This is a genomic window from Streptomyces sp. NPDC041968 (genome assembly GCF_055589025.1).
Window position 1 is genome coordinate 674,977 of sequence record NZ_JBVJCB010000001.1, and the last position, 57,671, is coordinate 732,647.

General features: G+C 74.1%; 41 protein-coding genes and 3 tRNA genes (2 of these 44 only partly in view). 26 read left to right on the forward strand and 18 right to left on the reverse strand.

Annotated elements, in window-relative coordinates; translation table 11 throughout:
- From ACZ6EG_RS03120 to ACZ6EG_RS03145, 6 genes are all read left to right on the forward strand, one after another.
- A protein-coding gene (locus ACZ6EG_RS03120; protein ID WP_391967893.1) for an AAA family ATPase crosses the window boundary here: on the forward strand, positions 1-893 show its 3' portion. It extends 133 nt beyond the left edge of the window; the window shows 893 of its 1,026 coding nt (coding positions 134-1,026); the start codon falls outside the window, past its left edge; its stop codon occupies positions 891-893.
- Entirely contained in the window at positions 893-5,479 is a 4,587-nt protein-coding gene (locus ACZ6EG_RS03125; RefSeq protein WP_469601050.1) for an SAV_2336 N-terminal domain-related protein, read from the forward strand. The genes ACZ6EG_RS03120 and ACZ6EG_RS03125 overlap by 1 nt, the downstream gene beginning before the upstream one ends.
- 169 nt (positions 5,480-5,648) lie before the next feature.
- A complete protein-coding gene (locus tag ACZ6EG_RS03130) occupies positions 5,649-6,698 on the forward strand; it encodes a rod shape-determining protein (protein WP_356603137.1) in 1,050 nt (349 codons plus the stop codon).
- A gap of 79 nt (positions 6,699-6,777) precedes the next feature.
- Positions 6,778-8,199: a GAF domain-containing sensor histidine kinase gene (locus ACZ6EG_RS03135; protein ID WP_469601054.1), complete on the forward strand. Its 1,422-nt coding sequence runs from the start codon at positions 6,778-6,780 to the stop codon at positions 8,197-8,199.
- Positions 8,200-8,393: 194 nt separating this feature from the next.
- Positions 8,394-9,128 (forward strand): STAS domain-containing protein, encoded by a 735-nt coding sequence (locus ACZ6EG_RS03140; RefSeq protein ID WP_469601057.1) that lies wholly within the window; start codon positions 8,394-8,396, stop codon positions 9,126-9,128.
- A 63-nt stretch (positions 9,129-9,191) separates the two neighbouring features.
- Complete coding sequence (locus tag ACZ6EG_RS03145) at positions 9,192-9,350, forward strand: hypothetical protein (RefSeq protein ID WP_469601060.1); 159 nt, start codon at positions 9,192-9,194, stop codon at positions 9,348-9,350.
- Positions 9,351-9,397: 47 nt separating this feature from the next.
- On the opposite strand, the gene ACZ6EG_RS03150 is transcribed toward ACZ6EG_RS03145, so the two are convergent.
- The 3 genes from ACZ6EG_RS03150 to ACZ6EG_RS03160 form a co-directional block, all read right to left on the reverse strand.
- Positions 9,398-9,471, reverse strand: a tRNA-Ile gene (locus ACZ6EG_RS03150).
- 176 nt (positions 9,472-9,647) lie between these two features.
- Positions 9,648-9,720, reverse strand: a tRNA-Asn gene (locus tag ACZ6EG_RS03155).
- A gap of 5 nt (positions 9,721-9,725) precedes the next feature.
- Positions 9,726-9,798: transfer RNA gene (locus ACZ6EG_RS03160), tRNA-Asn, on the reverse strand.
- Positions 9,799-9,936: 138 nt separating this feature from the next.
- On the opposite strand from ACZ6EG_RS03160, the gene ACZ6EG_RS03165 reads away from it, so the two are divergent.
- The 6 genes from ACZ6EG_RS03165 (at position 9,937) to ACZ6EG_RS03190 (ending at position 17,622) form a co-directional block, all read left to right on the forward strand.
- On the forward strand, positions 9,937-10,251 hold the full coding sequence (locus tag ACZ6EG_RS03165; RefSeq protein ID WP_356603145.1) for a YtxH domain-containing protein: 315 nt from the start codon (positions 9,937-9,939) through the stop codon (positions 10,249-10,251).
- A gap of 73 nt (positions 10,252-10,324) precedes the next feature.
- Positions 10,325-11,779, forward strand: a complete 1,455-nt coding sequence (locus ACZ6EG_RS03170; protein ID WP_356603147.1) for a xylulokinase — start codon at positions 10,325-10,327, stop codon at positions 11,777-11,779.
- 138 nt (positions 11,780-11,917) lie between these two features.
- Positions 11,918-13,651: an ABC transporter ATP-binding protein gene (locus ACZ6EG_RS03175; RefSeq protein ID WP_391967898.1), complete on the forward strand. Its 1,734-nt coding sequence runs from the start codon at positions 11,918-11,920 to the stop codon at positions 13,649-13,651.
- A complete protein-coding gene (locus ACZ6EG_RS03180; RefSeq protein WP_469601065.1) occupies positions 13,651-15,579 on the forward strand; it encodes an ABC transporter ATP-binding protein in 1,929 nt (642 codons plus the stop codon). Before ACZ6EG_RS03175 ends, ACZ6EG_RS03180 begins: the two co-directional genes overlap by 1 nt.
- Positions 15,580-15,707: 128 nt before the next feature.
- Positions 15,708-17,204: an APC family permease gene (locus tag ACZ6EG_RS03185; RefSeq protein ID WP_469601068.1), complete on the forward strand. Its 1,497-nt coding sequence runs from the start codon at positions 15,708-15,710 to the stop codon at positions 17,202-17,204.
- Position 17,205: 1 nt separating this feature from the next.
- On the forward strand, positions 17,206-17,622 hold the full coding sequence (locus ACZ6EG_RS03190) for a universal stress protein (RefSeq protein WP_391967901.1): 417 nt from the start codon (positions 17,206-17,208) through the stop codon (positions 17,620-17,622).
- 52 nt (positions 17,623-17,674) lie between these two features.
- Here the strand turns inward: ACZ6EG_RS03190 and ACZ6EG_RS03195 are convergent, their stop codons facing one another.
- The 5 genes from ACZ6EG_RS03195 to ACZ6EG_RS03215 form a co-directional block, all read right to left on the reverse strand.
- Positions 17,675-18,829 carry an RNA polymerase sigma factor gene (locus ACZ6EG_RS03195; RefSeq protein WP_391967902.1) on the reverse strand — a complete coding sequence of 385 codons (1,155 nt, stop codon included), beginning with the start codon at positions 18,827-18,829 and terminating at the stop codon, positions 17,675-17,677.
- 253 nt (positions 18,830-19,082) lie between these two features.
- On the reverse strand, positions 19,083-21,011 hold the full coding sequence (gene dnaG, locus ACZ6EG_RS03200) for a DNA primase (RefSeq protein WP_391967903.1): 1,929 nt from the start codon (positions 21,009-21,011) through the stop codon (positions 19,083-19,085).
- 163 nt (positions 21,012-21,174) lie between these two features.
- Positions 21,175-22,440 (reverse strand): NAD(P)/FAD-dependent oxidoreductase, encoded by a 1,266-nt coding sequence (locus tag ACZ6EG_RS03205; RefSeq protein WP_391967904.1) that lies wholly within the window; start codon positions 22,438-22,440, stop codon positions 21,175-21,177.
- A 145-nt stretch (positions 22,441-22,585) separates the two neighbouring features.
- Positions 22,586-23,860, reverse strand: coding sequence for a deoxyguanosinetriphosphate triphosphohydrolase (locus tag ACZ6EG_RS03210; protein ID WP_391967905.1), 1,275 nt, complete (start codon positions 23,858-23,860; stop codon positions 22,586-22,588).
- Between the two features lie 55 nt (positions 23,861-23,915).
- Positions 23,916-24,731 carry a sirohydrochlorin chelatase gene (locus ACZ6EG_RS03215; protein WP_391967906.1) on the reverse strand — a complete coding sequence of 272 codons (816 nt, stop codon included), beginning with the start codon at positions 24,729-24,731 and terminating at the stop codon, positions 23,916-23,918.
- 166 nt (positions 24,732-24,897) lie between these two features.
- Between ACZ6EG_RS03215 and ACZ6EG_RS03220 the strand changes: the two genes are divergently transcribed.
- Positions 24,898-25,584: a SanA/YdcF family protein gene (locus tag ACZ6EG_RS03220; RefSeq protein WP_391967907.1), complete on the forward strand. Its 687-nt coding sequence runs from the start codon at positions 24,898-24,900 to the stop codon at positions 25,582-25,584.
- 125 nt (positions 25,585-25,709) lie between these two features.
- Positions 25,710-27,827: a molybdopterin oxidoreductase family protein gene (locus ACZ6EG_RS03225; protein ID WP_391967908.1), complete on the forward strand. Its 2,118-nt coding sequence runs from the start codon at positions 25,710-25,712 to the stop codon at positions 27,825-27,827.
- A gap of 28 nt (positions 27,828-27,855) precedes the next feature.
- Here the strand turns inward: ACZ6EG_RS03225 and ACZ6EG_RS03230 are convergent, their stop codons facing one another.
- Positions 27,856-28,281 carry a gamma-glutamylcyclotransferase family protein gene (locus ACZ6EG_RS03230; protein ID WP_469601078.1) on the reverse strand — a complete coding sequence of 142 codons (426 nt, stop codon included), beginning with the start codon at positions 28,279-28,281 and terminating at the stop codon, positions 27,856-27,858.
- A 158-nt stretch (positions 28,282-28,439) separates the two neighbouring features.
- On the opposite strand from ACZ6EG_RS03230, the gene ACZ6EG_RS03235 reads away from it, so the two are divergent.
- Entirely contained in the window at positions 28,440-30,083 is a 1,644-nt protein-coding gene (locus ACZ6EG_RS03235; RefSeq protein WP_469601081.1) for a M4 family metallopeptidase, read from the forward strand.
- Positions 30,084-30,165: 82 nt separating this feature from the next.
- On the opposite strand, the gene ACZ6EG_RS03240 is transcribed toward ACZ6EG_RS03235, so the two are convergent.
- Positions 30,166-30,753: an NADPH-dependent FMN reductase gene (locus ACZ6EG_RS03240; RefSeq protein WP_391967911.1), complete on the reverse strand. Its 588-nt coding sequence runs from the start codon at positions 30,751-30,753 to the stop codon at positions 30,166-30,168.
- A 289-nt stretch (positions 30,754-31,042) separates the two neighbouring features.
- Between ACZ6EG_RS03240 and ACZ6EG_RS03245 the strand changes: the two genes are divergently transcribed.
- The gene (locus ACZ6EG_RS03245; RefSeq protein ID WP_469601084.1) at positions 31,043-31,576 is read left to right on the forward strand and encodes a hypothetical protein; all 534 of its coding nucleotides are present in this window, start codon (positions 31,043-31,045) and stop codon (positions 31,574-31,576) included.
- A gap of 142 nt (positions 31,577-31,718) precedes the next feature.
- The gene (locus tag ACZ6EG_RS03250; RefSeq protein ID WP_391967913.1) at positions 31,719-32,345 is read left to right on the forward strand and encodes a class F sortase; all 627 of its coding nucleotides are present in this window, start codon (positions 31,719-31,721) and stop codon (positions 32,343-32,345) included.
- On the opposite strand, the gene ACZ6EG_RS03255 is transcribed toward ACZ6EG_RS03250, so the two are convergent.
- Entirely contained in the window at positions 32,283-32,672 is a 390-nt protein-coding gene (locus ACZ6EG_RS03255) for a winged helix-turn-helix transcriptional regulator (RefSeq protein ID WP_391967914.1), read from the reverse strand. The two genes, ACZ6EG_RS03250 and ACZ6EG_RS03255, sit on opposite strands and share 63 nt — an antisense overlap.
- A 106-nt stretch (positions 32,673-32,778) precedes the next feature.
- Here ACZ6EG_RS03255 and ACZ6EG_RS03260 point away from each other — a divergent pair, with 106 nt between their 5' ends.
- Together ACZ6EG_RS03260 and ACZ6EG_RS03265 are read left to right on the forward strand one after the other, a co-directional pair.
- Complete coding sequence (locus ACZ6EG_RS03260) at positions 32,779-33,681, forward strand: NAD(P)-dependent oxidoreductase (protein WP_469601089.1); 903 nt, start codon at positions 32,779-32,781, stop codon at positions 33,679-33,681.
- Between the two features lie 126 nt (positions 33,682-33,807).
- Positions 33,808-34,299, forward strand: coding sequence for a hemerythrin domain-containing protein (locus ACZ6EG_RS03265; protein ID WP_356603181.1), 492 nt, complete (start codon positions 33,808-33,810; stop codon positions 34,297-34,299).
- Positions 34,300-34,355: 56 nt separating this feature from the next.
- Here ACZ6EG_RS03265 and ACZ6EG_RS03270 read toward each other — a convergent pair whose 3' ends face one another.
- Positions 34,356-35,138, reverse strand: a complete 783-nt coding sequence (locus tag ACZ6EG_RS03270; protein WP_469601093.1) for a sulfite exporter TauE/SafE family protein — start codon at positions 35,136-35,138, stop codon at positions 34,356-34,358.
- A gap of 205 nt (positions 35,139-35,343) precedes the next feature.
- Here ACZ6EG_RS03270 and ACZ6EG_RS03275 point away from each other — a divergent pair, with 205 nt between their 5' ends.
- The 4 genes from ACZ6EG_RS03275 (at position 35,344) to ACZ6EG_RS03290 (ending at position 40,935) form a co-directional block, all read left to right on the forward strand.
- Positions 35,344-36,561, forward strand: a complete 1,218-nt coding sequence (locus ACZ6EG_RS03275; RefSeq protein ID WP_391967917.1) for an NAD(P)/FAD-dependent oxidoreductase — start codon at positions 35,344-35,346, stop codon at positions 36,559-36,561.
- Positions 36,561-39,170, forward strand: a complete 2,610-nt coding sequence (nirB, locus tag ACZ6EG_RS03280; RefSeq protein WP_391967918.1) for a nitrite reductase large subunit NirB — start codon at positions 36,561-36,563, stop codon at positions 39,168-39,170. The genes ACZ6EG_RS03275 and nirB overlap by 1 nt, the downstream gene beginning before the upstream one ends.
- Complete coding sequence (nirD, locus tag ACZ6EG_RS03285) at positions 39,167-39,517, forward strand: nitrite reductase small subunit NirD (RefSeq protein ID WP_391967919.1); 351 nt, start codon at positions 39,167-39,169, stop codon at positions 39,515-39,517. The genes nirB and nirD overlap by 4 nt, the downstream gene beginning before the upstream one ends.
- 263 nt (positions 39,518-39,780) lie before the next feature.
- The gene (locus ACZ6EG_RS03290; protein WP_391967920.1) at positions 39,781-40,935 is read left to right on the forward strand and encodes an alkaline phosphatase PhoX; all 1,155 of its coding nucleotides are present in this window, start codon (positions 39,781-39,783) and stop codon (positions 40,933-40,935) included.
- A 63-nt stretch (positions 40,936-40,998) separates the two neighbouring features.
- On the opposite strand, the gene ACZ6EG_RS03295 is transcribed toward ACZ6EG_RS03290, so the two are convergent.
- Entirely contained in the window at positions 40,999-41,931 is a 933-nt protein-coding gene (locus ACZ6EG_RS03295; protein WP_391967921.1) for an oxidoreductase, read from the reverse strand.
- Between the two features lie 183 nt (positions 41,932-42,114).
- Between ACZ6EG_RS03295 and ACZ6EG_RS03300 the strand changes: the two genes are divergently transcribed.
- Positions 42,115-42,570 (forward strand): LAETG motif-containing sortase-dependent surface protein, encoded by a 456-nt coding sequence (locus tag ACZ6EG_RS03300; RefSeq protein ID WP_391967922.1) that lies wholly within the window; start codon positions 42,115-42,117, stop codon positions 42,568-42,570.
- A gap of 44 nt (positions 42,571-42,614) precedes the next feature.
- On the opposite strand, the gene ACZ6EG_RS03305 is transcribed toward ACZ6EG_RS03300, so the two are convergent.
- Both ACZ6EG_RS03305 and ppdK read right to left on the reverse strand, forming a co-directional pair.
- On the reverse strand, positions 42,615-43,748 hold the full coding sequence (locus ACZ6EG_RS03305; RefSeq protein WP_469601100.1) for an acyltransferase family protein: 1,134 nt from the start codon (positions 43,746-43,748) through the stop codon (positions 42,615-42,617).
- A gap of 325 nt (positions 43,749-44,073) precedes the next feature.
- The gene (gene ppdK, locus ACZ6EG_RS03310; protein ID WP_356603198.1) at positions 44,074-46,803 is read right to left on the reverse strand and encodes a pyruvate, phosphate dikinase; all 2,730 of its coding nucleotides are present in this window, start codon (positions 46,801-46,803) and stop codon (positions 44,074-44,076) included.
- An 851-nt stretch (positions 46,804-47,654) separates the two neighbouring features.
- On the opposite strand from ppdK, the gene ACZ6EG_RS03315 reads away from it, so the two are divergent.
- Positions 47,655-49,436, forward strand: a complete 1,782-nt coding sequence (locus ACZ6EG_RS03315) for an alkaline phosphatase family protein (RefSeq protein ID WP_391968284.1) — start codon at positions 47,655-47,657, stop codon at positions 49,434-49,436.
- Positions 49,437-49,472: 36 nt separating this feature from the next.
- Here ACZ6EG_RS03315 and dusB read toward each other — a convergent pair whose 3' ends face one another.
- Complete coding sequence (dusB, locus tag ACZ6EG_RS03320) at positions 49,473-50,639, reverse strand: tRNA dihydrouridine synthase DusB (protein ID WP_469601104.1); 1,167 nt, start codon at positions 50,637-50,639, stop codon at positions 49,473-49,475.
- Between the two features lie 107 nt (positions 50,640-50,746).
- Between dusB and ACZ6EG_RS03325 the strand changes: the two genes are divergently transcribed.
- Complete coding sequence (locus tag ACZ6EG_RS03325) at positions 50,747-52,195, forward strand: MFS transporter (protein ID WP_469601107.1); 1,449 nt, start codon at positions 50,747-50,749, stop codon at positions 52,193-52,195.
- 219 nt (positions 52,196-52,414) lie between these two features.
- On the opposite strand, the gene ACZ6EG_RS03330 is transcribed toward ACZ6EG_RS03325, so the two are convergent.
- Positions 52,415-56,782, reverse strand: coding sequence for a cation-translocating P-type ATPase (locus tag ACZ6EG_RS03330; protein WP_469601110.1), 4,368 nt, complete (start codon positions 56,780-56,782; stop codon positions 52,415-52,417).
- Positions 56,783-56,791: 9 nt separating this feature from the next.
- Positions 56,792-57,671, reverse strand: the 3' portion of a protein-coding gene (locus ACZ6EG_RS03335) for a hypothetical protein (protein ID WP_469601113.1). It continues 158 nt past the right edge of the window; only the last 880 of its 1,038 coding nucleotides appear in the window; the start codon falls outside the window, past its right edge; its stop codon occupies positions 56,792-56,794.

Genomic DNA, 57,671 nt, shown 5'->3' on the forward strand with positions numbered 1-57,671 from the left:
CGGCCGCCTCGCCCGACCGGGTCCACCGCGCCGCCACCTACCAGGCCACCGAGGACACGGTGCAGCTGGTCAACGCGGCCCTGTACCTGCGGCGCCCGCTGCTGGTCACCGGCCCTCCCGGCACCGGGAAGTCGTCGCTCGCCTACGCCGTCGCCCGGGAACTGCGGCTCGGCCCGGTCCTCCGGTGGAACATCACCAGCCGCAGCACCCTCCACGACGGCCTCTACGCGTACGACCCGCTCTCCCGCCTGTACGCGGCGCACCAGGCGGCGGAACGGCCCGACGAACCGGCGGCCGGGGCCGGCATCGAGAACCACCTGCGCCTCGGACCGCTCGGCACCGCCCTCCTCCCCTACGCCCGCCCGCGCGCCCTGCTCATCGACGAGATCGACAAGAGCGACCTCGACCTGCCGAACGACCTGCTGCACGTCCTGGAGGAGGGCCAGTACGAGATCCCCGAACTCGTCCGGGCCTCCCGGGACACCCCCGGCGGACGGGCCGAGGTGCTGATCGACGGCACCGACCAGCGGGTGCCGGTCGAGCGGGGCCGGGTCCGCTGCCGGGCCTTCCCCTTCGTCGTCCTCACCAGCAACGGCGAACGCGAGTTCCCGCCCGCCTTCCTGCGCCGCTGCGTCTCGCTGCGCCTGCGGCAACCGGACGACGACCACCTCACCGAGATCGTCCGCGCCCACCTGGGCCAGCCCGACGCGTACGCGCAGCGGCTGATCGACCGGTTCCTGTCCCGGGTGGGCAGCGGTGAACTGGCCACGGACCAGCTCCTCAACGCGATCTACCTGGCCCGTTCCTCCGGTCTGGGCGCCGACTCCCTGGACGAGCTGGCGGAGCAGCTCATGCCGTACCTGGGCCGCTCGGCGCAGCCCGACGCGTTCTGATGCCCGCCGACCGTCCCGGGTCCCCGGCGCCCCTGCCCCGCCTGGCCGACATCCTCGGCCGGACGGACCCGGACGCGCGCCCGACCCCGCTGGAGCTGGCCGAAGTCCTCTGGCTGGCCGGGCAGATGGGCCCCGCCGGGACGGACGCGCCACTCCCGGGGGAGGAGGCGCGAGCCCCCGGGCCGACCCCGCCCGCGCCCCGGACGGCGCCGGAGCAGGACCAGCGGCGGCGGCAGGACCGCGCGCCCCGGCCCGGCCGGCCGGCCGAACCGGCCCCCGTGCCCGACACCCTCCGCACCCCGCTGCGCCTGCCCGCCCCGGCACCCGCCCCCGGGACCTCGGCGGCCGAACCGCACCGCGCCCTGCTGGCGCCCGCTCCGCCCATGCTGCGCCACCCCCTGGCCCTGCAACGCGCCCTGCGTCCGCTCAAGCGCCGCACCGACGCGCCGGTCGGCCACGAGGTGGACGAGGCGGCGACCGCCGACCGCCTCGCCCGGCTCGGCGCCGGCCCCCGGTGGTGGCTGCCGGTGCTGCGCCCCGTGCGGGAGCGCTGGCTGCGGCTGGACCTGGTGGCCGACGCGGGCCCCACGATGCCCGTCTGGCAGCCCCTCGTGCGCGAACTGCACGCCGCCCTGGTCCAGTCGGGCGTCTTCCGCACGGTCGCCCTGCACCGGGCCGACCCCGACGGCAGCGTCCGCGGCGGCGGCGCCGACACGCCCTCCGACGGCCGTACGGTCACCCTGCTGATCAGCGACTGCATGGGACCGCAGTGGCGCGAGGGCCCGGCCGGGACCCGCTGGTTCGACACGCTGCGCCGCTGGGCGCGCCGGACACCCCTGGCCGTACTCCAGCCGCTGCCGGAGCAGTTGTGGCGGGACACCGCCCTGCCCCCGGTCCCGGGCCGGCTGTCGGCGCCGCACCGGGCCGCGCCCAGCGCGTCGCTCACCTTCACGCCGTACGACGGCACCGCCCCCCGGGCGCCCGGGACGGCGGTGCACGTTCCCGTCCTGGAACCGGGGCCCGAATGGCTGGCCAACTGGGCCGCGCTGGTCGCCGGTCCGGGCGGCACGGCGTACCCGGCGGCCGCCGCCGCGCTGCACCGCCCCTTGCCGGCCGACGCCGACGACCGCACCGACGTCGGGCGCCTGTCCGCCGAGGAGCTGGTCCTGCGCTTTCGCGCGAGCGCGTCCCCGCCGGCCTTCCGGCTGGCCGGCCATCTGGCGCTCGGGCGTCCGGACCTGCCGGTGATGCGGTTGGTGCAGGCGGCCGTCGAACCGCACCCGCTGCCCCAGCACCTGGCCGAGGTGATCCTCAGCGGCCTGCTCACCACGGTCGCCGGGCCGCCCGGCTCCTACGCGTTCCGTCCCGGCGTGCGCGATCTGCTCCTGCGCGGGCTGCCCCGCACCGCCCGCAACCGCACCCACGACCTGCTGCTGCGCACCGGCGGGCTGATCGACGAGCGGGCGGGGCGGGCTCCCGGCGAGTTCCGCGCGCTGATCCCCGACCGGGACGGCACCGAACGGGCCGACGGCAAGCAGGCGTTCGCGGCCATCAGCCAGGAGAGCGCCCGGCAACTGGCCGCGCGGGAGCGGCCCCCGGCCCCGTCGCCCTTCCCCGCCGCGCTGGGCGCGCGCTACCGGCCGGTGCGGCGGCTGGCGCCGACCGGGAGGATGTGGCTGGCCGAGGACAACGAGACGAACCGGACGGTGACGATCCGGCTGCACGGCGCGAAGGACGGCCCCGCGGCACGCGAGGCGTTCCTCCGGGACGCCCGCCGCCTGACGGAGATCGCGCACCCGAACGTGGTGACCGTCCTGGACTGCGGCATCGAGGGCGACGTGCCGTACGTCGTCATGGAGCACCTCGACGGCATCGCGCTGAACACGCTCGCCCGGTCGGCCGGCCGGCGTCTGCCGCCGCCGCTGACGGTGTCGGTGGGCGCCCAGCTGGCACGGGGGCTGGCCGCCCTGCACGCGGCGGGCGTCACGCACGGCGGTCTGGAGGCGTCCAAGGTGGTCCTGCTGCCGGACGGCACGGCCCGGCTCAGCCTCTTCGCCCCGGGACGGACCTCCGGCCCGGCCGGACGCGCCGAGGACCTGCGGTCCCTGTGCGACGTCCTGCTGACGCTGACCTCCGGGACCTCGCACCTGGCCGTCCCGATCGACTCCCGCCGCCTCGACCGGCTGCCCGACGCCCTGCGCATCCACTACGCGCACGCCTTCGACCAGCTGATGTCCGCCTCGTCGGCGACCCGGGCCCGGGGCCTGGGGCTGCTCGCCGACCCGCACCTGCCGGCCCTGGCGGGCGAGGCGTACGCGCCGCGCCGCTACCACGCCCTCGGCCCCCTGCGGGTCGACCTCCCGCACGGCACGCCCGCGCTGGCGCCGGAGGTCCGCGCGCTGCTGGCCATGCTGCTGCTCAAGCACGGCCGCACGGTGACCCACGAGGAGCTGAGGTGGGGGTTGTGGGACCCGGGCGACGAGCCGCGCGACCCGAGGGGCGAGCTGACCCGGCTGGCGACGCGCCTGGCGGACGCGCTGGGCCCCGGCGTCCTGGCGACGTCCGCCCACGGGTACGCCCTGCACACCAGCGCCGACGACGTGGACGTGGTGCACTGCGACGAGTTGGTACGGCGCGCCGACGCGGCGCGGCTGTCGGGCGCGCTCACCGAGTCCCGCGCCCATGTCACGGGGGCGCTGGCCCTCTGGGAGGGCACCGAGCCCCTCGCCGACGTGCCCGGGCCCGCCGCCCGCACCGCCCGCACCCGCCTCACCCGGCTGCGCCTCGCGCTGTACACCAAGCGCGCCGAACTCGACCTGTCCCTCGGTGCGTACGACCGGGCCGCCACCGACCTGGCGGGCCTGCTGAGCGCCCATCCGCACCGCGAGGACTTCCGGCGCCTGTACATGATCGCGCTGCGTCGCCAGGGGCGGGGCGAGGAGGCCCTGGAGGTGTACGAGGAGTACGAGCTGACCGGGGGGCGGAGCCCGGCCCTGACGGCGCTGGGCCGGGAGCTGCGCGAGGAGCACGCCGGCCCGGTGGACGACGCCCCGTGGCAGGCGTACGAGGCCCCGTCCGCGTCGGACGGCGCCGTCTCCGCGCCGGACGAGCTGCCGGAGGGCCCCTTCCTCACGGAGGACGACCTGTGGACGCCCCTGTCGGGGGAGCGGGAGGGCCCGACCGAGGAGGAGGCGGAGACGGCCGAGGCGCTCGCCGGGAGCGCGCCGTGGGGGGACGGGCCCCCTTCCGATGCGGGGCTGGGCCCCGGGGACGCCCTGGAGCGGACGGAGACCCTGGCGGCGGTCGCGGCGGCGGACCTCGACGAGGACGACGACGCCGGCTTCGACACCGACTACCGCGACTGCGCCCGCTACACGCTCGTCGGCGGCACCCTCGACGACGAGGCGCGCGCCGCCCTGCGACGCGTGGTCACCCGTCTGCTGACGGACAGCGGGCTCGAAACCGCCGCCTACGAGATCCACGACGGCCCCGACGGCGTCCTCGTGCTGCTGGAGCCGCGGACGGCGGCCGCCGGCCTGCTCAGGGCCACCCTGGAGGGGCTCCCGGGGCAGCCGGCGCGCGCGGGGGGTCCGCGGCTGCGGGCCGAGTTCTGGCAGGTGGAGTTCTCGGTGGACGGCAACGGCGAGGAGCAGGTCTTCCGCGCCGACCCCGAGTCGGTCGACGCCGTGTGGGGGGCCTCCGGTGCCCCGGCCGTCGTCGCCGTCTCGGACGCGTTCTACTACGACGAGGTGGACGAGGAGGGGCAGGACGGCCCCGCGTTCCCCCCGGACCTGTTCCGGCCGCTGGACGACGGCACGGGCTGGTACCACCTGGTCGAGGGGGCCGGTTCCGGCGCCCCGAGCCGTGCCCGGGCGCGCCGCCCGGCCTCCGCCGCGGACCTGGTCGCCGGCGCCCGCTGCGTCCTCCTCGGCTTCGACGACGTACTGGCCCGGCTCTACCGGCCCGCCGCGGAACGGGAGGTGATGCTGGACATCGCCCGGCTCCTGGTCGAGGAGCGCGATCCCGGGGACGCGCTGGCCGGGGTGCCGCTGCCCCGCGTCACGTCGCAGGGGTACGCCGGCACCCTCGACTTCGTCCGGGCGCTCGCCGGGCACCGGCTCGCCGGTGACGTGCGGCTGCGGCTCGACCGGCACGAGGCGCGGGCGGCGCGCACCGCGCGGCCCACCCCGCTCGCCGACCGGCTGGTCCGGACCCTGCACGTCCGCGGGGTGCCCGTGGCCGTGGTGACCGACCGGGCCCCCGGCCCCGTCACCGCCCATCTGCGGCGGCGGGGCCTGCTGGACGCTCTGCCGGGCGGCGTCCACGGCCGCGACGCCGACCTGACCCGCCTCATGCCCGACCCGGACGTCCTGCACCGGGCCCTGGAGCGGTTCGACGTCGCGCCCGGCGCGTGCGTGCTGGTCGGCTCCTCCACCGCCGAACAGTCCGCCGCCCGCGCGGCCGGCATGCCGTTCATCGGGTACTGGCGCGGCGAGCGGGTCCGGCGGGACCTGCGCGCGGCGGACGACGGCGTCTTCCTCGTGACGGACCTGCGTCCGCTGCTCACCGCCGTGGAGGACACCTGAGCGCACGCCCCTTCGGGGGCGCACCGCCCGGCCGGACCGCCCGCACCCCCCGTTCAGCGGCCCCCCGCCCGGCCCCCTCCAGAAGGCGCCCGCCCCGGGCCCAGCACACGATGCCTAGGAGGCCGGCCGCCGGGCGGCCCTCCGGTCCGCGCTCTCGGGAGGATCTGCCATGACCGCCAGTACCGCCAGTCTGGAGCAGCTGCGCCGCTGCCACTTCGCCGTCGACCTGGGCGCGGCGCGGACCCGCGTGTACGTGAAGGGTGTCGGGCTGGTCGTGGACCAGCCGTCCGCCGCCGCGGTCAACACCCGCACCGGCGCGCTCATCGCGGTCGGCGAGTTCGCGGAGAAGATGACCGGACGCACCCCCGGCTACATCCGCGTGGTGCGGCCGGTGTCCGGGGGCACGGTCGTCGACATCGAGATGGCCCAGCGCATGCTGCGGCACCTGCTCGGTGACAAGATCCGCCGCGCCCTGCGCCGCAAGCCCCGGCTGCGCGCCGCCGCCTGCACCCCGCACGACGCGGATCCGCTGGCCCAGCGGGCGGCGATCGAGACCCTGGTGGGGCTCGGGGCCCGCCGGGTGGAACTCGTCGACACGCTGATCGCCGCGGCGGTCGGCTGCGGACTGCCGGTGGAGCAGCCCGAGGCGACCATGATCATGGTGTGCGGGGCGCACGCCACGCAGGTCGCGGTGCTCTCCCTCGGCTCGATCGTGACCGCCGCGCGCATCCCGGTCGGCGGTGAGGCCGTCGACCACGCGATCGTGCAGCTCCTGCGCCACCAGCACGAGCTGGTGCTGCCCAGCCAGTCCGTACGCCCGCTCCAGCTCGCCCTGTCCGGCAACGGGCTGACCCCGCAGGGGCCGGCGTCCACCGAGATCCACGGACGGGACGTGGCGACCGGGCTGGCGCGCAGTGTGCTGGTCGACACCGCCACCGTGCGCAACGCCATCCAGACGCCGCTGACGGGCGTGCTCGACGGGATCGGCAAGGTGCTGCGGGACTGCCCGCCGGACCTGGTCGCGGACCTCGCCGACCGCGGGATCATGATGGTGGGCGGCAGCGCCCTGCTCCCCGGCTTCGACCAGATGCTCCGGCAGGCCACGGGCATGCCGGTGCACATCGCGGAGCGGCCGGACGTGTGCGCGGTGCAGGGCCTCGGCACCATGCTGGAGGGCCGCGTCGAGCCGCTGTCGCTGACCCCGGTGTCGACCGACTGACCCCCCGCCGAAACGGCCGCGGAAGCCGGTGGCACCGGCGGGTCCGCGGCGATCCGCGAGAGCGAGGAAGCCGGACGGCATGAGCGCCCAGTCCGCGCCCCGGTCGACCCGCCTCCTGGAGGTGGTCCTGGGGATCGGCGCCGACCTCGATCTGCGCGGCACCCTCCAGCACCTCGTGGACGGCGCCGCCGAGCTGACCGGCGCCTCCGCGACCCTGGTCACCACCGATCCGGGCCGGGACGGCCTCACCGCGATCCGCGCCCCGGGCCGGGACGGCGCACCGGAGCCGGCGCCGCCGCTGCGGGTCCCGATCCACGTGGGGGGCGAGGAGTTCGGCGAGCTGCGCCTGGCCGGACGGGCCGGCGGTGACCCGTTCACGGCCGAGGACGAGCAGGTGCTGCGGGTCCTGGCCGCGCAGGCCGGCATCGCGATCGGCAACGCCCGGCTGTACGAGACGGCCCGGCAGCGCGAGCGCTGGATCGAGGGCGCGGCGGCCGTCACCACCGCGCTGCTCACCGAGGAGAGCGCCGACGACGCGCTGACGACGGTCGCCGAACGGGCCCGGATGCTGGCCGACGCCAGTGCGGGCGTGATCCTCCAGCCGACCGCCGAGGGCGGCATGGAGATCGTGACGGCCTCCACGTCCGACGACCCGGACGGCATCGTCGGCGCGACCATCGCGCCGGGCAGTCCCGTCCTGGAGCAGCTGCTGGGCGGCGAACCGGTGTTCGTCACGGACTCGGCGACCGATCCCCGCATGACGACGCACGTACGGCACCGGTTCGGGCCGAGCATGATGCTGCCCCTGCGGGCGAGCGGCCGGCTGATCGGCACCCTCGCCCTGCCCCGCCGTCGCGGCGCGCGGCCGTACACGGCCGTCGAGCGGCTGCTCGCGACCCAGTTCGCCTCCCAGGCCGCGCTCGCCCTCGTCCTCGCCGACGCCCGGCGCGGCCGGGAGCGTCTCGCGGTCTACGAGGACCGGGACCGGATCGCCCGGGACCTGCACGACCTGGTGGTGCAGCGGCTGTTCGCCACCGGCATGATGCTGGAGTCCACCCGGCGGCGCCCCGGCGCCGAGGAGGTCGGTGACGTCCTCGACCGGGCGGTGGACGAGCTGCGGTCCACCGTCCAGGAGGTCCGTACGACGATCTTCGCGTTGCAGCAGCCCCCGGCCGACCCGCCGACCGGCCTGCGCGGCCGGGTCCTGCGCGAGACCGGGTCCGCCGCCGCCGTCCTCGGTTTCCCGCCGTCCACGCACTTCGCGGGCACCGTCGACACCCGCGTGCCGGACCCGGTCGCGGACCGCCTGCTCACCGCCCTGCGCCAGGCACTGGCCGACGCGGCCGGCCGGCCGGGCGTCTCCCGGATCGAGGTCACCGTCGAGGCGACCACCGCCGGAGGGGACGGCCGGGGCGAAGTACGGCTGACCGTCTCCGCCGACGGCGGGGCCGACGGCCACGGCGTCGAGGGGACGACGTTCAGGTGGGGGGCCTCGCTGTGAGCACGGCGGGAGCCGGGCGCGATCCGCGGTGGCGCCTTTGCCCGTCGATGGGCCCCTCATGCCCCGGCGGAGGGTGTACCGCGCCGGACGGCGGGCAGGCGCACCGACAGCGCCGTCGGAACGGACGGCCCACGGGGGCTGCGTGACGTTGCGACGTCTGTCAGAAGATCGACGAGGACGGACAAGGCGGTGACATGACCCCAGCGGCACCACCACGTCTGGCGGGGCAGCCGGCCACCCTGGTCATCGACGGCCGGGTGGAGACCGGTCGGGCGGTGCTCCTGCCGAGGGGAGAACTCGTCCACGGGTGCGCGGACATCCTGGCCGAGGCCCTGGCGACCCTGCCGGCGGACATCGAGCGGGTCGAAGTGGACATGGCCGGTGTGGTGTTCATGGACACGGCGGGCCTGGAGTTCCTGGACATCCTCGGCGGCCACGGCCGCCGGCAGGCGGTGCCGGTGACGACCGCGAACTGGCGCGGTCAGCCGCTGCGCATCCTGGAGCTGGCCGGACTCGACCCCGCCGACCCCCTGCGCACCGACCGCCCGCGCACCGCCGGGCACCCGTCGGCGCCGACGGCCGGGCTGCCGGCCGGCCGGCAGCCGGGACCCGAGTCGGCCCCGGCGCCCTCGGCTGTGGCGGCGGAGCGCTCGGAGCGGCTGCGCGTCCTCCAGGAGGAGGTGGCGCAACTGCGCCGGGCGATCGCCTCCCGCCCGGTCATCGACCAGGCGCGGGGGGTGCTCATGGCGCTGCACGCCTGTACGTCGGACGAGGCGTGGCACATCCTGCGGGAGGCCTCCCAGCTCTCCAACACCAAGCTGCGCACGGTGGCCGCGGCGGTCACCGCCAGCGCGGAGAGCGACGGCCCGGCGCCGCCGGCGGAGGTGCGCTCGGCCCTGCGGACGGCCCTGGGCCGGCTCGGACGCTGAGACCGCGCCCACGGGGGTACCCGGGTCCGGCCGGACGACCCCGTACGCACCAGGAGGCGCATGATGAGCGAGCAGACCCCGTCCCAGGCGGAGGGCGAACGCGACGACGAGCGGGACACCCCGGACCCGCCCCACACCACTCCCTCCCAGGCGGAGGGCGAGCGCGACGACGAGGACGGCGTCGAGGACACCGTCGACCCGGGCGACGCGAAAGGCCGGTGAACCGGCGGCGCCACCGGCCAGAAGGTTTCTGCAGAGGTGGCGCGAAGTGGGGCGGGTGGGACTCGAACCCACGGCCGACGGATTATGAGTCCGCTGCTCTAACCGGCTGAGCTACCGCCCCATAACGGCGTGTCGCGTACACGTGTGCGCGCCGTCTGCCGCAGCATAGCCGCTCATACGATCTCCTGCCTCGGATGGTCGGCTACCGCGACGCCTTCATGACCTTGAGGACTCCGCAGCGTGCCGCGCGGTTCCCGGACATGAAAAAGGACCCCGGAAGGGGTCCTCGTTCATCTGCTCCCCCGACTGGACTCGAACCAGTAACCTGCCGGTTAACAGCCGGCTGCTCTGCCAATTGAGCTACGGAGGACCGAGCTCCCCCGACTGGACTCGAACCAGTAACCTGCCGGTTAACAGCCGGCTGCTCTGCCAATTGAGCTACGGAGGAATGCCTCGTTGCATCGAACGTGCCTGCCTGGGTATTCGCCAGAAGGCGCGCGCTCGCTGCGACACATACATTAGCGCAAGCAGGGGGGTGCTCCGCCAATCGGTACTCCCCGGCGCCTCGGAGCCAGTCAAAGGAAGGGTGACCGCCATGCGTTACCGGCTCACGTTCGTCGTCGGACTCGCGGTGGGATACGTGCTGGGCACGAAGGCCGGACGGGAGCGTTACGAGCAGTTGCGCAAGTCCGCCCGCCAGGTCGCGCAGAACCCCGCCGTGCGCAACACCGCCGAGACCGCCGCCCAGCAGGGCAGGCACTTCGCCGACAAGGCGTACCACGTGGTCAGCGACAAGGTCGGGGACCGGATGCCCGACTCGGTGGCCCAGCGGGTCCGCTCGCTGCGGGACCGCAACTCCAACGGCAGCGCCGCGGACGACTGGGGCACCAGCAACACCTGAGGCGGGTGCTCCCGGTGGGTCCCGTGCCCCCACCGGGTACGGGCGGCTCTCCCGGTGCGGCAGAATTTCGCACATGGGGATAGTCGCCGGGTTGGACAGTTCGCCCGATTTCACTCGTATCGTCGTCTGCGATTCGGACACGGGGGCCGTGCTGCGGCAGGGCTACGCCCCTCATCCGGTGGAGAGCCCCGAGGGCGGTGGCCGTCCCGCGGACGTCGATCCGCAGGCCTGGCTGCTGTCCCTCGGGGAGGCCGCCGGCGGCGGCCTGCTGGAGGGCGTGCAGGCCATCGGCGTCTCCGCGCAGGCGAACTCGGTCGTGCCGCTCGACTCACAGGGCAACACCGTGCGCCCCGCCATGGTGGGCGGCGACAAGCGCTCCCAGGTGGCGGCGGCCGACCTGATCGACGCCCTCGGCGGACGCGAGGCCTGGGCCCAGTCCGTGGGTTCGGTGCCGCAGGCCGCACAGCCGGTGACCAAGCTGCGCTGGCTGGCCCGTACCGAGCCCGAGGCCGCCGCCCGCACCGCCGTACTGATGCAGGCCCACGACTGGCTGGTGTGGCAGCTGCTCGGCCGGCCGGCCCGCCGGACCACCGACCGGGGCGGGGCCTCCGGCACCGGGTACTGGTCGGCGGCGACCGGCGGGTACCGGCCGGACCTGGTCGAGCTGGCCCTCGGGCACCAGGCGATGCTGCCGGAGGTGATCGGCCCGGCCGACGCGGCCGGTACGACACCGGAGGGGCTGCTGATCTCCGCAGGGACCGGCGAGACGCAGGCCGCCGCCTTCGGGCTCGGGATCGGCCTCGGTGACGCGGTGGTGTCGCTGGGCGCGTCCGGGTCCGTGATGGCCGTGCACACCGAACCGCTCGTCGACCAGTCCGGGATGATCACCGCCCTGGCCGACGCCACGGGCATGCACCTGCCGGTCGTCACCACCCTGAACGCCGTACGGACCCTGCGGGGCGCCGCCGAGCTGCTCGGCGTCCCGGACCTGGAGAGCCTGTCCGAGCTGGCGATGAAGTCGACGCCGGGCGCGCACGGGCTGGTGCTGCTGCCCTACCTGGAGGGCGAGCGGACGCCGAACCTGCCGCACACCGCCGGCACGCTGGCCGGCCTCAGGCGCGAGTCGATGCGGCCCGAGCACCTGGCGCGGGCCGCGTTCGAGGGGATGCTGTGCGGTCTCGCCGACGCCCTCGACGTGCTGCGCGGCCGTGGCGTGGACGTGCGCCGGGTCTTCCTGCTGGGCGCGGCGGCCGAGCTGCCGGCCGTGCAGGCGGCGGCACCGGCGCTGTTCGGGACGCAGGTCGTGGTGCCGCAGCCGGCCGACTACGCCGCGATCGGCTCGGCCCGGCAGGCGGCGTGGGCCCTGGGCGTCTCCCGGGGCACGCTGGACCCGCGTACTCCGCCCGTCTGGCAGGGCGCGGTCGCGCAGGTGCTGGAGCCGGGCGAGGAGCTGGCGGTGGGACAGGCGGTGCGTCAGCAGTTCGTGTCGGTGCGGGAGCAGACGCATCCGGGCGCGCTGCGCGGCTGAGGCGCGGTGCGCTCACCGCTCGTAGGCCGGAACTTGGCGCGCTCTTGGGTTAATCGGTTGAGGTAACGCGGGTGGGGTGTCCGACGATAGGGGCCAGGGGCAACCACCGTCCCCGTCGCCGACCCCGAGAGACCCAGCGTGCTCATACGACTCCTGCGGACCTACCTCAGGCCCTACCGGAAACCCATCGCCCTGCTGGTGGCGCTGCAGTTCCTGCAGACCTGCGCCTCCCTGTACCTGCCGACCCTGAACGCGGACATCATCGACGACGGCGTCGTCAAGGGTGACTCCGGCTACATCCTGAGCTACGGCGCCCTGATGATCGGCATCTCGCTGGCCCAGGTGGTGTGCAACGTCGGGGCGGTCTACTACGGCGCCCGCACCGCCGCCGCGCTCGGCCGGGACGTGCGGGGCGCGGTCTTCGACCGGGTGCAGTCCTTCTCGGCCCGCGAGCTGGGCGACTTCGGCGCGCCCTCGCTGATCACCCGGACGACCAACGACGTGCAGCAGGTCCAGATGCTGGCCCTGATGACGTTCACCCTGATGGTGTCGGCGCCCATCATGTGCGTCGGCGGCATCGTGATGGCGCTCGGCCTGGACGTGCCGCTGTCCGGGGTGCTGGTGGCGGTCGTGCCGGTGCTGGCGGTCTGCGTCACGCTGATCGTGCGGCGGCTGCGGCCGCTGTTCCGTGCCATGCAGGAGCGGCTGGACACGGTGAACCGGGTGCTGCGCGAGCAGATCACCGGCAACCGCGTCATCCGCGCCTTCGTGCGGGACGAGTACGAGCAGCGGCGCTTCCGCAAGGCCAACACGGACCTCACGGACGTGGCGCTGGGCACCGGCAACCTGCTCGCGCTGATGTTCCCGGTGGTCATGACGGTGGTGAACCTGTCGTCCGTCGCGGTGGTGTGGTTCGGCGCCCACCGGATCGAGAGCGGCGGGATGCAGATCGGCGACCTGACCGCGTTCCTCGCCTACCTGATGCAGATCGTCATGTCCGTGATGATGGCCACCTTCATGTTCATGATGGTGCCGCGCGCGGAGGTGTGCGCCGAGCGCATCCAGGAGGTCCTGGAGACCGAGAGCAGCGTGGTCCCGCCGCTGGCGCCGGTCACCGAGCTGCGCCGGCACGGCCACCTGGAGCTGCGCGGCGCCGGCTTCCGCTACCCGGGGGCCGAGGAGCCGGTGCTCAGGAACATCGAGCTGGTGGCCCGGCCGGGCGAGACCACCGCCGTCATCGGCTCGACCGGCAGCGGCAAGTCCACGCTGCTGGGGCTGGTCCCCCGGCTCTTCGACGCCACCGAGGGCGAGGTGCTGGTCGACGGGGTGGACGTGCGGACCGTCGACCCGAAGGTGCTGGCCAGGGTGGTGGGGCTGGTCCCGCAGAAGCCGTACCTCTTCGCGGGCACGGTCGCGAGCAACCTGCGCTACGGCAATCCGGACGCCACGGACGAGGAGCTGTGGCACGCGCTGGAGGTGGCGCAGGCCCGGGAGTTCGTCTCCGGTCTGGAGGGCGGGCTCGAGGCGCCGATCGCGCAGGGCGGCACGAACGTGTCGGGTGGCCAGCGGCAGCGGCTCGCCATCGCGCGCACCCTCGTGCAGCGTCCGGAGATCTACCTCTTCGACGACTCCTTCTCCGCCCTCGACTACGCCACCGACGCCGCGCTCCGTGCCGGGCTGGGCCGGGAGACGGCCGGGGCGACGGTGGTGATCGTGGCGCAGCGGGTGGCGACCATCCGGGAGGCGGACCGGATCATCGTGCTGGACGAGGGGCGGGTGGTCGGCGCGGGCCGGCACCACGAACTGATGGCGGACAACGAGACCTACCGGGAGATCGTGCTCTCCCAGCTGACGGAAGCGGAGGCTGCCTGATGGCGGGGCCTGCGGGGCGCATGATGGCCGGGGGCGGCCCGGACCAGCGTTCGATGGACTTCAAGGGGTCCGGCAGACGGCTCGTCGCCCGGTTCCGGCCGGAGCGGGCGACGCTCTGGGCGCTGCTGGCCTGCCTGGTGGTGAGCGTCGGCCTCAGCGTGGCCGGGCCGAAGATCCTCGGCCGCGCCACCGACCTGGTCTTCGCGGGCGTCGTGGGGCGGGACATGCCGTCCGGGGCCACGAAGGAGCAGGTCCTGGCATCGATGCGGGAGCGCGGGGACGGCAACGTCGCGGACATGCTCCGCAGCACGGACTTCACGCCGGGCCGGGGCATCGACTTCGCCGCCGTGGGCGAGGTGCTGCTGCTGGCCCTCGCGGTGTTCGGCGTGGCGGGGCTGCTGATGGCGGTGGCCACCCGGCTGGTGAACCGGGCGGTCAACCGCACGGTGTTCCGGCTGCGCGAGGACGTGCAGACGAAGCTGTCCCGGCTGCCGCTGTCGTACTTCGACGAGCGGCAGCGCGGCGAGGTGCTCTCCCGCGCCACCAACGACATCGACAACGTCGGGCAGACGCTCCAGCAGTCGATGGGCCAGCTGATCAACTCGTTGCTGACCATCATCGGCGTGCTGGCGATGATGTTCTGGGTCTCCTGGATCCTGGCGCTGGTGGCGCTGGTGACCGTGCCGCTGTCCTTCGTGGTGGCCACCCGGGTGGGCAAGCGGTCGCAGCCGCAGTTCGTGCAGCAGTGGCGCTCGACGGGCCGGCTCAACGCGCACATCGAGGAGATGTACACCGGGCACGCGCTGGTGAAGGTGTTCGGACGCCAGGAGGAGTCGGCGCGGCAGTTCGCCGAGCAGAACGAGGCGCTGTACGAGGCCGGGTTCAGGGCGCAGTTCAACAGCGGGATCATGCAGCCCCTGATGGTGTTCCTGTCCAACCTGAACTACGTGCTCGTCGCGGTGGTCGGCGGTCTGCGGGTCGCCTCCGGTTCGCTGTCCATCGGTGACGTGCAGGCCTTCATCCAGTACTCCCGGCAGTTCTCGATGCCGCTGACGCAGGTCGCCTCGATGGCGAACCTGGTGCAGTCGGGCGTGGCGTCGGCGGAGCGGATCTTCGAGCTGCTGGACGCCGAGGAGCAGTCGGCGGACCCGATCGCGGGCGCTCGGCCCGAGGAGCTGCGCGGGCGGGTGGCGCTGGAGCGGGTGTCGTTCCGCTACGACCCCGCGAAGCCGCTGATCGAGGACCTGTCGCTGAAGGTGGAGCCGGGGCAGACGGTCGCCATCGTCGGTCCCACGGGCGCCGGGAAGACGACCCTCGTGAACCTGCTGATGCGGTTCTACGAGGTGTCCGGCGGGCGGATCACCCTGGACGGTGTGGACATCGCGGCGATGTCCCGGGACGAGCTGCGGTCCGGTATCGGCATGGTGCTCCAGGACACCTGGCTGTTCGGCGGCACCATCGCGGAGAACATCGCCTACGGGGCGTCCCGGGAGGTCACCCGCGGGGAGATCGAGGAGGCGGCGCGGGCCGCGCACGCCGACCGGTTCGTACGGACGCTGCCCGACGGCTACGACACCGTCCTCGACGACGAGGGCACGGGGGTGAGCGCCGGCGAGAAGCAGCTGATCACCATCGCCCGGGCCTTCCTGTCCGACCCGGTGATCCTGGTCCTGGACGAGGCGACGTCGTCCGTGGACACCCGGACCGAGGTGTTGATCCAGAAGGCGATGGCCAAGCTGGCGCACGGACGGACCTCGTTCGTGATCGCGCACCGGCTGTCGACCATCCGGGACGCGGACACCATCCTGGTGATGGAGGACGGGGCGATCGTGGAGCAGGGGGCGCACGCCGACCTGCTCGCGACGGACGGGGCGTATGCGCGGCTGTACCGGGCGCAGTTCGCGCAGGCGGTGGCCGAGGTGGAGTAGCCGCCGGGGAGGTCTGCCGGTGCCCGGGGGCGTCGTCCCGGATGTGAACTGCCGTCGACCGGCTCATATTGGTGGGGGCGGGACGAGTCCCTCGTCCCGCCGACGCCCGTACACCGGAGCGAGGGGCCATGGCCACCACCACCGAGGGAGACCCCGGCCGTCCGGCCGGTCTGAAGGCCGACGCGATCGGGTTCGTGGACGCGCTGGTCATCGGACTCAACGCGACCTCCCCGGCGTACTCGCTGGCGGCGGTCATCGGCCCGGTCGTGGCGCTCGTCGGTATCTACGCGCCCGGCGTGATGTTCGCGTCCTTCGTCCCCATGCTGCTGATCGCCTCGGCGTTCTACCACCTCAACCGGGTCGACCAGGACTGCGGGACGACCTTCTCCTGGGTCACCCGGGCGATGGGGCCGTGGGCCGGGTGGCTCGGCGGCTGGGCCATCGCCATGACCGGCGTCCTGGTCGTCGGGTCGCTCGCGGACGTCGCCGTCACCTTCGGCCTGCTCACCGTGGGGCTGGACGGCTGGGCCGAGAACGAGGTCGTGCGCCAGCTGCTCACCGTGCTGCTGATCCTCGTGATGACGGGGCTGTGCGTGATCGGCACCGAGCTGTCGGCGCGGGTGCAGAACGTGCTGATCCTGGCACAGGTCGCCTGTCTGCTCGTCTTCGCGGTGGTGGCGCTGTACCGCGTGTACGCGGACACGGGCACCCTCGCCTCCGCCCGGCCGTCGGCGGAGTGGCTCAACCCCTTCGGGTCCGGCGGCGCGCCGCTGACCGCGGCCCTGCTGCTGGGGGTGTTCATCTACTGGGGCTGGGAGTCGGCGGTCAACCTCACCGAGGAGACCAGGGACTCGGCCTCCGCGCCCGGCCGGGCCGCCGTCTGGTCGACGATCGTGCTGCTGGTGACCTATGTATCGGTCGGCTTCGCGGTGGTGGCCTACGCGGGTCCGCTGTTCCTCGCCGAGAACGCGGGCGAGGAGGAGTTCGTCTTCGCCCTGCTGGCCGGGGAGGCCATGGGCGGCTGGGACTGGGTGGTGCTGCTGGCGGTGTCCACGTCCGCGCTGGCCTCCACCCAGACGACGATCATCCCCGCCTCGCGGACCGCGCTGTCCATGGCCCGCCGGCGGGCACTGCCCGCCCGCTTCGGCCGGGTCCACCCCCGCTACCGGACGCCCGACGTCAGCACCTGGTGGGTGGCCGGCATCGCCATCGTCTGGTACCTGGTCGTCCGGCAGATCAGCGAGAACGCGCTCTTCGACTCCCTCACGGCGCTGTCGCTGCTGATCGCGTTCTACTACGCCCTGACGGGCATCGCCTGCGCGGTGTACTACCGGCGCCGGCTCACCGAGAGCGTGCGCAACCTGCTGCTGATCGGGCTCGGGCCGCTGGTCGGGGCGGGGCTGCTCAGCTGGCTGCTGGTGGAGTCCGTGATCGACATGGCCGACCCCGCCAACTCCTACAGCGGGGTGTCCTGGCTGGGGCTCGGTCCCCCGCTGGTCATCGGCATCGGCATCGCCCTGGTCGGGGTGGTCGTGATGCTCGTGTGGCGGTTCGTGTCACCGGCGTTCTGGTCGGAGCGCCCCGGTGTGGCGGGTCCGGAGCCCCTGAAGGACAAGGAGACGTGAGATGTCGGTCGTCCTCGGGTACGACGAGTCCGCCGGCGCCGTCCGCGCCCTGCGCGTCGCGGTGGAGGTGTCGGCCGCGTTCGGCGAGCCGCTGGTGCTCGTCTACGGTGCCGCCGCGCCCGGTGGCATGGGTGAGGAGTACGGCTCCCACCACGAGGCCCTGGTGGAGGCGGGCCGTACCGCGCTCCGGCACGCCGTCGAGGCGGCCGACGAGGCGGGGGTGCCGACCACCGTCGAGATCATCGACGAGAAGCCCGCACAGGCCCTGATCACCGCGGCCGCCCGGCACGCGGCCCGGGTCATCGTGGTGGGCAGCTGGGGCGAGAGCCCGATGCGCGGGGCGCTGCTGGGCTCCACCCCGCACAAGCTGCTGCACCTGTCCCCCGTGCCGGTGCTGTGCGTGCCGACCGAGGGCTGAGGCGTCCGCCCCGCGCCCGGCCGGTGCGGGGAGCGGCCGGTGCGGGGAGCGGTCAGTCCAGGTATCCGCGCAGTTGGTCCGCGTAGGCGTGGTCGCGGAGCTTGTTGAGGGTCTTGGACTCGATCTGGCGTATCCGCTCCCGGGTCACGCCGAAGAGGCGGCCGATCTCCTCCAGGGTGCGGGGGCGGCCGTCGGCCAGGCCGTAGCGGAGCTGGACGACCTTGCGTTCGCGTTCGCCGAGGGTGGAGAGCACCGCGTCCAGGTGCTGGCGCAGCAGCAGGAACGCGGCCGACTCGACGGGGCTGGCGGCGTCGCCGTCCTCGATGAGGTCGCCGAGGGCGACGTCGTCCTCCTCGCCGACGGGGGCGTGCAGGGAGACCGGTTCCTGGGCGAGGCGCAGCACCTCGCCGACCCGCTCGGGTGCCAGGTCGAGGTGGGCGGCGACCTCCTGCGGGGTCGGTTCACAGCCGCGTTCCTGGAGCATGCGGCGCTGGACGCGGACGACCCGGTTGATGAGTTCGACGACGTGGACGGGGACCCGGATGGTGCGGGCCTGGTCGGCGAGGGCGCGGGACATGGCCTGGCGGATCCACCAGGTGGCGTAGGTGGAGAACTTGTAGCCGCGCGCGTAGTCGAACTTCTCCACGGCCCGGATCAGGCCCAGGTTCCCCTCCTGGACCAGGTCGAGCATGGTCAGGCCGCGACCGACGTACCGCTTGGCCACCGACACCACGAGCCGCAGGTTCGCCTCGATCAGGCGGCGCTTGGCGACGCGGCCCCGCACGACGAGCCGGTCGAGGTCCAGGGCGAGCCGGCTGTCGAGGTCGGTGGCGAGCCGCAGCTTCTCCTCGGCGAACAGCCCGGCCTCCACGCGCCGGGCGAGGTCGACCTCCTCGGCCGCGGTGAGCAGCGGGATGCGGCCGATCTCCCGCAGGTACTGGCGGAACAGGTCCGAGGAGGGCCCGCCGGTCTCGGTGCGGGTCGGCGGGGGCGGCTCGGGGGCGTCGGCGGGGTCGGGGGTGTCGGCGGGGTCGCCGGGGTGCTCGGACGCCGTGGGGGCGTCCGCCGGGAGCGGGTCGTCGGACCCGTCGCCGGGGTCGTGCACGGCGCGGTGGAGCGGGGGCGTCGCGACGAGGACGCCGCTCTCCGCGTCCGGCTCCGCGCCGTCGGTACCGGTGTCGGTCTGGGTGAGGGTCTGGGTCTGCACGGGGGCGACCTCCAGGATGGACGCGGTCGGCGGGGGCCGGCAGCGGTACTTCGGGGGCGGAGCCGGCTCGCTCGCCGCGGTCCGCCCCGTACACGTTCGAACCGCGGGGATCGGGGACCGCCGGGACGGATCGGCCGCGCTCCGGGGACTCGGGCACCGCCCCCAGTGTGGGGTACGACACATCGCCGCCACGAGGGGCGTGCGGTGACTTTTTGCTTCCGGTCGGTGACCGCGTGGTGACCCGGGGGCCGCTCTAGAGGGCGGCGGCGCCGTGTTCGCGCAGGCTCTGGTCGTACTGCTGGAGGACCCACAGCTCGTTCTGCACGGCGGCCAGTTCGGCGGGGTCGCCGTGGCCGGTGAGCCGGGTGAGGCGGCCCGTGATGTCGCGGATGCGGCGCTCGACGGCGCGGCGGCGGACGGTGACCAGCTGGGCGCCCGCGTAGACCTCGTCGACGCCCTTCACGCCCCGGTGCAGCATGATCGCCTCGACCGCCAGCTCGGTGACCATGGCGCGGACGGCGTCGTCCGGGGCGGCCTCGCGGACCCGCACCAGGTAGCCCTGGGGGTCGTGGACGCCCGGCTCGGCGCCGCCCGCCTCCATGATCGCCTCGCGTACGGCGGCGTAGGGCGGGGCGGTGAACTCGTCGACACCGTAGGCGTCGAAGGCCGGGGAGACCAGCTCGGGGCGCTGGAGGGCGAGCTTGAGCAGTTCGCGTTCGGTGGCGAAGACGGGGTTGCGCAGGTTCAGCGCGGGGCCGCGGGGGCCCGGGCGGGCGGTCCCGGCGTACTGCTGCGGGGCGCCGCCGCCGCGCTGCTGCCGGTCGGGGGCGGGACCCTTGCCGCCCCGGTCGCGGGCCCAGCGGGCGAGCTGGGCGATCCGCTTGACCACGAACTGGGTGTCGAGGATGCCGAGCATGCCCGCGAGCTGCACCGCGACCTCGTGCTGGGCGCCGCTGTTCTTGATGCGGGCGACGACCGGCGCGGCCTCGTCCAGCGCCGACGCGCGGCCGGCCGGGGTGTCCAGGTCGTAGCGGCTCACGATCTGGCGGAGCGCGAACTCGAAGAGCGGGGTGCGCGGCTCGACCAGGTCGGCGACCGCGTCGTCGCCCTTGGCGAGGCGCAGGTCGCAGGGGTCCATGCCGTCGGGGGCGATGGCGATGTAGGTCTCGGCGGCGAACTTCTGGTCGTCCTCGAAGGCGCGCAGGGCCGCCTTCTGGCCGGCCGCGTCGCCGTCGAAGGTGAAGATCACACGGGCCGAGCCGTTGTCCATCAGGAGGCGGCGCAGGATCTTGATGTGGTCGCCGCCGAAGGCCGTGCCGCAGGTCGCGATGGCGGTCGTGACACCGGCCAGGTGGCAGGCCATGACGTCGGTGTAGCCCTCGACGACCACCGCGCGGGACGTCTTCGCGATGTCCTTCTTCGCGAGGTCGATGCCGTACAGCACCTGGGACTTCCTGTAGATCGCGGTGTCGGGGGTGTTCAGGTACTTCGGGCCGTTGTCCGCCTCGTAGAGCTTGCGGGCGCCGAAGCCGACGACGTCGCCGCCGATGTCGCGGATGGGCCACATGAGCCGGCCCCGGAAGCGGTCGATGGGGCCGCGGCGGCCCTCCTGGGCGAGGCCGGAGAGGATCAGCTCCTTGTCGCTGAACCCCTTGCCGCGCAGGAAGCGGGTGAGGTGGTCCCAGCCCTGGGGGCTGTAGCCGACGCCGAAGTGCTCGGCGGCGGCCTGGTCGAAACCGCGCTCGGCGAGGAAGGCGCGGCCGGTGTCGGCCTCGGGGCCGGTCGCGAGCTGCTCGGCGTACCACTGTGCGGCGATCTTGTGGGCCTCGACCAGGCGGATGCGCTCGCCGCGCTGGTGGGAGGGGTTGTACCCGCCCTCCTCGTAGCGCAGGGTGATGCCGGCCTGGCCGGCCAGGCGCTCGACCGCCTCCGAGAAGGTGAGGTGGTCGATCTTCATCACGAACGTGATGGTGTCGCCGCCCTCCTGGCAGCCGAAGCAGTGGAAGAACCCCTTGCTCGGGCTGACCTGGAAGGACGGGGACTTCTCGTCGTGGAAGGGGCAGAGCCCCTTCAGGTTGCCGCCGCCCGCGTTCCGCAACTGGAGGTACTCCGAGACGACGGCGTCGATCGGGACCGCGTCCCGTACCGCCTTCACGTCCTCGTCGTTGATCCGTCCTGCCACGCGTGAAGTCTACGGGGCGGCACCGACATGCTCCGGCACGGTGATCGGCTCCGGCTGAGACCTCGGCCCGTCGCGAAGCGGCTGTCGGACACGAGGTCGGCGGGGCCCGGCCGGGGGTCCGGGGGTTGTCCCCCGGGAATGGCGGCCGGGGACGGACCGACAGCTAGGCGAGGAGGCTTTCGAGGGACACGTGCGGGTTCGCCAGCGCCTCCGGGTCCACCCGGGTCTTCGAACGGATCAGCTGCTGGACGGGCTCCGTGACGTCCCACACGTTCACGTTCATCCCGGCCAGTACCCGGCCCTCCTTCAGCCAGAAGGCGATGAACTCGCGCTTCGCGGCGTCCCCGCGGACGACCACCTGGTCGTAGGACCCGTGCGGTGCCCAGCCGGAGTACTCCATGCCCAGGTCGTACTGGTCGGTGAAGAAGTACGGCACGCGGTCGTGGTCGAGCCCCTTGCCGAGCATCGCGCGGGCGGCGGCCGGGCCGCCGTTCAGGGCGTTGGCCCAGTGCTCCACGCGCAGGCCGGTGTCGAAGAGGGCGTGGTGGAAGGAGGCCACGTCCCCGGCCGCGTAGATGTCCGGGTCGGAGGTGCGCAGCTGCGCGTCGACGACGATGCCGCCGCCGTGGGCGGGGTCGGCGATCTCCAGACCCGCGGCCTGGGCGAGCGCGGTGCGCGGGGCGGCGCCGATCGCGGCGAGCACGTCGTGGGCCGGGTGCTCCTCGCCGTCGTCGGTGCGGGCGGCCAGCACCACGCCGTCCTGGCCGATGATCTCGGTGAGCCGCACGCCGAAGCGGAAACGGACGCCGTGCGCCTCGTGCAGCTCGGCGAAGACGGCACCCAGTTCGGGGCCGAGGACCCCGTGCAGCGGGGTCGGGCCGGGCTCGACGACGGTGACCTCCGCCCCGTACTCGCGAGCCGCCGCCGCGACCTCCAGGCCGATCCAGCCGGCGCCGGCGATCACGAGGTGGCCGTTGTCCCGGCCGAGGGAGGCGAGGACGCCCTTGAGGCGCTCGGCGTGGGCGAGGCGGCGCAGGTGGTGGACGCCCGCCAGGCCGGTGCCGGGGACGTCGAGGCGGCGGGGCTCGGCACCGGTGGCGAGGAGCAGCTTGTCGTACCCGACGCGGGTCCCGTCGTCGCCGTAGTGGACGGTCCTGGCGGCGGGGTCGATCGCGACGACGGTCTGGCCGAGGTGCAGCTCGATGTCGTGCCGCGCGTACCAGGCCGGTTCGTGGACGAAGACGCTGTCGCGCTCCTCCTTGCCGAGGAGGTATCCCTTGGACAGCGGCGGACGCTCGTAGGGGTGGTCGCGTTCGTCACAGATGAGGATCACCCGGCCGGTGAAGCCCTCCGTGCGGAGCGTCTCGGCCGCCTTCGCTCCGGCCAGGCCGCCTCCGACGATGACGAATGTCTGATCCGCGTCGACCACTTGTTTGCCTCCTCGTCAGGGTGCCGCCACATGCGAGCGTCCCGCACACGGCGTGGTGCGGGAAGGGGGAGCGGCCCGATCAGGCCACCCGGCGCCCCGGGCGGGCGCTCTGGGACCCGTCGGGTCACCGTCCGTCCCGCCAGTCTCATGGATGCCCCGTCAGGCGGGCGTGAAGCGATCGGGCCGAGGCGTCGGTGAGGGACGCGATCTGGTCGACGATCACCCGTTTGCGGGCCCGGTCGTCGCCGGCCTGGTCGAACAGGGCGCGGAACTGGGGGTCGAGGCCGTCCGGGGCACGGGCGGTGAGCGCCTCGGCCAGCTCCGCGACGACGACGCGCTGGTCGGCGCGGAGCCGCTCCTGCTCGGTGCGCTGCATGACGTAGCGGACGGCGACCGCCTTGAGGACGGCGCACTCCAGGCGGGTGTCGCGGGGGACGACCAGTTCGGCCGTGTACCGGGTGAGCCGGCCGCTCCCGTACGCGGCCCGGGTGGCGGTCTCGGCGGCGAGGCAGAAGCGGCCGATGAGCTGGCTGGTGGCGTCCTTCAGCCGGGCCTGGGCGACGGCCGAGCCGTCGTAGCCGTGCGGCCACCAGTCCTGGGCGAGGAGGCGGTCGAGGGCGGCGGCCAGCTCGGCGTGGTCGGTGCCGTCGGGGACGTAGCGGCCGACCGCGACCTCGAAGACCGCCTCGCGCTCGGGGTCGGCGAGCAGGCAGTTGGGGTCGATGTGGCCGGCGTGCAGGCCGTCCTCGACGTCGTGCACGGAGTACGCCACGTCGTCGGCCCAGTCCATGACCTGGGCCTCGAAGCAGGTGCGGGCGCCGGGCGCGTCCTTGCGGAGCCATTCGAAGACGGGCCGGTCGTCGTCGTACACGCCGAACTTGGGCGAGCCGGCATCGGTGGGGTGGGCGCCGCGGGGCCAGGGGTACTTGGTGGCGGCGTCCAGGGCGGCCCGGGTGAGGTTGAGGCCGACGGAGCCGTCCTCGGTGAACCGCTTGGGTTCGAGGCGGGTGAGCAGCCGCAGGGACTGGGCGTTGCCCTCGAAGCCGCCGCAGTCCTCCGCGAACGCGTTCAGCGCCTGTTCGCCGTTGTGCCCGAAGGGCGGGTGGCCCAGGTCGTGGGAGAGGCAGGCCGCCTCGACGAGGTCCGGGTCGCAGCCGAGGGCGGCGCCCAGCTCGCGGCCGACCTGGGCGCACTCCAGGGAGTGCGTGAGGCGGGTGCGGGGGCTGGCGTCCCACACCGGGCTGCCCTCCCCCGGCGTGACGACCTGCGTCTTGCCGGCGAGGCGGCGCAGGGCGCCGGAGTGCAGGATGCGGGCGCGGTCGCGTTGGAAGGCGGTGCGGCCGGGGCGTTTGTCCGGCTCGGGGGCATAGCGGGCGACGGACGTCGGATCGTACGGGGGTGGGGGTGCGATGCCTTCCATGTCATGAACAGTAAGCGGAAGGTGTGACAGTCGGAGGGCCCGCACCCCCACCCGGTCAGGCGCGCGCCGGTGAGGTGGCCCCGTACGCCCTCGTCGCGGACGTCTTCGCCTCGTCGTAGCGGTGCAGGAGCAGACGGGCCATCGCCGGGTGGGTGCCCAGGGGGGCCGAGGCGATCCACGGGGCCGCTGCCGCGCACTCCGTCGCGAAGCGGCCCGGAGCCGTGAAGCAGGAGGCGACGGCCACCCGGGAGTGGCCGCGGGCGGTCAGGGCGCTGATGGCGTCCGGCACCGTCGGGGAGGCCGCCGAGGCGTACGCGGGGCGTACCGGGACGCCGAGGCGGGCGGCGAGGAGGGCCGCGATGCGGTCGGTGTCGGCCCGGGAGTCGGGGGCGCGGGAGCCGGCGGAGGCGAGGACGACGGCGTGGCCGGGGCCCGCGGCGGTGGGCCAGCCGGCCTCCGTGAGGCGGTCGTGCAGGGCGTCCACCAGGAGGGGGTGCGGGCCCAGCGGGGCGGCCACCCGGGTGCGGGCCGGGGAGGCGGCGGCCGACTCGGGGATGTCGCGTCCGACGTGGTGGCCGCGGCTGAACAGCAGTGGGACGAGGACCGCCTCGCCGTCGCCGAGGGCGGCCAGCGTGTCGGGGAGGAGGGGGGCGTTCAGTTCGATGTGGCCGAGGCGCACCGGCAGGCCGGGGCGCAGCGCCCGCACCCGGTCGAGGAGGGCCCGTACGGTGCTCAGCGCGCGCGGGTCGCGGCTGCCGTGGGCGACGACGACCAGGGCGGGGGTACCGCCTCGGCCCGCCCGGGCGGGGGTGCCGCCCCGGCCCGCCGTGCTCACCGTGCTCGCCGTGCGCATCACTGTCGTCGCCGTCATGCGCCGATGGTGGCCGCCGGACGTTGCCTCCCCGTTGCGTGGGTGTCACGGGAATTTTCCGTCGGTCCACCCGGCGCCGGGCGCCGCCTGTGAGCCGCGCGGCGAACCGGACGGCGCTCCGGTACGTCCCTACAGGTCGGGAGACGACCGGGGAGGGGACCGACCGATGCGCCGCTGGAGACCCCGCAGACCGCGCCTGCCGCGCACCCGCAAGGGGTGGCGGCGGCTGATCCGGGCGGTGGCGGCCGGGTGCGTGCTGGCGCTGCTGCCGGCGACCTGGCTGCACCTGACGACCGGGGACCGGCTGCGCACCGCGGCCGACGTGCCGCGTGCCGAGGTCGCGGTCGTCTTCGGCGCCGGGCTGTGGGACGGTGAGCCGTCCCCGTACCTGGCGCACCGGCTGGACACGGCGGCCGGGCTGTACCGCGCGGGGCGGATCGAGGTGGTCCTGGTCACCGGCGACAACAGCCGCGAGGAGTACGACGAACCGGACGCCATGCGCGCCTACCTCGTGCGGCACGGGGTGCCGGACCGGCGGATCGTCAGCGACTACGCGGGCTTCGACACCTGGGACTCGTGCGTGCGCGCGAAGAAGATCTTCGGGGTCGACCGGGCCGTGCTGATCAGCCAGGGTTTCCACATCCGGCGCGCGGTGGCGCTGTGCCGGGAGGCGGGGGTGGTGTCGTACGGCGTCGGGGTCGACGAGGCGCACGACACGACCTGGTACTACGGTGCGGTCCGCGAGGTCGTCGCGGCGGGCAAGGCCGCGGTGGACGCGGTCGTCGAGCCGGACCCGCGCTTCCTCGGTCCGCGGGAGCCGGGGGTGGGGCGCGCCCTGGCCGACGCGGGGTGACGCGGGGACCGGCGCGCCGGCGCGGGTGCCTCACCGTCGGGGGCCGGCCGCGGGGAGGTCGCCGTCCCGGCGGCGTAACACAGCGCCGCCCGGTCGCGTAACACGGGCGCCGCAGGCTGGGCGGCATGCAGAACACCGCCACGCCCACGCACTGCCCGTACTGCGCCCTGCAGTGCGGGATGAATCTGACGACCGCCGCCGACGGGACCGTCGAGGTGACCGAGCGCGCCGACTTCCCGGTGAACCGGGGTGCGCTGTGCGGCAAGGGGCGTACGGCGCCGGCGGTGCTCGCGGCGGGCGCCCGGCTGGCCTCGCCGCTGGTGCGGGACGCGGCCGGGACGCTGGCGCCGGCCGGCTGGGACGAGGCGCTGGACCGGATCGCCGGGAACCTGGCCCGCACGCGCGCGGAGCACGGCGCGGACGCGCTCGGCGTGTTCGGCGGGGGCGGGCTGACCAACGAGAAGGCGTACACGCTGGGCAAGTTCGCGCGGGTGGTGCTGGGCACCTCGCAGATCGACTACAACGGCCGGTTCTGCATGTCGTCGGCCGCGGCGGCCGGCACGAAGGCCTTCGGGCTCGACCGGGGACTGCCCTTCCCCCTGGAGGACATCCCGAGGACGGGATGCGTGATCCTCGTCGGCTCGAACCCGGCGGAGACGATGCCGCCGTCCCTGCGGTACTTCACCGAGCTGCGCGAGAACGGCGGCACGTTGATCGTCGTCGACCCGCGCCGCACGCGGACCGCCGAGCAGGCCGACCTGCACCTGGCGCCGCGGCCCGGCACGGATCTGGCGCTGGCGCTGGGGATGCTGCACCTGGTGGTCGCCGAGGGGCGGGTGGACGAGGAGTACGTCGAGGCGCGCACGGCGGGCTGGGAGGACGCCCGGGCCGCGGCGATGGCGCACTGGCCGGAGTACGTGGAGCGGATCACGGGGGTGTCCGTTCCCGAGCTGCGGGAGGCGGTGCGGCTGTTCTGCGCGCCGGAGGCGGCCATGGTACTGACCGCGCGGGGGCCCGAGCAGCAGGCCAAGGGCACGGACACGGTGGGGGCGTGGATCAACCTGTGCCTGGCGACCGGGCGGGCCGGGCGGCCCCTGTCGGGGTACGGCTGCCTGACCGGGCAGGGCAACGGGCAGGGTGGGCGCGAGCACGGGCAGAAGGCGGACCAGTTGCCGGGCTACCGCAAGCTGACGGACCCGGCGGCGCGGCGCCATGTGGCCGAGGTGTGGGGGGTGGACCCGGAGTCGCTGCCGGGGCCCGGGCGCAGCGCCTACGAGCTGCTGGACGCGCTGGGGTCCGACATCAGGTCGCTGCTGGTCATGGGCTCCAACCCGGTGGTCTCCGCGCCCCGCGCGGCCCATGTCGAGGAGCGGCTGCGGTCGTTGGACTTCCTGGCCGTGTGCGACGTGGTGCTCTCCGAGACGGCGGCGCTGGCGGACGTGGTCCTGCCGGTGACGCAGTGGGCGGAGGAGTCCGGGACCACGACCAGTCTGGAGGGGCGGGTGCTGCTGCGGCGGCGGGCGCTCACCCCGCCGGACGGGGTCCGCAGCGACCTGGAGGTGCTGCACGGGCTGGCCGGCCGGCTCGGCGTCGAGAAGGGCTTCCCGACCGAGCCGGAGGAGGTCTTCGAGGAGCTGCGCCGGGCGAGCGCGGGGGGCCCCGCGGACTACTCCGGGATCAGCTACCGGCGGCTGGCGGAGGAGAACGGGGTGTTCTGGCCGTGCCCGGCGCCGGCCGGGGGCCCCGGACCCGAGCGGCACCCGGGCACGCCCCGTCTCTTCCTCGACCGCTTCGCCACCGACGACGGCCGGGCCCGCTTCGCCCCTGTCTCGCACCGGCCGAGCGCCGAGGAGCCGGACGACGAGTACCCGGTGCTGCTGACCACGGGACGGGTCGTGGCCCAGTACCAGTCCGGCGCGCAGACCCGGCGCGTGGCGGAGCTGAACGCCGCCGCGCCCGGCCCCTTCGTGGAGCTGCACCCGCGGCTGGCGGCGCGGCTCGGGGCGGCCGAGGGCGACCCGCTGGCCGTCGTCTCGCGGCGCGGCCGGGCGGTGGCACCGGCCCGCATCACCACCGGCATCCGTCCCGACACGGTGTTCATGCCCTTCCACTGGCCGGGCGAGGGCCGCGCCAACACCCTGACCAACCCGGCGCTGGACCCGACGTCCCGGATGCCCGAGTTCAAGGTGTGCGCGGTGCGGATCGAGGCGGTGGGGACGGCGGCGGCCACCGCTCAGCGGTGACCGCGCGGGGGCGCTGCCGACGGGGCGGTCATCGCCCGGGCGGCCAGGCGCCGCCCTCGACCGGTGTGCCCAGGGCCCGCAGGCGGGCGGCGACGGCCGGGGCGGCGACGTACACCCAGGCGCGGACGGGCGCCCCGTCCGCGTCCCGCACGACCGTCCTGGCCACGCGGTCATACAGGTTGTGCGGGTCGCCCGGCACGTACTCCTCCAACCGGTCCAGGGCGGCCAGGAGTTCGCCGTACGCCTCCGGACGGGCGGTGACCAGTTCCCCGCCGACGACTCCCGCCGCGTCGTCCTCCACGGCGTACGGGTATCCGGGACCGGCGTAGAGCAGGGCGCCGGGCAGGCGGGCCGGTTCCTCGGCGAGGGTGCGTCCGCGCAGGAAGAGGCCGTGGTTGCGGCCGCCGGGGCGCAGCGTGCCGTAGACGAAGAACGGAAGTCGCGCGGTGTCCACGGAGGGTCATTCTCTCCCCTCATGCCTCCCACGATCTCCACCTGACGGCTATGGACATGACATGACGGGCGCCCGCAATCTTGGTCGACACCAGCGCGCCCCACTCGCCGCGCCCTCACTCCCCGCGCCCCCACGCGCTCCCCCACGCAAGGAGTCCGATGAGCCGAATACGGCACGCCCGAGGTGCCCGTCTCGCCACGGCGGGCATCGCCGCCACCACCGCCGCCCTCCTGACGGCCGCCCTCGTCCCCGCCGCGCAGGCGGCCGGCCGGCCGACCTCCGCCGAGGCGCGCGAGAACGCGGCGGCGGCCCTCGCGGACCACGCCGAGGACCTCGGTCCGACCGACGAGCAGGACACGCGGGTCCGCGACGTCATCGTCGACGACGACGGCACCCAGCACGTCCGCTACGACCGCACCTACCGCGGACTGCCCGTCCTGGGCGGCGACTTCGTCGTCCACCTCGCCCCGGACGGCGCCTGGCGCGGCGCGGACCGCGCGACGCGGGCCCCGATCGCGCTCCCCACCGTCGCGCCGCGGCTGGCGGCCCCCGAGGCGGCCGACCTGGCCGCGAGCGTGCTGCGCGCCGCGAAGCCGGGCGAGCTGCTGAAGAAGCTCACCGCCCGGCCCCGGCTGGTCGTCGACGCCCTGCACGGCGCCCCAAGGCTGGCCTGGCGCACGGACGCGGCCGCGCTGGACTCCGCCGGCCACCCGGTCGCGCGCACGGTCCTGACCGACGCCGGCACGGGCGCCCGGATCGACGCCTGGGACTCCGTCGAGTCGGTGTCGGGCGACGGGAAGTCGCTGTACGGCGGCACGGTGCCGCTGGAGACGACGCGGTCGGGGTCGTCGTACCGGCTCGCGGACGCGACGCGCGGAGGCACGTACACCGGCGACGCGGCGCAGCAGACCGACCTGTGCCTGCTCACCCTCTGCCTGGTCCGGGCGCCCTCGACGGTGTTCACCGACGCCGACAACCACTGGGGCTCGGGAACGGCGGACGACCGCGCCTCCACCGCGGTGGACGCCCAGTACGGCACGGACGTCACCTGGGACTACTACGAGGACGTCCACGGGCGCAGGGGCATCGCAGGGGACGGCAAGGGCTCCTTCAACCGCGTGCACTACGGCACCCGGTACAACAACGCCTTCTGGGACGACGGCTGCTTCTGCATGACGTACGGCGACGGGGACGGGACGACACTCGGCCCGCTGGTCTCGCTGGACGTCACCGGGCACGAGATGGCGCACGGGGTGACGTCGTCGACGGCGGCGCTGACGTACTCGGGCGAGTCGGGCGGGCTGAACGAGGCGACCTCCGACGTCTTCGGCACGCTGGTGGAGTTCCACGCGGACAACCCCGCCGACGCCGGGGACTACCTGATCGGCGAGAAGGTCGTCCGCCCCGGCCTCGGGCGGGAGGCCCTGCGCTTCATGGACCAACCGAGCAGGGACGGCAGTTCGGCCGACTGCTGGAGCAGCACGCTGGGGGACCTCGACGTCCACTACTCGTCCGGCGTCGGCAACCACTTCGCCTACCTGCTGGCCGAGGGCAGCGGCACCAAGACGCTGGGCGGTGTGCAGCACACCTCCGCCACCTGCGACGGCTCCACCGTCCGCGGGATCGGCAGGGACAAGCTGGGTGACATCTGGTACCGCGCGCTGACGGTCTACATGACCTCGTCCACGGACTACGCGGGCGCCCGTACGGCCACCCTCCGTGCGGCCGGGGACCTCTACGGCGCCGACAGCGCCGAGCGGGCCGCGGTGGGCGCGGCGTGGAGCGCGGTGAACGTGGGCTGAGCCCGGCGCGCACGTGCGGCGGCCGCCCCGGACGACGGACCGGGGCGGCCGTCGCCCGTCGCCCTCCCCGACCCGTCCGGGCTCACGCGACTCCGTAGGGCCGCTTCTCCCGCGCCTCCCGCAGGGTCCTGCCCCACCACACCAGTTGGTCGAGCAGCGTCTTCGCCGCCGCGTCGGGTCCCGAGGGGTCCACGAGGGCGCCCCGGGCGTCGAAGGAGGCGCCCGCGTCGTGGAAGGAGACGGTGTCGCGGACCGTGACGGCGTGCAGTTCGGCGAAGACCTGGCGCAGGTGCTCCACGGCACGCAGACCGCCGGCCAGACCTCCGTAGGAGACCAGGCCGACGGGCTTGGCCCGCCACTCGCCGAAGTGCCAGTCGATGAGGTTCTTCAGGCCCGCCGGGAACGAGTGGTTGTACTCGGGCGTGAGCACCACGAACGCGTCGGCGTCCGCCAGTTTCGGCGTGATCTCCGCCAGCGCGGCGGTCGCCCGCGGGGTCGGGGCGAGCGTGGTGGGAAGGTCGGTCGCGGCGACGTCCACGACCTCGGGGAGCAGGCCGTCGTGGGCCCGGAGACGGTCCAGGAGCCAGTCGGCGACGACGGGGCCGAAGCGGCCGTGCCGGTTGCTGCCGATGATCAGGGTCACCCGGAGCGGGTCGGTCGTTGTGTTCATGGGCGACAGCCTGATACCTCAACATTGCTTGAGGTCAAGCAGGGGCGGCGGACCCGTTCGGAGGCGGCGGTCACCCGTTCACACGCGCGCCCCGCGCCCTTCGGGATCTTTTCCGCCACGCCCCGGTCTCCCGCCGGTGACCTGCCCGAACGGTGTCCCGCGCGGGCCGTCCGGACGCGCGGGCGCCACCCGTTCATCCCATTCCCGGCGCGTCCTCGGGGAGCGGGTCGCGTCCGGTGCCACTTTCCTCGGTAGGGCAGGGGCCACCGAAGAGCTCAAAGGAGCACCGATGCGACGTACCGCCCGCCTGCTGACCGGTACCGCGCTCGCCGTCGCGACCGTCGGCCTCGCCGCCGAGGCGCACGCGCAGGCCGGACCGGCCGTGGCGACCGGGGGACTGGAGGTGTACCCGGTCTCCGTCGTGCCGGGCGAGTGGGCCGCGGTGCGCACGGCGGCGTGCGGCGCGGCCGGATCGGCGGCGGGCGACGCCGGCGCGGTGGGCGCCGGGGCGTTCCCGCTGGCTCCGGAGGCCGGGGAGGGCGCGACGACCGGTCGCTTCGAGGTGCCGCCGAGCGCGCAGCCGGGGACGTACGAGATCGTCGCCACCTGCGCGGGCAGCGGCCTGCGGGTGACGGGTGACCTCGTGGTCACCCTGACCTCGGCCCGTGAGCAGGTCCACCCCAGAGGAAGCGTGAAGACGGGGGTCGGTGGCGCTCTGGGCCCCGATCCCGTGCAGACCGCGGCCGGTGTGACGGCTCTGGCCGTCGCCGCCGCGGGCGGTACCTGGCTCCTGCATCGCCGGGCGAGAGGCGACGGGATCTGACGGGCACCCTCCGCTGCCCGTCCGCCGGTACCGCACTTCCCCGCCCCCTCCGGGTCCGACGCCCCTCGCGGCCCGGAGGGGGCAGGGACCCACGAGGGACCCGAGACCGGGGACCTGAACCAGAGGGGAAGAGGGGGACGTCATGCGCAGGGTGGGCAACTCCGCGATAGCGGCCGTGACCGCGGTCGCCCTGTGCTCCGGGGCCTGGCTGCTGGCCGGCGGCAGCGGCACCGGGCTCCCGCCCCAGCCGTCGGCCGCGCAGGCCCGCACCGGCGCCGGACAGGCCGGACGGACTCCCGCCGCACCGGCGCTGCCGCCCTCGCCGCCCGACCGGGTCCGCATCCCGGCGATCGACGTGGACGCCCCCCTGACCGGCCTCGGGCTGACCCCGAGCGGCAGCCTCGACGTGCCGCCCGCCGAGAGGAAGAACCTCGCCGGCTGGTACGAGGCCGGCACCACGCCCGGCGAGCGGGGCACCGCGATCCTCGCCGGGCACGTGGACAACGCCGAGGGCCCGGCCGTCTTCTACCGCCTCGGCGCCCTGGAGCGGGGCGCCACGATCGAGGTCGACCGGCGCGACGGCAGGGTCGCGGTGTTCACCGTGGACGCGGTGGAGGTGTACGCCGCCGAGGACTTCCCCGACGAGAAGGTCTACGGCGCGGCGCGCCGGCCCGAGCTGCGCGTCATCACCTGCGGCGGCGGCTGGTCACGCGGGACCGGCTACCAGGGGAACGTGGTCGTCTTCGCGCACCTCACCGGCAGCCGGTGAGGGGTCCAGGACGTTCGCCCTCCCCCACGCGCCCAGCGGTGCCAGCGCCTCGTTGAGGGTGACGCCCCGGGCGGTCAGCGAGTACTCGACGCGCGGCGGCACCTCGCGGTACTCCTCGCGGTGCACGATGCCGTCGGCCTCCAGCTCCCGCAGCTGCCCGGCGAGCACCTTCTCGGTCACGCCGGGCAGCTCACGGCGCAGGGCGCCGAACCGGAGCGCCCCCTCGCCGAGGGCCCACAGGATCAGTACCTTCCACTTGCCGCCGATCACGTCCATCGCCGCGTCGACCCCGCACACGTACGCCCCCGGCCGCCGTGCCGTCCCCATGCCCGTCCCCCGTCCCTCTCCGCCCGCCTGCATGCTTTCCTCCGGGTAACCGCCCACTTCGAAGTGGGTACTTGAGCGGCCCGGTGTCCCGGCGGAGTCTTCTCCCATGACTGACAAAGCACCCGTCTCCCGTATTCCTCTCACCGTCCTGGGCGCCGGCGCCATGGGCACCGCCCTGGTCCGCTCCTGGCTCGCCGCCGGCCATCCCGTCACCGTCTGGAACCGCACCCCGGCCCGCGCCGAGGCCCTCGCCGCCGAGGGCGCCACCGTCGCCGCGAGTGCGGCCGAGGCGGTCGCCGCGAGCCGCCTGGTGATCGTCTGCCTGCTCGACGACGCCTCGGTCGGCGAGGCCCTCGACGGGGCCGCCCTCGACGGACGGGACCTGGTGGACCTGACCACCGGGACACCCGCCGAGGGGCGGTCCCGCGCGGCCTGGGCTACGGCGCGCGGAGCCCGCTTCCTGGACGGCGGGATCATGGCCGTACCGCCGATGATCGGGCAGGCCGGCTCCGGCGGCTACGTCTTCTACAGCGGCTCCGCGGAGCTGTTCGAGGAGCACCGCGAGACGCTCGCCGTCCCGGCCGGGACGCGTTACGTCGGCGCGGACCCGGGCTTCGCCGCGCTGCACGACGTGGCGCTGCTGAGCGCGCTGAGCGGCATGTTCGCCGGGGTCACGCACGCCTTCGCACTGATCGGCCGCGAGGACGTCCGGCCGAGGGACTTCGCGCCCCTGCTCGCCGACTGGCTCACCGCGATGGCGCCCTCCGTGCACCAGGCCGCCGACCAGCTGGAGAGCGGTGACTACGGCAAGGGCGTCGTGTCCAACCTCGCCATGCAGGTGGCGGGCAACGCGACGCTGCTGCGCACCGCCGAGGAGCAGGAGGTGAGCGCGGAGCTGCTGACGCCGTACATGAGCGTGATGGAGCGGTGGCTGGCCGAGGGGCACGGGGAGGAGGACCCGACCGGGATGGTGGAGCTGCTGGACCTGCGGCGCGGCAGGGACACCTGAGCGGGGCTCGTCGGCGTCCGGCGCGGTGGGGCCGGTGGACGGGGCGGACCGGGGTAAACGGTGCTGGCAGGTGTCTTCCGGAGAAGAACCGGAAGCAGGAGAAGCACGAGAAAGCGGTGTCTTGCCATGACCGAATCCGGGGACGTCGTCGAACTCATCCTCCGGGACCACCGGAAGATGGAGGACCTCTTCCGTCTGATGCGCAGCGTCGAGGCCGACCGGGCGGCCGCCCTGCGCGAGTTCGCCGACCTGCTGATCGCGCACGCCCAGGCCGAGGAGGCCGAGGTCTACCCCGCCCTCAAGCGCTACAAGAACATCGACGACGAAGAGGTCGAGCACGGCGAGCACGAACACGACGAGGGCAACGAGGCCCTCCTCGCCCTCCTGGAGGTCGAGGAGGTCGGTTCCGAGGAGTGGGACACGAAGCTGGAGGAGCTGGTGGAGGCCGTCACCCACCACGCCGACGAGGAGGAGCGGACCATCCTCAACGGAGCGCGCGAGAACGTCGCCATGGAGCGGCGCGAGGAGCTGGGCGCGGCCTTCCGCGAGGAGCGTGCGCGTCTGCTGAAGGAGGGCTGCGGTGACGTGGAGAAGGTGCGTCGCCTCGTCCGTGCCTGACCTGTCGCCCCGGTCCCCGGCCGCCCCGGCCCGCGATGCGGCCGGGGCGGCCGGGGCTAGGCCAACCACTGCTCGTAGGCCAGGTTCGCGACCAGCGCGAAGACGACGGTGAGCAGGACGACCCGGACGAAGCCGCTGCCCTTCTTGAGGGCCGTGTGCGCGCCGAACATGCCGCCGGCGAGGTTGAAGACGGCCATCAGGGCGGCCAGCTGCCACAGGACGGCGCCCTGCCAGGCGAAGGTGGCGAGGGCGCCGGCGTTGGTGCAGCAGTTGACGATCTTGGCGGTGGCGGAGGCGGTCACCAGGTCGAGGTGGAGCAGCGCGGTGAGCGCCAGGACGAGGAAGGTGCCGGTGCCGGGGCCGATGAGTCCGTCGTAGAAGCCGATGCCGAGGCCACCGAGACCGATCGCGGCGAGGATCTGGCGCCGGGTGGCCGGGCCGGTGGCGGGGGCGGTGCCGAAGGCGGGGCGCAGGATCACGAAGGCCGCCACCGCGAGCAGCACCACCATGATCACCGGCTTGAGCACCTCGGTGCTCATCCCGGCCGCGAAGAAGGCCCCGCCGGACGAGCCGACCAGCGCCGCCAGCCCGATGCGTACGGCGGTCCGCACGTCCACCGGGGCCTTGCGCGCGTAGGTCACCGCCGCGCCCGTGGTGCCGACGATGGCGACCGCCTTGTTGGTGCCTAGGGCGTGCGCGGCCGGGGTGCCGGCGGGCAGTCCGAGCAGCAGCGCCGGCAGCAGCAGGAGCCCGCCGCCCCCGACCACGGCGTCGATCCAGCCGGCCGCGAGGGCGGCGAGGCACAGGAGGACGACCGTGGTCAGCGATATGTCGGGCATGATCGCGACCCTACGGACGAGATGGATGTGCCGTCCATCGAGATGAGGGTCTTCTGAGGTTGCGCACGGCCGGCCGTCGGCGACCGCGCCCGTCACCGGTGCCGCGCCCCCTCACACCCGCCCCCGCCCCCCGCTGAGGGCAGCGTTCCCGGTGGGAAACAGACGCGATGCCACCGGGTAACACCCGCACCGCAGGCTCGGTGCCATGACCTCGAATACGCGTGTGGTGGTGATCGGCGCCGGACTGGCGGGCGTGACGCTCGCCCGGCGGCTCGGTGAGCTCGGCACGCCCGCGCTGGTCGTCGGCGACGAGGAGCACCGCCCGTACAACCGGGTGCTGCTCGCGGAGGTGCTGGCCGGGCGGTACAGCCCCGAGGTGGTCGCGCTGCCCGCGCCGGCCGGACTGCTGCGCGGCCGGGTCACCGGCGTCGACCGGACCGGGCGGACGGTGCGGTGCGCCGACGGCTCGGTCATCGCCTACGACACGCTGGTGCTCGCCACCGGCTCCAACGCGGTACTGCCACCCCTGCGCGGCCTGTTCACCGCGGACCACCAGCTGCCCGAGGGCGTGCACGCCTTCCGCACCATGGACGACTGCCTGGGCCTGTCCAAGGCGGTACGGCCGGGGGTGCGGGCCGTCGTCATCGGGGGCGGGCTGCTCGGGGTCTCGGCCGCCCGCGCGCTGGCCGTGCGGGGCGCGCAGGTCGTCCTCGCCCAGCAGTCCGAACGGCTCATGGAACGCCAGCTCGACCCGGCCGCCTCCGCGCTCGTGCGGCGGCACCTGGAGGACCTCGGTGTCGAGGTGCACACCGAGTGCCGGGTACGGGACGTGCGCAGCGTCGGCGGGGCGGTGCGGTCGGTGGAGATGGCCGACGGGTACGCCCTCGGCGCCGACCTGGTGGTCCTCGCCTGCGGCGTCCGGCCCCGGGTGGGCCTCGCGCAGGCGGCGGGTCTGGAGGTCGGCAAGGGCGTCCTCGTCGACGACGAGCTGCGCACCTCCGACCCGCACGTCCGGGCCGTCGGCGACTGCGCCCAGCACGCGGGACGCGTGTACGGGCTGGCCGCGCCCGCCCTGGAACAGGCCGGCGTGCTGGCCGAGCTGCTCGCCGGGGGCGGCACCGCCCGCTACACCGGCACCCGGTCCCTGACCCGGCTCACCCTCACCGGGCCGGACAGCCCCTTCGACCTCGCCGCGTTCGGCGAGACCGACCCCCGCCCCGGCGACGACGTCGTGCAGCTCGCCGACGCCACCCGGGGCACCTACCGCAAGGTCGTCGTCCGCGACGACCGCCTGGTCGGCGGGGTCCTGGTCGGCGAACTCGGCACCGTCGGCGCGCTGGCGCGCGCCTGGGAGGGAGCAGAGCCGCTCCCCTCAGACGGCGGCCCCCTGCTCCACCTGCTCACCACTGACGGAGGCTCCTGATGACCGCCACCCCGGGGCCCATCCCCACCATCGTGCTCGTCGGCCACGGCATGGTCGGCCAGCGCTTCCTCGAGGCACTCGCCGACCGCGGTCTGACCGCCACCCACCGCGTGGTCGTGCTCTGCGAGGAGCCCCGCCCCGCCTACGACCGCGTCGGGCTCACCTCGTACTTCTCCGGGAAGACCCCGGAGGACCTGTCGATGACCGACCTGGGCTTCCTCGCCGAGCACGGCATCGAACTGCGCGTCGGCGACGCGGCGGAGACCGTCGACCGGGACGCGCGCAAGGTGACCGCCCGCTCCGGTTTGGTCCTCGACTACGACGTACTGGTGCTGGCCACCGGCTCCTACCCCTTCGTCCCGCCGGTCCCCGGCAAGGACGCCGAGGGCTGCTTCGTCTACCGGACGATCGAGGACCTCCTCGCGATCGAGGCGTACGCGAAGACCGCGACGACCGGCGCGGTCGTCGGCGGCGGACTGCTCGGCCTGGAGGCCGCGGGCGCCCTGAAGGGGCTCGGACTGACCTCGCACATCGTGGAGTTCGCCCCGCGCCTGATGCCGGTGCAGGTCGACGAGGGCGGCGGCGCGGCGCTGCTGCGCACCATCGAGGGCATGGGCCTGTCCGTCCACACGGGCGTGGGCACGCAGGAGATCGTGGTCGGCGAGGACGGCGCCGTCACCGGCATGAAGCTGTCCGACGGTTCCGAACTCGCCACCGACCTGGTGGTGTTCAGCGCCGGCGTCCGCCCCCGCGACCAGCTGGCCCGCGACTGCGGCCTCGCGGTGGGCGAGCGCGGCGGCATCAGCGTCGACGAGCAGTGCCGGACGGTGTCCGACCCGCACGTGTTCGCGATCGGCGAGTGCGCACTGGCGGCCGACGGCCGGGTGTACGGGCTGGTGGCGCCCGGATACGAGCAGGCCGAGACGGCCGCCGCGACCATCGCCGCCGACGAGGCGGCGTTCACCGGCGCCGACCTGTCCACCAAGCTGAAGCTGCTCGGCGTGGACGTGGCGTCGTTCGGCGACGCGCACGGCACCGCCGAGGACTGCCTGGACGTCGTCTACTCCGACTCCCGGGCCGGCCTCTACAAGAAGCTGGTCGTGGCCCGCGACGGCACGCTGCTCGGCGGCATCCTGATCGGCGACGCGGACGCGTACGGCACGCTGCGCGCCTTCACCGGCTCGGTCCCGCCGGTCTCCCCCGAGTCCCTCGTGCTGCCCGCCGGCGCGGGCGGCCCGGTCCAGCTGGGCCCGTCCGCGCTCCCCGACGAGGCGGTGATCTGCTCCTGCCACAACGTCAGCAAGGGCGCGGTGCGCGGGGCGGTGGCCGACCACCAGTGCACCACCGTGCCCGAGGTGAAGAAGTGCACCAAGGCCGGCACCGGCTGCGGCTCCTGCCTCAAGGTGCTCGGCCAGCTGCTCACCGCCGAGCTGGAGGCGAGCGGCGTCGAGGTCGACAAGGGTCTGTGCGGCTGCTTCGCGCAGACCCGCGAAGAGCTGTACGAGATCGTCCTCACCCTGCGGATCACCTCCTTCCGGGAGCTGCTGGACCGGCACGGCCGGGAGGGCGCCCGGGGCGGCGACGGCTGCGAGGTCTGCAAGCCGACGGTCGGCTCGATCATCGCCTCCCTCGCCCCGGCGATCGGCGCGAGCGGCTACGTCCTCGACGGTGAGCAGGCGGCCCTCCAGGACACCAACGACCACTTCCTGGCCAACCTCCAGCGCAACGGCTCGTACTCGGTCGTCCCGCGCATCCCGGGCGGTGAGATCGCCCCGGAGAAGTTGATCGTCATCGGCGAGATCGCCCGCGACTTCGGGCTCTACACGAAGATCACCGGCGGTCAGCGCATCGACATGTTCGGCGCCCGCGTCGAGCAGCTCCCGGTGATCTGGGCCCGGCTGGTGGACGCCGGCTTCGAGTCCGGGCACGCGTACGGGAAGTCGCTGCGCACGGTGAAGTCCTGCGTCGGGCAGACCTGGTGCCGCTACGGCGTCCAGGACTCCGTGCGCATGGCGATCGACCTGGAGCTGCGCTACCGGGGGCTCAGGTCGCCGCACAAGCTGAAGTCGGCGGTGTCGGGGTGCGCCCGCGAGTGCGCGGAGGCCCAGTCGAAGGACTTCGGTGTGATCGCCACCGCCAACGGCTGGAACCTCTACGTCGGCGGCAACGGCGGCGCCACCCCGCGCCACGCGGACCTGCTCGCGCAGGACCTCTCCGACGCCGAACTGGTCCGCCTGATCGACCGGTTCCTGATGTTCTACATCCGCACCGCCGACAAGCTGGAGCGCACCTCCACCTGGCTGGAGCGCATCCCGGGCGGCCTGGACCACGTGCGGGACGTGGTCGTGCACGACTCCCTCGGCATCTGCGACGAGCTGGAGTCCCTGATGTCCGCCCACGTCTCGCACTACCGGGACGAGTGGGCCGAGACCATCAACGACCCCGAGAAGCTGGCCCGGTTCGTGTCCTTCGTGAACGCGCCCGACACCCCCGACCCGGTCGTGGGCTTCGTGCCCGAGCGCGACCAGATGAAGCCCGACCTGCCGCTGCTGGACATCGGCCTGCGGCGCACCGAGGAAGACCTCCTGGAAGGAAGCACCCGGCGATGACCCTGGCACCCGAGACGACCGACCTGAAGGTCCGGCTGCGGCTGACCGACGACTGGTTCACGGCCTGTGACCTCGGCGCCCTCCTCCCGGGCCGGGGCGTCGCCGCCCTGCTGCCGGACGGCGGGCAGGTGGCCCTCTTCCGCGACCGGGGCGGCGAGCTGTACGCCATCGACAACCGGGACCCGTTCACCGGGGCGGCGGTCCTCTCCCGCGGCCTCACCGGCACCCACCAGGGCCGTCCGTTCGTCGCCTCCCCACTGCTCAAGCAGCGCTTCGACCTGGCGACCGGGGTGTGCCTGGACGACGAGGCGGTACGGGTGGAGACGTACGAGGTGAAGGCCGCCTGACCTGGCGGGGGCCTGACCACGGCGACCTCCATGTCCCTGCTGTACCGGCGTCCGACGACGCGTCCTCGGTGGTGGGTACCGACCTGGTGGTGGACGGCGGCCGGACGGCCTGAGTCCCCGGTCCGGCACGGGAGGGGGACGACGCGCCGCCCGGCCGTCACGAGTTGGCCATGGACCGTCAACCCGGCCCGCCTAGGGTCCGTGACCGCACGCCTTTGCCGCCGGCCGGCGGCGGGGGCCGGACATGACCCACGGAGGCAGCAGTGGATCGTCGTACCCTCCTGCGCACGGCCGTCGTCGGCGGCTCGGCCGTCCTCGGCGGAACCCTGTGGCGCGGTGCCGCGTACGCCGCGCCCGCCCAGCCCGGCAGCGGGCCGTACGGGGCGCTCGGCGCACCCGACGGCAACGGCGTCCGCCTGCCCGCGGGTTTCACCAGCAGGGTGATCGCCCGCTCCGGCCAGAAGGTCGCGGGCACCTCGTACACCTGGCACAACGCACCGGACGGCGGCGCCTGTTACGCGGACGGGTCCGGCTGGATCTACGTCTCCAACTCGGAGATCAACCCCTCCGGCGGCGCGAGCGCGGTGCGGTTCTCGTCCACCGGCGCGATCACCTCCGCCTACCGGGTGCTCTCCGGCACCCGGCAGAACTGCGCGGGCGGCAGGACCCCCTGGAACACCTGGCTGTCCTGCGAGGAGGTGGACCGCGGCTACGTCTACGAGACCGACCCGTGGGGCGTGAAGGCCGCGGTGCGGCGGGACGCCATGGGCCGTTTCAAGCACGAGGCGGCGGCGGCCGACCCGGTCCGCCGGGTCGTGTACCTCACCGAGGACGTGACCGACGGCTGCTTCTACCGCTTCCGCCCGACGACCTGGGGCGACCTGTCCTCCGGCACCCTGGAGGTGCTGGTCGCCGGCTCGGCCACCAGCGGCCCCGTGACCTGGGCGCGGGTCCCCGACCCGTCCGGCGCCACGGCCACCCGGAACCAGGTGTCCGGCGCCAAGCGCTTCAACGGCGGCGAGGGCTGCTACTACGCGGACGACACCTGCTGGTTCACCACCAAGGGCGACAACCGCGTCTGGCAGTACGACGCGGCCGCGCAGACCATCCAACTGGCCTACGACGACTCCCTGGTGACGTCCGGCACGGCCCCGCTGACCGGCGTCGACAACGTCACCGGCAGCTCCTCGGGCGACCTCTTCGTCGCGGAGGACGGCGGCAACATGGAGATCTGCGTGATCACGCCCGCCGACGTGATCGCCCCGTTCCTGCGGATCGACGGGCAGTCCGGCTCGGAGATCACCGGCCCGGCCTTCTCGCCCGACGGCACGCGGCTGTACTTCTCCAGCCAGCGCGGCACGAGCGGCAGCTCCTCCGGCGGCATCACCTACGAGGTGCGCGGGCCGTTCCGCGCCTGACCGCGCACCCGCCGGCGGCCGGCGGGCGTCTTCGGTACTTCAGCGCTTCGGTCCTTCAGTGCATCAGCGCTTCAGTGCCTCGTACGTGATGCCCGTCAGCCGCTCGGAGGCGGCCCACAGCCGCTCCCCCATCGCGTCGTCGGTGGTCCAGGGCGCCCGCCAGGACGGTGCGGGCGCCCCGCGCCACATCGCGAAGGACGGGCCGGTGAAGGAGTCGGAGGGGATCTCGGGCGCGGTCGCCGCGTACAGGACGGGCAGCGCGCCGCCCTCGGGGGACTGCGCGACGACCCGGTTGGCGAGCACCATCAGCCCTTCGGCGATCCGGCGCCCCTCGGCCCGGGGTCCGGCGGTCTGGAGGCCGGTCTCCGCGTAGCCGGGGTGGGCGGCGACCGCGCGCAGGTCCGCGGCGCCGTCCCGGGCCGCGAGCCGCCGCGCCAGTTCGTGCGTGAAGAGCAGGTTGGCGGACTTCGAGCGGGCGTAGGCGGTCCAGCGCCCGTAGCGGCGTACGTTGTTGAGGTCGCGCGGATCGACCTTGGCCAGCGCGTGCAGCATGCTGGAGACGGTCACGATCCGGGCGCCGGGCGTGGCGAGCAGCGTGGGCAGCAGCAGCCCGGTGAGGGCGAAGTGGCCCAGGTGGTTGACGCCGAACTGCGTCTCGAAACCGTCCGCGGTCGTCCCGTAGGGCAGGGCCATCACCCCGGCGTTGTTGACGAGCAGATCGACCCGCTCGTACGGCAGTCCGTGCGCGAACTCCCGTACCGACGCCAGGTCCCCGAGGTCCAGGCGCGCCAGTTCCACCGCGGCGTCCGGCACCTCGGCGCGCAGCCGCTCGACGGCCGCGCTCCCCCGCCCCGCGTCGCGGCAGGCGAGCACCACGGACGCTCCCTTGCGTGCAAGTTCCCGGGCCACCACGTAGCCGAGGCCGCCGTTGCCCCCGGTGACGACGGCGACGCGCCCGTCCTGGCCGGGGATGTCGCCCACGTTCCAGCCGGTCATCAGCGGCTCCTTCCCAGGTCCGGACCCTGCTTACCGTACGCGCCTCACGCCCGGGAGCGGAGAGCTACCGTCCGGTCACGTCACGTTCGCATCACGAGTCCTTCATATCGCCACCACACCCAGTGCCCCTCAATAGCTTCGTCACCTCATATCCACTCATCCACACCATTCCCGGGACTCCTGATGAACCTGCTCCGCAAGCCCGCCGCCGTGGCCCTCGCCGCGCTGGCCCTGGCCGCCCTGCCGACCGCCGCCCAGGCGCACGAGGGCACCCACCCGTTCAAGAACTGCACCGAGGCGTACGAGAACGGCTACGCGAACATCGCCGAGGGCGACCCGCACTACGGCGAGCACCTGGACCGCGACCGGGACGGCGTCGGCTGCGACAAGCCGCCCGCGGACTTCGAGCCCGCGGACGACGAGAAGACCGACGAGAAGACCGACGAGGGCGCGGGCTCCGGGGCCGAGGACGGCGCCGGCAGCGGCGAGGAGGCGGCCGGGCAGCAGGGTACCGACCTGGCCGAGACCGGCGGCGACGACAGCACGCCGTACCTGGCGGCGGGCGGTGCCGTCGTCGTCCTGGCCGGCGGCGGGCTGCTGCTGGCCGTGCGCCGGCGCCGGGGTGACGGGACCGCCTGACCCGGCGGGGCCGGGCCGGCCGGCCTCGGCGTCCCGTCCGCTGCTCAGCGGCGGGGCGCCGGCGTCTTCAGGCTGAACGCGGCGCTGCTCAGCCAGCGCTTGGCGGCCCGGGCCACCGGCCGCTCGACGAACCGCTGCACCACGTAGGAGAGCGCGATCAGGGCCGCGACGGTGATCCCGACCATGACCCAGGGGTCGGCGCGGTCGCCGAAGCGGTGCAGGACGTTCACGCCGATGGCGTCGTGCAGCAGGTACAGCGGGAAGGTCAGCGTGCCGGCGACCGTCAGCCCCCGCCAGCGGATCCGGCTGGTCCAGCCGAGGGCGACGGCGGCGATCAGCAGGAAGAAGACCGTGATCACCAGGACCAGCCAGCCGCGCCCCGGCGACCAGGAGTCCCAGTTGAGGCGGCCCCCCTCGGGCGTCAGCAGGAAGTGGAGCGCCACCAGCCACGACATGGCGACGATGCCCCAGAGCAGTGGCGTCGGCCGGTAGCGGTACATGAGGTAGAAGGCCATGCCGGCGATGAAGTACGGGGCCGACGGCGGGTTGACCAGCAGGGTGAGCAACCGGATGTCGGCGCTGGGCGCCAGTACCGCGGCGACCGTCCACAGTCCGCAGTAGATCACCACGCGCTGATAGGTCAGGCCCTTCCACACCACGACCGCGAAGGTGAGGTAGAAGCACATCTCGGGCCAGAGGGTCCAGTAGACGGAGTCCAGGTGCTCCACGCCGAGCGGGGTCTGCAGCATCGTCAGGTTGGCGAACAGCACGCGCGGGTGCGGATGCCCGAAGGGGTTGTCGGCGAAGAAGATCACGCACCCGCTGATCACGATCGCCGCCCAGTACATCGGGTACAGCCGGGTGACGCGGGAGATGAAGAAGTCGCGCGGGGTGCGTCCCCACGCGCTCATGCAGATGACGAAGCCGCTGATCAGGAAGAAGAGCTCGACGCCGAGCCGGCCGAACGCGAAGTAGCCGTGCGCCTGCGGGAAGACCTCGCCGACGGGCCGGCCCCAGATGGTCTGCATCGTGGAGGGCGCCTGGCCGACGAAGTGGAAGAACACGACGGCCAGCGCCGCCAGGAACCGCAGTCCGTCGAGCGCCGCGAGCCGGTCCCTGCGGACGGTGGGCCCCGCCTCCGGCACGCGCGCCTCGGCGGCGGTCCGTGGCCCCGGCACACCGGAGACGGTTCCTTCCGCGTGCCCGCGCGGTGCGGTCGTACCGGATGGTTCCCTGTGCTCCGTCTGGGTCATCCAACCACCGTTCCGGTGTCGGCCGCTGTCCACTGTCAGGGCTCTCAAACATTGCTGACAGGTTGCTGCTGCTCAACGCACAGGAGTTCACACCATCGATCACGTCACAAAAGGCGGCACCCCCCGGCACACGAGAGGCGGCACCCCCCGCACAGGGGTGCCGCCTCTTTCCGTGGTCCGGAGCCGCCGCCGATCGGTGAGGGTGGTCGGGTGACAGACGACGGCTCCGGGGTCTTCGCCCGGCCCGGGACTAGCGGTGGTCGCTGCCCTTCGACCGCGACGCCGCGCGGCCGGCCTCCAGCCGCGCCACCGGGATACGGAACGGGGAGCAGGAGACGTAGTCCAGGCCCACCTCGTGGAAGAAGTGCACCGACTCCGGGTCGCCGCCGTGCTCACCGCAGACACCGAGCTTCAGGTCGGGGCGGGTGGCGCGGCCGGCCTGCGCGGCGGCGGCGACCAGGGAGCCGACGCCGTCCTTGTCGATGGTCTCGAACGGGGAGACGCCGAAGATGCCCTTCTCCAGGTACGCCGTGAAGAAGCTGGCCTCCACGTCGTCGCGGCTGAAGCCCCACACGGTCTGGGTCAGGTCGTTGGTGCCGAACGAGAAGAACTCGGCGGCCTCGGCGATCTGACCGGCGGTCAGCGCGGCGCGCGGCAGCTCGATCATCGTGCCGATGGACAGCTTCAGCTTCGCGCCGGTGGCCGCCTCGACCTCGGCGATGACCTGGTCGGCCTCGTCGCGGACGATCTCCAGCTCCTGGACGGTACCGACCAGCGGGATCATGATCTCGGCGCGCGGGTCGCCCTTGGCCGCCCGGCGCTCGGCCGCCGCCTCGGCGATGGCCCGCACCTGCATGGTGAACAGACCGGGGATGACCAGGCCGAGACGGACGCCGCGCAGGCCCAGCATCGGGTTCTGCTCGTGCAGGCGGTGCACGGCCTGGAGCAGGCGCAGCTCGTTCTCGTGCGGCTCCTGGCGGGACTCGGCGAGCGCGACGCGCACCGACAGCTCGGTGATGTCGGGCAGGAACTCGTGCAGCGGCGGGTCGAGGAGGCGCACGGTGACCGGGAGGCCGTCCATCGCCTCGAACAGCTCGACGAAGTCCTGCTTCTGGAGCGGCAGCAGCTCCTTCAGGGACTCCTCGCGCTCGGTCTCGGTGTCGGCCAGGATCAGCCGCTCCACCAGCTCGCGCCGGTCGCCGAGGAACATGTGCTCGGTGCGGCACAGGCCGATGCCCTGGGCGCCGAAGCGGCGGGCGCGCAGCGCGTCCTCGGCGTTGTCGGCGTTGGCGCGCACCCGCAGCCGGCGCTTGCGGTCGGCGAAGGCCATGATCCGGTGCACGGCCTCGACCAGCTCGTCGGCGTCCTCGGCGCCCGCGTGCATGCGACCCTCGAAGTACTCGACGACCGGCGACGGCACGACGGGGACCTCACCGAGGTAGACCTTGCCGGAGGAGCCGTCGATGGAGATGACGTCGCCCTCCTCGACGACGTGCCCGCCGGGCACGGTCATCCGGCGGCGCTTGGTGTCGACCTCCAGCTCCTCGGCGCCGCAGACACAGGTCTTGCCCATGCCGCGCGCGACGACGGCCGCGTGGGAGGTCTTGCCGCCGCGCGAGGTCAGGATGCCCTCGGCGGCGATCATGCCGTCCAGGTCGTCCGGGTTGGTCTCGCGGCGCACCAGGATGACCTTCTCGCCCGAGCGGGACCACTTCACGGCGGTGTACGAGTCGAAGACCGCCTTGCCGACCGCGGCGCCCGGCGAGGCGGCGATGCCCCGGCCGACCTTCTCCACCTTCGCGTCGTCGTCGAAGCGCGGGAACATCAGCTGGGCCAGCTGGGCGCCGTTGACGCGCTGGAGCGCCTCGGCCTCGTCGATCAGGCCCTGGTCGACGAGCTGGGTGGCGATGCGGAAGGCGGCGCCCGCGGTGCGCTTGCCGACGCGGGTCTGGAGCATCCACAGCTGGCCGCGCTCGATGGTGAACTCGATGTCGCAGAGGTCCAGGTAGTGGTTCTCCAGCGTCTCCATGATCTGCATCAGCTGGTCGTACGACTTCTTGTCGATCCGCTCCAGCTCCGCCAGCGCGACGGTGTTGCGGATGCCCGCGACGACGTCCTCGCCCTGGGCGTTCTGGAGGTAGTCGCCGTAGACGCCCTGGTGGCCGGAGGCGGGGTCGCGGGTGAAGGCGACGCCGGTGCCGGAGTCGGGGCCCAGGTTGCCGAAGACCATGGAGCAGACGTTGACGGCGGTGCCGAGGTCGTGCGGGATGCGCTCCTGGCGGCGGTAGAGCTTGGCGCGCTCGCCGTTCCAGGAGTCGAAGACGGCCTTGATGGCGAGGTCCATCTGCTCGCGCGGGTCCTGCGGGAAGTCCCGGCCGGCCTCGGTCTTGACGATCTTCTTGAACTTGGTGACGAGCTTCTTGAGGTCGGCCGCCTCCAGCTCGGTGTCCACCGTGACCTTCTTGGCCGCCTTCGCCGCCTCCAGCGCCTCCTCGAAGAGGTCGCCGTCGACGCCGAGGACGGTCTTGCCGAACATCTGGATCAGGCGGCGGTAGGAGTCCCACGCGAAGCGGTCGTCACCGGCCTGCCGGGCCAGGCCCTGCACCGACTTGTCGGAGAGGCCGATGTTGAGGACCGTGTCCATCATGCCGGGCATGGAGAACTTGGCTCCGGAACGCACCGACACGAGCAGCGGGTCGTCGGCCTGGCCGAGCTTCTTGCCCATCTTCGCCTCGAGGGCGTCGAGGTGCGCGCTCACCTCGTCACGCAGTGCCGCCGGCTCCTCGCCGCTGTCGAGGTAGGTCTTGCAGGCCTCGGTGGTGATGGTGAAGCCCGGAGGGACCGGAAGACCCAGGTTGGTCATCTCGGCGAGGTTCGCGCCCTTGCCGCCGAGGAGGTCCTTGAGGTCCTTGTTGCCCTCGGTGAAGTCGTAAACGAACTTCGGTGCGTTCGTTACCTGGAGATCTTTGTTTTCCGACACGGGTCTCGACTCCTCGAGGACGCGGTGGCTGCCCTGACGGCGAGGAATCTACCCAGATCAAAGGCACCTGGGTACGTCCACTTGCGCGTCATGCGCCTGTAACCACCCGTCCGCCAGCGGATCGAAAGTCAAGGCTTGGCAAGCGACCTGCCACCAGTGTTTTCACTTCTTGAACGAACAGCCCTACAAAAGGGCCACCTGACGCTCACCTGAGCAAGCTTGTCCACGTTTGAGTTCGATCGATGAACGATCAAGGTGTGGCACTCAGTGCCACACCTTCCAGAAGTGGAATCGCTCAAGATCCGCTCATCTGAGCGCTACCTCTATCAGAGGTGGCGAGAATCACGCTGCCACAGGCCGTCGGATTTCACCATGCGGACCGGTGAACGGACCGCTCGCGGCGGACGTACGAGTGGTCGGCGGACCCGGCCCCCTCGCCGGGTCCGCCGACCACCGCGTTCGCACGGAAGGACCTCCGGGTGCCCGTCTCCACACGCTTCGGCCAGTCACCGCCCCCGGCCGACGAGCCACCCGCCCCGGACACCCGGCCGGAGGACCCGAGGGGGACGGACGGGACCAGGGAGGCGGGCGAGCACAGGGAACCCGACAGCGAACCCGACGGGCCTGGGGAGCCCGACGCGTCGGGCGAGCCTGAGCCGAACGAGCCGAACGAGCCGAACGAGCGGGATGAACCGGACGAGCCCGTCCTCGTCGAGCCCGAGGACCCGGGAGAGCCCATCGGCGTGCCGGCGGCGTCCGGACCGGGGCGCCCCCCGGTGCCGGACGAGGCGTCGGATCCGGACGACGAGGCCCCGGCACCGGCCGCGAACAAGCCGCCGGGGGAGACCCCGGTGACCACTCCCCCCGCCGCTCCCGCCGCTCCCGCCGGAACCCCCGGCGACGGGCCGGAGCCATCCGGCCATGCCCCGCGCACCCCGCACGCCCCCCGCGCCCGCCTCACCCCTCGGCGCGTCCGACGCGTCCGGCGCTCCCGGCACCCGCGTGCCGCGCGCGCCCTCCGCCAGGGCACGACCGTCCTCGCCGCCGTCCTCGTGCTCGGGGCGCTGCTGCTGCCGAACAGCTTCGTCGCCCTGGAGCCCAACCGGTTCGCGCGGATACCGGCGGAGGCGGTCATCGGGGCGGTGCTGCTGCTCTGCCTGCCGCGCGTGCCGCGGCTGGTGCTGGCGGCGCTCTTCGGCACCGGCCTGGGTGCGCTGACCGTGCTGAACCTGCTCGACATGGGTTTCACCGAGTACCTGGGCCGGGGCTTCAACCTCGTCCTGGACTGGGGCCTGCTGGACGACGCCCGGTCGTACGTGGCGGACTCGATGGGCGGGGCGGCGGCGACCTGGGCCGCCGTGGGCGCGGTGGGGGGCGCGACACTGCTGCCGGTGCTGATGGCGCTGGCGGTGGTCCGGCTCGGCGAGCTGCTCGCCGCGCACCGGGAGCGGGCGGCCCGGGGCGCGCTGCTGGCGGCCACCGTGTGGATGACCTGCGCGGCGCTGGGCGTGCAGACCTTCGGCGTGCCGGTCGCCACCAGGAGTGCCTCCGGTGCCCTGGAGGCGCAGGCCCACCGGGTGGTGGACACGCTGCGGGACGAGGCGGCGTTCGCGAAGGAGGCGCGGGCGGACCGGTTCGGCGGCACGCCCGCCGAGCAGCTGGTGCCGGACCTGCGCGGGAAGGACGTCCTCTTCACCTTCATCGAGAGCTACGGCCGCAGCGCCATCGAGGACCCGGTGACGGCACCCGGTGTCGGACGGACGCTGGACAACAGCACGCGGGCGCTGGCCGACGCCGGTTTCCGGGCCCGCAGCGGCTGGCTGACCTCGGCGACGTACGGCGGCAGCAGCTGGCTCGGCCACTCCACCTTCCTGTCGGGCCTGTGGGTGGACAACCAGCAGCGCTACCGCACCGTGACCGCGGGCGACCACCTCACCCTCACCAAGGCGTTCGCGAAGACCGGCGACTGGGACACCGTCGGCGTCATGCCGGGCGTTCAGAAGGCGTGGCCGGAGGCCGAGTGGTACGGCCTCGACAAGGTCTACGACGCCTTCGACGTCGGCTACCGGGGTCCGAAGTTCAGCTGGTCGACCATGCCCGACCAGTACGCGCTGGAGGCCTTCCAGCGCCTGGAGCACGGCAGGAAGCGCGACCGGCCGCTGATGGCGGAGATCATCCTGACCTCCAGCCACCAGCCGTGGGCGCCGGTCCCCCGGATGGTCGACTGGGACGAGGTCGGCGACGGTTCGGTCTTCGAGGGCATCGAGGAGTCGGGCGAGAGGGCCGCGGACGTCATCGCCGATTCCACCCGCTCCAAGGAGGGGTACGGCAGGTCGGTCGAGTACTCGCTCACCAGCCTCACCCAGTGGCTGGAGCGCTACGGCACCGACGACACCGTCCTCGTCTTCCTCGGCGACCACCAGCCGCTCGCCCGCGTCAGCGGGAACAAGGCGAGCCGGGACGTCCCGGTGTCGGTCGTCGCCAAGGACCCGAAGGTGCTCGACGCGATCGACGACTGGAACTGGACGGAAGGTCTGAAGCCCGCCGAGGACGCCCCGGTGTGGCGCATGAGTTCCTTCCGCGACCGCTTCCTGACGGCGTACGGCTCCACCCCGCACCCCACCGGGGGCTGACCGGAGCCGCCCGCACCGGGGGCCGACCGGGCCCGGTCAGCCGCCGGAGGTGTCCAGCTCCGCGTCCTCGCCGACGCCCGCGCAGTCGTACGGGTCCTTCAGCCAGCCGTCCGGCAGGACCACCCGGTTGTTGCCGGAGGTACGGCCGCGCGGGCCGTCGGCGCCGGTGGGCCAGGGCTGGTCGAGGTCGAGTTCGTCCAGGCCGGCCCGGAGCGCCTCCAGCGAGGAGGTGATCGCGAGCCGCTTGCGCATCTCGGAGCCGACGGCGAACCCCTTGAGGTACCAGGCGACGTGCTTGCGGAAGTCGATGACGCCCCGCGCCTCGTCGCCGATCCACTCGCCGAGCAGGGTGGCGTGCCGGACCATCACGTCGGCGACCTCGCGCAGGGTGGGCCGTACGTAGGTGTCGGTGCGGCCCTCGAAGGCGGCGACCAGGTCGGCGAAGAGCCACGGCCGCCCCAGGCAGCCGCGCCCCACCACGACCCCGTCGCAGCCGGTCTCCCGGACCATCCGCAGCGCGTCCTCGGCGGTCCAGATGTCGCCGTTGCCCAGCACGGGGATCTCCGGGACGTGCTCCTTCAGGCGGGCGATGGCGTCCCAGTCGGCGGTGCCCGCGTAGTGCTGGGCCGTGGTGCGGCCGTGCAGGGCGATGGCGGTCACGCCCTCCTCGACGGCGATGCGGCCGGCGTCGAGGAAGGTGAGGTGGTCGTCGTCGATGCCCTTGCGCATCTTCATGGTGACGGGCAGGTCACCGGCGCCGGTCACGGCCTCACGGACGATGGCCCGCAGCAGGTTCCGCTTGTACGGCAGGGCGGAGCCGCCGCCCTTGCGGGTCACCTTGGGAACCGGGCAGCCGAAGTTCAGGTCGATGTGGTCGGCGAGGCCCTCCTCCGCGATCATGCGGACGGCCTTGCCCACGGTCACCGGGTCGACGCCGTAGAGCTGGATCGAGCGCGGTGTCTCGGTCGCGTCGAAGTGGATCAGCTGCATGGTCTTCTCGTTGCGCTCGACCAGCGCCCGCGTCGTGATCATCTCGCTGACGAACAGGCCCTTGCCGCCGCTGAACTCCCGGCACAGCGTGCGGAAGGGCGCATTGGTGATCCCGGCCATCGGCGCCAGCACCACCGGCGGCGCGACGGTGTGCGGGCCGACCTGCAACGGCCGGGTGACGGTGCGGGGGGCGGGCGCGGTGGGCGTGGACATTCCTCCATTGTCACGTACGCGAGGCGGTGCTCGTCGCGCCTGTGGACAGAGACCGTGTATCGGTCATTAGTTAGCCGCACTATCGACATGTGCGTACGATGGAGGCCATGCCCGAGCTGTCCCACCGCCGCCGTCTGCTCGTGCTCGCCATCTGCTGCATGAGCCTGCTGATCGTGAGCATCGACAACACGATCCTCAACGTGGCCCTTCCGGCCGTGCAGCGCGATCTCGACGCGAGCACGTCGGGGCTCCAGTGGGCCGTCGACGCCTACACCCTGGTGCTGGCCGCGCTGCTGATGCTCGCCGGTTCCACGGCCGACCGGATCGGCCGCAAGCGGGTCTTCATGACGGGCCTGGTCGTCTTCACCCTCGGCTCGCTGCTCTGTTCGCTGGCCCCGGACCTGTCCTGGCTGGTCGTCTTCCGGATGGTGCAGGCGGTGGGCGGTTCGATGCTCAACCCGGTCGCCATGTCGATCATCACCAACACCTTCACCGACCCGCGCGAGCGCGCCCGTGCCATCGGCGTCTGGGGCGCGGTCGTCGGCATATCCATGGCCGCCGGTCCGCTGGTGGGCGGGGTGCTCGTGGAGTCGGTCGGCTGGCGCTCGATCTTCTGGGTCAACCTGCCGGTGGGCCTGGCGGCCCTGCTGCTCACCCTGCGCTTCGTCCCCGAGTCCCGCGCGCCGAAGGCCCGCCGCCCGGACCCGCTGGGCCAGCTGATGGTGATCGTGCTGTTCGGCTCGCTGACGTACGCGATCATCGAGGCGCCGAACGCCGGGTTCACGCGGGTGCTGCCGTTCGCCGCGCTGGCGACGGCCGCGCTGCTCGGCCTGCTCTGCTACGAACCCCGCCGTGCCGAGCCCTTGATCGACCTGCGCTTCTTCCGGTCGGTGCCCTTCAGCGGGGCCACCGTGACGGCGGTCACCGCCTTCGCCGCGCTGGGCGGGTTCCTGTTCCTGTCCACGCTGTACCTGCAGAACGTGCGCGGGCTGAGCGCCCTGCACGCCGGGCTGTGGATGCTGCCGATGGCCGTGCCGACCTTCCTGTGCGCCCCGCTGTCCGGACGGCTGGTCGGCAGCCGGGGGCCACGGCTGCCCCTGCTGATCGCGGGCGGCGCGCTGACCGGGAGCGGGGTGCTGTTCGCCGCCTTCGAGGCCGAGACCTCGAACGTCACCCTCTTCATCGGCTACGCGCTGTTCGGCGTGGGCTTCGGCTTCGTCAACGCGCCCATCACCAACACCGCGGTCTCCGGCATGCCGCGCGCCCAGGCCGGGGTCGCCGCCGCCGTCGCCTCCACCAGCCGCCAGCTGGGCCAGACGCTGGGCGTGGCGGTGATCGGCGCGGTGCTGGCGGCGGGCGTGGGCACGTCGTCGTACGGCGACACCTTCGTCGCCGCGGCCCGCCCCGGCTGGTGGATCCTGGCCGCCTGCGGCCTGTCGGTCCTCGTCCTCGGCGCCGTGGCGAACGGCCGCTGGGCCCACCGCACCGCGGAGCGCACCGCAGAACGCCTGAAGACCCCGGCCCCCCGGAAAGCCCCCCACGCGACCACCCTCTAGGGGCGCGGGCAACAGCGCGCCCAGCCCACACCCACCCGCCAGGGGCGCGGGGAACTGCGCACCCCCCACCCGCACCCGACACTCCACCCGCACCACCCACCCAGGGGCGCGGGGAACTGCGCGAATCCCCCCACCCACCCGCACCCGACACACGACCCCATCCCCCAATAAAGGGGCGCGGGGAACTGCGCGACCCCGCACAGACGGCCACAGCGCCCGTCACACCACGGTCCGCACCATCTCCGGCATCCGCTCCGTCACCGCGGGCCAGTACCGCCCGATCACCTCCTCCACCCGCGGCAGCGCCCGCTGCCCCGCCAGCGCCAGGGCGATCGCCGCGGCCACGCCGGCCCAGGCGACGGGCCCCAGCGGCGTGCAGCCGAAGAGCTGGCTGGCGCCCGGCGTCTGCACCAGGGCGACCAGCGCGGCGGCGGAGCCCAGCGACGTGACCTGGACCAGGCGGCTGCCGCGCCGGTCGGCCAGGGTCTGGGCGAGCTGGGTGCCGACCACGGCGCACAGGGCCATCGTCGTGGAGCGACGCCCCGTGCCCGGTGTGAACCGGCCGAGGAGCCAGGCGGCGGTCGCGCCGAGCGCCGTGGTCAGGGCCCGATGCCGGATCTGCCGGATCAGCGGCTCGCCCAGCACCGCCGCACCGAGCGGTGCGCCCGCGTCGTCCTCCTCCTGCTCGGTGTCCCCCGTCTCCGTGACCGCCACGGCCATCGCGGGGAACAGGTCCGTGAACAGGTTGACCAGCAGCATCTGCCGGGTGGACAGCGGAGCGGCACCGCCGAGGACGGTGCCGAGGATGCCGAAGCCGACCTCGCCCGCGTTGCCCCCGATGAGGATCGCGATGGCGTCGGCGACGCTGTGCCACAGTGCCCGGCCCTCCCGCACCGCCTCCACCAGGACCAGCAGGTCGTCACCGGTGACGACCAGGTCGGCGGCGTTGCGGGCGGCGGCCGAGCCGCGGGCGCTGATCCCGACGCCGATGTCGGCCGCGCGGATCGCGGCGGCGTCGTTGGCACCGTCGCCGACCATGCCGACGACCCGTCCGGCGTCCCGCAGCGACTCGACGACCTGGAGCTTCTGCTCCGGCGCCACCCTGGCCACGACGTCCGCGTCCCGCAGCATCCGGGACCGTGCCGTGCGGTCCGCGGCGGCCAGTTCGTCGCCGGTGACCACGACGGCGTCCTCGGGCCAGCCCAGTTCCACGGCGATGGCGTGGGCGGTCTGCGGATGGTCGCCGGTCAGCACCACGGGCCGTACGCCCGCCTCGCGCAGCCCGTGCACCAGCGCCGGGGACGTCTCACGCGGGACGTCGGACAGCCCCAGCATCCCCGTGAACTCCAGCTCCCGCGGCTCCTGTTCGAGGACGTCGGCGGCCTTCTCGCCCTTGCGCAGCGGCCGGCTGGCCACCGCGATGATGCGCAGTCCGTCGCGGGCCATCCCGTGCGCCACCTCCGTGACGTGGGAGGGCAGGCCGGCGCAGGCGGGCAGCACGGTCTCCGGGGCGCCCTTTACCACGAGCACCGGCGCTCCCCTGCCGTCCCGTCCGACGGCGGCGGCGTAGCCCCGGGACGTCTCGAAGGGCAGGCCCTCCTCCTGCGTCCACCGCGGATCGTCGCCGGCGGCGTCCAGGACGGCCTCGTCGGTGGCGTGCGTGGGGCGGGCACCGTCGCCGTTCAGGCGGGGGCAGGCGCGCGCGGCGACCCGTACGGCGTCGGCGGCGTCCGGGTCGCCCGCCTTGCGGACCGTGCCGTCGGCGCCCGCGACCCGGGTCAGCCGCAGCTTGTTCTCGGTGAGCGTGCCCGTCTTGTCGAAGCAGATGGTGTCCATCCGGCCCAGCGCCTCCAGCGTGCGCGGGGTCCGTACGAGGACGCCGTGGCGGCTGAGCCGGCGGGCCGCCGCCAGCTGCGCCACCGTCGCCACCAGCGGCAGCCCTTCGGGCACCGCGGCCACCGCCACCGACACGCCACCGGCGACGGCCTGCCGGATCGGCGTGCCGCGCAGCAGCGAGAGGCCGGTCACCGCGGCGCCGCCCGCCAGGGTCAGCGGCAGCGCCTTGCGGGTCAGCTCCTGGAGCCGGGCCTGCACCCCGGCCGCCGACGGCGTCCGGGCGGCCAGCGAGACCGCCCGGGAGGCCTCGGTGTGCTCCCCCGTGTCCACGACGACGGCCTGGGCGCGGCCGGCCACCACGGTCGTCCCCTCGAAGACCATGCAGAGCCGCTCGGCCACGGGGGCGTTCGTCACCGGGTCGACGCGCTTGTCGACGGGGAGGGACTCTCCGGTGAGGGACGACTCGTCGATCTCCAGGCCGTCCTCCCACAGCAGCCGGGCGTCGGCGGGCACGACGTCGTCCGCCTTCAGCTCGATGATGTGTCCCGGACGCAGTTTCGCGGCGTCCACCACCCTCGGCTCGGCCGCCGGGTCGTGGGTCTCCTCCTCGGCGACCCGGGCCTTCTGCTTCTGCTGCGCGAGCAGCCCGGACAGCGCCCGCTCGGCGCGCAGCCGCTGGAAGCCGCCGACCAGCGCGTTCAGGTCGAGCGCGCCGACGACCAGCAGGGCGTCCATCACGGAGCCGAGGATCGCCTCGGCCGCCGAGCCGACCGCGAGCACCGGGGTGAGCGGGTCGTCCAGCTCGCCCCGTACGGCCTGGCCCAGTTGCCACGTCCACTTCACCGGCGCGAGGACCGGGACACGGCCGGCCCGGTCGGCCACCGCGTGCATCCTGGCCGTCAGCTGTTCGGCGAGGGTCGGTTCCGGCTCCTTCTCCCGGTCCAGCCGTTCCCGTACGCCCGCGGGGTCCAGCGTGTGCCACGCGACCCGCGCGCGGGGGTGCGGGGCGCGGGCCGTGGCCACTCCGAGCGCGGAGCGCGTGCCGGACAGCAGGGCCACCGCCGCGCTCACGTCGACCGGAGCGTGCCGCAGTCCGGGCAGCAGCGAGCCGGTGAGTCCCTGCTTGCCCTTGCGCGCCTCGCCGACCGCCACCAGCAGTCCGGACAGCGCGGCCCCGGACCGGGCCAGCGTCTGCGACCGGCGCCCGATCGCCCGGGCCGCCGGCACCGCCCGCAACAGCCGCCAGACGTCGGCGAGGCCCTGCGGGGCGATCACGTCCGCGCCCCAGGCCACCGGCGCGTCCGCGTCGGCCAGCGCGACGGCCACGTCACCGGCGAGCAGCCCGGCCACCGCCGCGTCGTCGTCACCGGGCAGGGGCCGTACGACGGTGACGACGCCGCCCTCGGCGCGCAGTTCGCCCACGACGTCCCGGAGCGGGCGGCCGGCGCCGACGACCTGGTCCGCGAGGCCGGTGAAGTCGGCCAGCGCCGGGTCCTCGACCATCACGACGCGCAGGCCCGCGCGCCGGGCGGCGTCCAGCACGTCCTCGGTCCACGGGTCCGCGCTCGCCCCCGGCACCCGCAGCGCGCTGGGGTGCAGGACGACCGTGGCGGCCATCTCCAGCTGCCGCAGCCGTTCCGGGTCGCGCACGAGCACACCGTCGCGGGACAGCGCGGTGCTCAGTACGGCGTGGAACGCGGCGGGGCCGTACCGCGCGGCCTTGGGCGAACCGGCCAGCACCGCCTCGGCGGCCTCGGCCACGTCGTGCTTGACCAGCAGGGTCGCCAGCGCGCCGGCCACACTGCCGGTGGAGGCGTGGGCCGCGTACTCCTGGGCGGGGGAGGTCCGCAGCGGGGGGCGCACGGCGGGGTCGGCGGGCAGACTCCCCCGGCCCGGCGCGCACAGGCGGTCGTGCACCACCTCGAAGGTCGCCGTCCGGGTCACCGCCTCGGTCAGCTGGCAGGCGCGCAGGGCACCGTCCAGCACCAGCGAGGCGGGGCTCTGCCCGGCGCCGTGCACGGCCGCGTTGGCGGCGGCCAGCGCCACGTCCATGCCGTGGGCGCCGAGCCGTTCCCGCAGCCAGGCGCGGAAGGCGGGGTTCTCGCGCAGCAGCGTCCCCACGGCCGTCACCAGGCGGGGCGAGGGCGGCAACCGCAGGCGCGCCCCGGTCACGGCGGCGGCGATGCCCAGGAGGTCGGCGCCGAGGGCGGTGGCGGCGACACGCACCGAGGCGGGGTCGCCGGGGTGGGTCAGCTCCTCCACCGGATCGTCCGGCCCCTGTTGCTCCGCCCGGGTCAGTCCGTGCTGTTCGGCGAGTTCGGTGGCCCGGTCGACCACCCGGTCGGTGAGCGCCTCCTCTGTCGCGGTCACCACCAGCCGGGCGAGGCCGGTGTCCCAGTAGGCGAGCGCCACGTCCGGGTGCTCGGCCAGGGCCAGCGCCACCCGACGCGCCACGCGCTGCGTGCCACCCGCCCGGCGCACCTCCTCCGTCGCGGCCGGCCGCAGCGCCAGGTGCGCCCGGGGCCCGGCACGCCAGTCCCGGGTGGAGCCGCCGCCCGGCAGCGCGGCGCGGGCGACCCGTGCCGCCCGCGCGGCGAAGTCGGCGCCGCGCACCGAGGCCCGTGCGGTGCCCGCGACGGCCCCGGCCGCGGCGCCCACCGCGGGTGCGGTGCCCCGCGCGAGCAGCCGGGGCCCGGCCAGTACGATCCCGGTCACGGCGCCCTGGGAGCGCGTCAGAAGTCCACCGACCATCGCCGCGTCTCAGCCCGTCTTCCGCGTGGACGCGGCCGTTTTCCTGGCGGCGGTCTTCTTGGCGGCGGCCGTCTTCGTGCTCCGGCCGCGCCCGGAGGCGGCCGGCCGGCTGGCGGACGCCTTCTTCGCGGCGCTGCTCCTCGCGGCACTGCTCTTGGCCGTGCTCTTCTTCGCCGCGCTCTTCTTCGCCGTGCTCTTGGGGGTGGTGCTCTTCGTGGCGGTGCTCTTCGTGGCGGTGCTCTTCTTCGCCGCGCTCTTCTTCGCCGTGCTCTTGGGGGTGGTGCTCTTCGTGGCGGCCCTCTTGGCGGGGCTCGCGCCCGCGGAGCCGGACCTGGCGGCGCTGGACCCCGCCGCGGTGGACCTGCCCGCGCCGGAGCCGCCCGCGCCGGACTTGGCGGCGCCCGACCTGGCGGCCGTCTTCTTCGCGGAGCCGCTCCCCACCGTGCCGCTCCTCGCGGCGCTCTTCGCAGCGCTGATCCTGGTGGCCGTCTGCTTGGCGGCACCCGACTCGGCCGCGCCCGCCCTCGCAGCGCCCGCCTTCGTCGCGGCGCCACCCTTCGCCGCCTGGCTCTGCCGGCCCGCGGCCTGCGTGCCCGACGTCTTCTTCGCGGCACTCCGCCGCGCCGTTCCCCCGGCGGCAGCACCGGCTCCGCCCGCCCCCGACCCCGCCGTACGGGACCGGCCCGCGGCCGCCGTAACGGACTTGCCCGCACCGCGGCCCTCCGTGCCACCGCCCGAGGCCCCCGCACCGTCCCGCAGCACCCGAGCGGCCTCCGCCTCGGGCGACTCCTGCGGTCGCGGCCGCGTCAGCCACGCCACCGCCGCCCCGGTCGCCGCCACCGGCCACTCGACCAGTCCGACGACGCCCAGCACCCCGGCCCCCGTGTAC

What these genes read in the sequence shown, in the direction of transcription:
- ACZ6EG_RS03125 (WP_469601050.1), top strand. Translation starts at nt 893, where the DNA reads ATGCCCGCCGACCGTCCCGGGTCCCCGGCGCCCCTGCCCCGCCTGGCC.
- ACZ6EG_RS03190 (WP_391967901.1), top strand. Translation starts at nt 17,206, where the DNA reads ATGTCGGTCGTCCTCGGGTACGACGAGTCCGCCGGCGCCGTCCGCGCC.
- ACZ6EG_RS03295 (WP_391967921.1), bottom strand. Translation starts at nt 41,931, where the DNA reads ATGACCGGCTGGAACGTGGGCGACATCCCCGGCCAGGACGGGCGCGTC.
- ACZ6EG_RS03140 (WP_469601057.1), top strand. Translation starts at nt 8,394, where the DNA reads ATGACCCCAGCGGCACCACCACGTCTGGCGGGGCAGCCGGCCACCCTG.
- ACZ6EG_RS03275 (WP_391967917.1), top strand. Translation starts at nt 35,344, where the DNA reads ATGACCTCGAATACGCGTGTGGTGGTGATCGGCGCCGGACTGGCGGGC.
- ACZ6EG_RS03235 (WP_469601081.1), top strand. Translation starts at nt 28,440, where the DNA reads ATGAGCCGAATACGGCACGCCCGAGGTGCCCGTCTCGCCACGGCGGGC.
- ACZ6EG_RS03240 (WP_391967911.1), bottom strand. Translation starts at nt 30,753, where the DNA reads ATGAACACAACGACCGACCCGCTCCGGGTGACCCTGATCATCGGCAGC.
- ACZ6EG_RS03325 (WP_469601107.1), top strand. Translation starts at nt 50,747, where the DNA reads ATGCCCGAGCTGTCCCACCGCCGCCGTCTGCTCGTGCTCGCCATCTGC.
- nirD (WP_391967919.1), top strand. Translation starts at nt 39,167, where the DNA reads ATGACCCTGGCACCCGAGACGACCGACCTGAAGGTCCGGCTGCGGCTG.
- ACZ6EG_RS03210 (WP_391967905.1), bottom strand. Translation starts at nt 23,860, where the DNA reads ATGGAAGGCATCGCACCCCCACCCCCGTACGATCCGACGTCCGTCGCC.
- ACZ6EG_RS03245 (WP_469601084.1), top strand. Translation starts at nt 31,043, where the DNA reads ATGCGACGTACCGCCCGCCTGCTGACCGGTACCGCGCTCGCCGTCGCG.
- ACZ6EG_RS03255 (WP_391967914.1), bottom strand. Translation starts at nt 32,672, where the DNA reads ATGGGGACGGCACGGCGGCCGGGGGCGTACGTGTGCGGGGTCGACGCG.
- ACZ6EG_RS03330 (WP_469601110.1), bottom strand. Translation starts at nt 56,782, where the DNA reads ATGGTCGGTGGACTTCTGACGCGCTCCCAGGGCGCCGTGACCGGGATC.
- ACZ6EG_RS03185 (WP_469601068.1), top strand. Translation starts at nt 15,708, where the DNA reads ATGGCCACCACCACCGAGGGAGACCCCGGCCGTCCGGCCGGTCTGAAG.
- ACZ6EG_RS03300 (WP_391967922.1), top strand. Translation starts at nt 42,115, where the DNA reads ATGAACCTGCTCCGCAAGCCCGCCGCCGTGGCCCTCGCCGCGCTGGCC.
- nirB (WP_391967918.1), top strand. Translation starts at nt 36,561, where the DNA reads ATGACCGCCACCCCGGGGCCCATCCCCACCATCGTGCTCGTCGGCCAC.
- ACZ6EG_RS03220 (WP_391967907.1), top strand. Translation starts at nt 24,898, where the DNA reads ATGCGCCGCTGGAGACCCCGCAGACCGCGCCTGCCGCGCACCCGCAAG.
- ACZ6EG_RS03180 (WP_469601065.1), top strand. Translation starts at nt 13,651, where the DNA reads ATGGCGGGGCCTGCGGGGCGCATGATGGCCGGGGGCGGCCCGGACCAG.
- dusB (WP_469601104.1), bottom strand. Translation starts at nt 50,639, where the DNA reads ATGTCCACGCCCACCGCGCCCGCCCCCCGCACCGTCACCCGGCCGTTG.
- ACZ6EG_RS03130 (WP_356603137.1), top strand. Translation starts at nt 5,649, where the DNA reads ATGACCGCCAGTACCGCCAGTCTGGAGCAGCTGCGCCGCTGCCACTTC.
- ACZ6EG_RS03260 (WP_469601089.1), top strand. Translation starts at nt 32,779, where the DNA reads ATGACTGACAAAGCACCCGTCTCCCGTATTCCTCTCACCGTCCTGGGC.
- ACZ6EG_RS03170 (WP_356603147.1), top strand. Translation starts at nt 10,325, where the DNA reads ATGGGGATAGTCGCCGGGTTGGACAGTTCGCCCGATTTCACTCGTATC.
- ACZ6EG_RS03250 (WP_391967913.1), top strand. Translation starts at nt 31,719, where the DNA reads ATGCGCAGGGTGGGCAACTCCGCGATAGCGGCCGTGACCGCGGTCGCC.
- ACZ6EG_RS03145 (WP_469601060.1), top strand. Translation starts at nt 9,192, where the DNA reads ATGAGCGAGCAGACCCCGTCCCAGGCGGAGGGCGAACGCGACGACGAG.
- ACZ6EG_RS03215 (WP_391967906.1), bottom strand. Translation starts at nt 24,731, where the DNA reads ATGACGGCGACGACAGTGATGCGCACGGCGAGCACGGTGAGCACGGCG.
- ACZ6EG_RS03265 (WP_356603181.1), top strand. Translation starts at nt 33,808, where the DNA reads ATGACCGAATCCGGGGACGTCGTCGAACTCATCCTCCGGGACCACCGG.
- ACZ6EG_RS03135 (WP_469601054.1), top strand. Translation starts at nt 6,778, where the DNA reads ATGAGCGCCCAGTCCGCGCCCCGGTCGACCCGCCTCCTGGAGGTGGTC.
- ACZ6EG_RS03225 (WP_391967908.1), top strand. Translation starts at nt 25,710, where the DNA reads ATGCAGAACACCGCCACGCCCACGCACTGCCCGTACTGCGCCCTGCAG.
- ACZ6EG_RS03270 (WP_469601093.1), bottom strand. Translation starts at nt 35,138, where the DNA reads ATGCCCGACATATCGCTGACCACGGTCGTCCTCCTGTGCCTCGCCGCC.